This window comes from Prevotella sp. S7-1-8 (assembly GCF_000758925.1).
In the GTDB taxonomy this organism is placed as follows: Bacteria; Bacteroidota; Bacteroidia; order Bacteroidales; family Bacteroidaceae; genus Prevotella.
Window position 1 is genome coordinate 57,672 of the sequence record NZ_JRNC01000014.1, and the last position, 48,251, is coordinate 105,922.

Consider the following 48,251-nt stretch of genomic DNA (forward strand, 5'->3'; position numbering starts at 1 on the left):
TAGTTGCCGCGATAATATCCGCGACGGCCTCGGCTTGCGACAAGTCCATCTTGCCATTAAGATAAGCCCGTAACGTGTATTCTCCCGGATTCGCTTGGCGCGCGCCCGAGGCGACAAGACTTTGCAACGCCTGTTGGAGTATGTAGGCCGAGCCATGACAGCTTATCTCCACACAGTCCTCGCCCGTGTAGCTGTGTGGGGCTCGGTACACGCTCACCACGACATCGTCGAGCTCTTCTCCATCCTTTGAGCGCAACACACCATATTGCAGCGTATTACCTTTTGCCTCCAAGAGAGCGCTATCTTTTCTTATGGCGCAAAAAAGATTGTTGGCAATGGCGATGGCCGATGGCCCACTAAGCCTTATAACGCCAATGGCACCACCCGAGGGTGTTGCCAAGGCTACGATAGTGTCATTGTCTAAAATGTTCATTGATGAGAAGGGCCCGTGTCGTTTGTCGTTAAATGCGGTCGAGCACTTTTACGATAAGATCGTCAATGGAGTTTTTGTAATTACTGTTAACCTGTTTTTCCAATCGATTTGCAATCACCATGCAACATGTCAAGGCCTTGTGCCCCATCAGATTAGCCAGACCAGCGACCGCGCTTGATTCCATCTCAAAATTGGTGACGCGCAATCCATCGTATTCAAAAGACTCTATTTTTTTGTTCAAATCTGGATCTGCCAATGGCACACGCAACTGTCTGCCCTGTGGCCCGAAAAATCCTCCGCACGCCACCGTGTATCCGCGAACCATGTCGTTTGCCGCGATTTGGTCCAGAAGCGTCTTGTCCGCCGGCGCCACATAAGGGTTCCCCATTGCGTCTTTCCACCCCACGTGTTCCTTGAACGCCTTTTCCAAAGCGACGTCGCAGTGTTTGTCACGGTTGGCATAGAAGTTGATCAAGCCGTCAAACCCGATACTTTTAACCGACGCCACATAAGTGCCTGTTGGCGTATTGGGCTGCAATCCGCCACATGTGCCCACCCTGACGAACGTGAGCGACTTAAGTTTGGGCTTGGCGGTCCGGGTCTTGAAATCGATATTGGCCAACGCGTCCATTTCGTTGAGCACGATGTCAATGTTGTCGCACCCTATCCCCGTGCTCTGCGCGGTGACGCGCTTGCCTTTGTATGTTCCTGTAACTGACCGGAACTCGCGATTGCTCACCTCGCATTCTTTGGTGTCAAAATGCGAGGCCACCCTGTCCACTCGCCCGGGATCACCCACAAGGATAATCTTGTCCGCCATTTGCTCCGGACGCAAATGCAGATGGAAGATAGATCCGTCACTATTAATAATCAATTCGGATTCGGCAAAATAATTGTTCATATCTATCAAATTTGGTTTTTCAAACTGTATTTTACAATGCCCCGTCCTTATGGTTGGAGCTCTTCTTGTCTAATCTTTTTGGCCATGAGATGGATGTCGCGACATTGCTGCAGCAAGTCTTTTTCAAGTTGGCCGATCTTTCGGGCCAGTGCTTGTACGTCGGCGTCGTTCGCCCTTGAATATGCCGAGCGCGCTAAATCCAAGTCTGATCGCGTTTTTTTTATCATGGATTTAAGTTCTCGCCATTGCATGAACGATTTCCGCGCCGCCATCGATTTTAATTCGGTTGGCGAGGTAATAATTCTTTTGTTGTCAAGGACAAACGGCACCTCGGTCTCGGATTTTGAAAGAGACTGATTTTTTTCAAGCATTCTGTCCCTCCGCTTCAAGGCCTCGCCACGATCCCCGAAAGACCACGTGCGGCTAATGTCGGTAATTTTGGCAAATTGCTCAAGCTGGTTGTTTGTAAGGTTGTCCGCGGAAAAATCAAGCCGTGGGTAGGTGGGAACGAAGGTGTAAATGCAAACCTTGTCGTCCGCTTGAAATCTATCAGTGACCAACCAGCCCAACGAATTTACGTCGTCAATGACCAACATATAGTCGTTCGCGGTGGAATTGTATGGCAACCCATAGTTTTGAGGCTCATTCCAACGCCCCCTGTCACTGTCATACGTGGTTACGAAAATGTCGCGTTTGCCTATGCTGTTTGGGCCGCGCGCGGAGAAAAACATGGTTGTTCCATCAGCGCACAAAAAAGGATAGTTGGGAAATGTGAACGCGCCACCGTCGACGCCCGCGATTTTTGACGGCTCGCTCCAGCCGTCACCCAACAGTAACTGACTGTAAAGCGAGGTGCCGGCGCTGTCGCCATCCGCGTAAACGCGGCGGCCTCCAAAATCGTTCTGAAACTGGACGAGGGCCTGTTTCGCGTCGCCATCTTTCTTAACCGTGATTTGCCCAATATCTTTACCAAGGGGTATCTTGGATAAAAAAGCGTCCTTGCTCACCACCACGCTGTCAATAAACATGACCTTGGCCGTGGCCGGCAACATGCTTTTAAAGATTTCAAGGCCACGCGTGTCCGTCCGGGGCGCGCCCGGCTGATGTCTCGCTGGCGCCGGACGAGTTTTCTGCGCGGAAGCGTTCAACGCTCCCACCAACATGATTACGACACAAAAGCGGATAGGGTATCTCTTCATTTCCATCCTTTTGATAACAAAGATAAATAATTTCTCGCACAGCGATCAAGCCAACCTTTATTATTTTAGAAATATTAACCCAAGGCCATGCTTTACATTGTCGCCGCGCGCCCGGGTCTTCGAGGCCTGCAATTTTATGTTTTCCCTGTCATAATCTTGCCAAATGATTGGCAAGGCGCGCCTTGCGCTTTGCGCCGGCGATGGCTGACGGCAAAACTAACGCGGGCAGTTTTGTCAAAAAACAATCATAAAAAATGGCATCCTCGAAATTGTCATTCCGTGGGAAAAATGGCTAAGTTTGTCGCCCAAACGATGGAACAATGGAGTGTGATTTTGTTGCATCCATTTCGATTCGTATCTCAAGGCAGGGCGATTACGTATTAAACGCCATCCGTTTAAGCAGTATTTTCATGAAAAACAAGGGTTAATCACGGTGCCATCAGGCAACAATGGCAGCACGGCAAGAAAACTTTCCCGAGGGAAAACATGATTTGTCGTCGCGACATGATGATTTTCAATCATTTGCGAAAAACGCTCATTTCTCGCTTATTTGCGAGCGACACCCCCCTTGTGCCCAAACATTCAAAAACGCAGAGGCCTTTTGTCAGATTATTTCATCATCCATTTCACGCCGCGCCTCATTCGTTGGTGTAGAGCCCCAAAACGGCCATGACCATCGCCGCGGCGACAACGCATCCAATAACAAACAACACATTGGATAGCGTTGCCCTTCTTTTTCTCGCGGCTGTTTGTCGCCCGTTAAATGTTCTTGCGCCATGCTCTCGATGGCGATGGCGCGTGTGGCGCGCGAGCTTTACCGAGGGGCCGCCCTGTCGTCATTCCTCACGAAAACCATCTCTTTTGGCAGCTTGAGCCACTTCCGGTTCCTCGCGATTTTCAGGTCGCTCCCTTTCTCCTGCCTCAAGACGTAAGTGCCATCTTTCTTGAGGGAAAAGGTGGCCGCGAGATCCTCGCTCCCATAATCGTTGACAACGCTGAGCTCGATGGTCTTGGCGTCCTTGATGGCAGAGGCGGTGAACAGCCATTTGCGCCCGTCTTGGCAATCGCCAAGATAGCCCGGCATCTCACCGTACACCTCTTGGTCCGGCACCGTCACGTTGTTGTGGTAAGCGTCGAGCACGATATAAACGTCAAACTCTTTGTTGTAGAACCTGCCCTTGAACGTCGTCGAGTCCAAATCGCTTGTCGCCGTACGCGCGAACGCCGACGCGGCGGACAGGACGCACGCGAGCGCGAAGATGAGTTTTTTAACCATAATGACCATTTGTTTTTGCAAAGATAATGTTTTAAATCAAGAAGTGGTTTGTTTTTAATAAATTATAGCGTTGAAAATTTGTCTTATACATTATTTATCTTATCTTTGCATGAAAAGTATCGATTAATGACAACAACAGAAATGCTGTTTCCAGATTATATCTTCGAGTCGAGTTGGGAGGTATGCAACAAGGTCGGAGGTATATATGCGGTGCTGTCCACGCGCGCCAAAACACTGCAAGATAACATAAAAGACCGCATCATTTTTATAGGTCCGGATTGTTGGAAAGAGAAATCGTGTCCCTATTTCACGGAGGACCCGAACCTTTTTTCGGATTGGAAAGGACAAGCGGACGCTGACGGATTGCGCGTCAGGGCCGGCCGCTGGGACATTCCCGGGCGGCCCATTGCCATCCTCGTGGATTTCAACGTGTTCTACAACGACAAGAACGACATATACGCCAAGCTCTGGGAAGACTTCCAAGTGGACAGCCTCCACGCTTACGGCGACTATGACGAGGCGTCCATGTTCTCTTACGCCGCGGGGCGAGTGGTGGAGAGCTTCTATCGCTTTTATCTCAATCGCTCGCTCAAGGTGGTCTATCACGGCAATGAGTGGATGACGGGGCTGGGATTGTTGTACATCAAAAAACACCTGCCAGAGGTGGCCACGATTTTCACCACGCACGCCACGAGCATAGGCAGGAGCATAGCCGGCAACAACAAGCCCCTCTACCAGTATCTCGACGCCTACAACGGCGACCAAATGGCAGGCGAGCTCAACATGCGGAGCAAGCACTCCATCGAGAAGCAAACGGCCCTTCACGTGGATTGTTTCACCACCGTGAGCGACATCACCGCCCGCGAGTGCGCGGCGTTGTTGGACAAGCCGGCGGACGTGGTGCTGCCCAATGGTTTCGAGGCTAATTTCGTGGCCAAGGGCGCGGCCTTTTCGGCCAAGCGGCGCCAAGCCCGCGAACGCATGCTCGAGGTGGCCAACGCGTTGTTGGGCGCGAGCCTCGGCGACGACACATTGATTGTCTCCACGAGCGGGCGGTACGAATACCGCAACAAGGGCATCGACGTTTTCATAGAGGCGATGGGCAGGCTACGGCGCGAGCCAAGGCTAAGCAAGAATGTCGTGGCCTTCATAGAAGTGCCCGCTTGGGTGGCCGCCCCAAGGCAAGATTTGCAACAACGTTTGCAAATGGGCAGTATTTTTACGGAGCCACTGCCCAATCCCGTCGCGACCCATTGTTTGCGCAACGCCGACGAAGACCGCGTCATGGGCATGATGAACGCCCTTGGCATAAGAAACGACGCGGACGACAATGTCAAGATAATCTTCGTGCCTTGCTACCTAACCGGCCACGATGGCATATTCGACATGCCCTATTATGACATAATAATAGGTGGCGACCTGTCCGTCTACCCGTCTTATTACGAGCCATGGGGGTACACGCCGTTAGAGTCCATAGCTTTCAAGGTGCCCACGATAACCACCGACCTGGCGGGATTTGGCCTTTGGGTAAACTCTGTCATGGGTCATTATGGCGAGATAGAAGATGGCGTGAAAGTGGTGCGACGCACCGATTACAACTACAATGAGGTGGTCGAGGCTATCAAAGGCGCGGTCGTGGATTACGCCAACATGGCCCCGGCAAAGGTTAAAGCCATTCGCGAGAAAGCCGGGAGACTATCCAAGAAGGCGTTGTGGAGCCATTTCATCGCATATTACAAACGAGCCTACGACATGGCTTTAAGAAAGGCGGAAGACAGGAAAATACAAAAACAACTATAAAACAGTATTGATAATTATGAAAATCAAATCTAATTACAGTGACACTCCCAAGTGGAAAGAAATTTCGATCAAGTCTCGCCTGCCCGAGGAACTAAACGGCCTGAACGAGATAGCCCACAACCTTTGGTGGGCTTGGAACCATGAAGCTCGCAGCTTGTTCAAGAGTTTGGACGAGAAATTGTTCGAAGAAGTGCGGCATAATCCTGTCATGCTCCTTGAGCGTCTTAGCTACGACCGCAAAGAGGCGATAGTGCACGACGCGGCGCTGATGCGAAACGTAAAAAAAGTTTACGCCAGCTTTCGCGCCTACATGGATGTCGAGCCAGACAAGAAACGCCCTTCCGTGGCCTATTTTTCCATGGAATATGGCCTTAACCAAGTGTTGAAAATATATTCCGGTGGGCTCGGAGTGCTCGCCGGCGACTATTTGAAAGAGGCCTCGGACTCAAACGTGGACCTCTGCGCCGTGGGCTTCTTGTACCGTTATGGCTACTTTACCCAGACGCTATCCATGGATGGTCAACAAATCGCCAAATACGACGCGCAAAACTTCAACTCGCTGCCCATAGAGCGAGTGCTTGACGCGAACGGAGAACAAGTGGTGGTAGACGTGCCCTATCTCAACTACCAAGTGCACGCCCTGGTATGGCGCGCCAACGTGGGCCGCATCAAATTATACCTGCTGGATACCGACAACGAGATGAATTCCGAATTTGACAAGCCTATCACCCACTCCTTGTATGGCGGCGATTGGGAAAACCGCCTGAAACAAGAAATCCTCCTTGGCATTGGCGGAATTCTCACCTTGAAAAAACTTGGCATAAAAAAAGACGTGTACCATTGCAACGAAGGCCATGCCGCCCTCTGCAACCTGCAACGCCTTTGTGATTATATCGACGAGGGATTGACCTTCAACCAGGCTATAGAACTGGTCAGGGCGTCGGCGCTTTACACGGTGCACACGCCCGTACCGGCAGGCCACGACTACTTCAGCGAGGACCTGTTTGGAAAATACATGGGTGGCTATCCCGCGAAACTGGGCATCTCATGGGATGAGTTTATCGGCATGGGACGACAAAACCCGGACGACCACGGCGAGCGTTTCTGCATGAGCACGTTCGCTTGCAACACGTCGCAAGAAGTAAACGGCGTGAGCAAGCTGCACGGATGGGTAAGCCAAAAAATGTTCGCCCCCATCTGGTCTGGCTATTATCCGGAAGAAAACCACGTGGGGTATGTCACCAATGGCGTACACCTCCCCACATGGACCGCTACCGAATGGCGCAAGGTGTACGACAAATATTTTGACAAGAGCTTTATGGGCGACCAGAGCAACGAGAAGATTTGGCACGCCATCCACAACGTCCCGGACGAAGAGATATGGAAAACCCGCATGGCCCTGAAGAAGAAATTGGTGGATTACATCCGCGAGAAGTTCACGCAGTCGTGGCTCAGGAACCAAGGCGACCCCGCCCGGGTGGTCTCGTTGCTCAACAACATCAACTCCAACGCGTTGATGATAGGTTTCTGCCGTCGTTTCGCCACTTACAAACGCGCCCACCTGCTGTTTACGGATATAAACCGCTTAAACAGCATCGTAAACGACCCGGACCGCCCCGTGATATTCCTTTTCTCAGGAAAGGCGCACCCGGCGGATGGAGCCGGACAAGGCCTGATTAAAAAAATCTACGAGATAAGCCAACGCCCCGAGTTCCTTGGCAAGATTATTTTCCTTGAGGATTACGACATGCAGTTGGCCCGGAGATTGGTGTCGGGCGTAGACATTTGGATGAACACGCCCACCCGTCCGCTCGAGGCATCCGGAACGTCGGGCGAAAAGGCAGAGATGAACGGTGTCGTAAACCTTGCCGTCCTTGACGGATGGTGGGTGGAAGGCTATCGCGAAGGCGCGGGATGGGCGCTGCCACAAGAGCGCACCTACCAAAACCAAGCGTACCAAGACCAACTTGACGCCGCCACCATCTACTCACTGTTAGAGAACGAGATAATCCCTCTCTACTATGATCGCGGCCGGAAGAGCTACAGCGAGAAATGGATAAAAGTTATCAAGAACTCCATCGCCACCATCGCTCCGCATTATACCATGAAACGCCAACTGGACGATTACTTCGACAAATTCTACAACAAGGAGGCCGCGCGCTTCAAGAAGCTGTCGGCCAACAACAACCAATTGGCCAAAGACCTCGCCTTGTGGAAAGAGACCGTGGCCAGCCGTTGGGATAGCATAAACGTGGTGAGCAAAAAAACGGAGCTGTTCGACAATGGCGGGGAAACGGGCGTCAAGTACCATTTGGAATACGTGATAGACGAACAAGGGCTTGATGACGCCATCGGATTGGAACTCGTCACGATGAAGCCGGAGACCGACCCCTCGGACCATCAAATACATCGCGTGTTTGAATTTAAGCAAGTGGGCCACGAGGGGAACAACTATACCTTCGAGCTTGAGGTTGAACCCGACATCGCGGGAACTTATCGTAGCTGCGTGCGCATGTTCCCCAAGAACGCGAACTTGCCCCACAGGCAAGATTTCTGCTACGTAAAATGGCTTGATTGACCTAATTAGCGAACAACATATAGACAAGACAGATGCCTACATACATAAAGATGTAGGCATCTGTTGTTTTGTCATAATATTAAAAATATTTACCACTATATGGTTTCATACTTACTGATCAATTCGTATATTTGCAAAGAGTAATGATTATGCACAACCCATCCGTGGCCTAACCCACGGCAAAAAACAAAAACATGAAACACGTGATGATGTCAATCTTGACCGCATTGGGGCTCGGGACAAGTTCTTGCGCCCGGCAAGAAAGCGTCACTTCGGTAGACGCCAACCACTTTGAGAACGCCATTCATGCCAACAGCGTCCAGTTGATCGACGTTCGCTCCGCGAACGAATATGCCGAAGGGCACATAGCCCACGCCGCCAACATCGACGCGCTACAAAACGATTTTCTCGCCAAGGCGCAACGATCACTCAGCAAAAAAAAACCGGCATACGTCTATTGTCGCAGCGGCAAACGCTCGATGATGGCCGCCAACAAGCTCGCCAAGGCTGGCTACAAGGTCATAAACCTCCGAGGCGGCATCCTGGAATGGATGGACGCGGGCAAACCTGTCAATCGATAATCGGCAAGGACCACCCCACCTCAAGTCGCATGGCGCAAGACATTCGCGCGACCGCGCGGCTTGATGGAAAAAACGTCCGGGACCTTGCCACCTAAAAAACAACAAGGCATGTGGTTAATATTGGCTTTTCTCTCAGCGGCACTTTTGGGCTTTTACGACTCGTTCAAGAAAAAATCCCTCACGGACAACGCCGTGATACCCGTGCTCTTTCTCAACACCGTGTTCTCATCTCTTATTTTCTTGCCGTTCATCATTATCTCGATGACGAGCCATCAATTGGACGGAAGCATATACCATGTGCCATGCGTCGGGTGGGAAACGCACAAGTACATCATTTTGAAAAGTGCCATCGTGCTGTCAAGCTGGGCCATGGGCTACATCGGCTTGAAGCACCTGCCGCTCACCATCGTGGGCCCAATCAACGCCACGCGCCCCGTAATGGTGCTTACGGGCGCCCTCTTGGTGTATGGCGAGACACTCAACGGATGGCAGTGGGCAGGCGTGTCATTGGCCGTCATGTCTTTTTTCGCACTCAGCAGATCCGGCAAGCGGGAGGGTATAAACTTCAGGAGCAACCGCTGGATATACTTCGTTGTGCTGGCGGCCATATTGGGAGCCGCCAGCGGACTGTACGACAAATTTCTGATGGCGGCGCCCAAGGATGGCGGCGCGGGCATTGACCACATGGCCGTCCAGTCGTGGTACAACCTCTACCAAATGCTCATGATGCTCATCGCGCTAATCGTGTTTTGGTGGCCCAAACGCCAATCGGACAGCGTTTTCCGTTGGGATTGGAGCATAGTGGGCATTAGCGTGTTTCTATGCGCGGCCGACTTCTTGTATTTTTACGCGCTGAGCCTGCCCGACGCCATGATTTCCGTCGTGTCGATGGCGCGCCGCGGCAGCGTTATCGTGAGCTTCCTGTTTGGCGCCATCGCATTTCGCGAGCGCAACCTCAAGGCCAAAGCCGCCGACTTGGCATTGGTGTTACTGGGCATGCTGTTACTCTACGTAGGCAGCCGATAAATTAATTCGCACTTTGCGCCGCAGTATTTTGCGCATTGAAACTAAAATGTTATCTTTGTAGTTGGATTGCAATATACACCGCATTAACAAAACTAAGCATCGTATCATGGCACAAAATATTTTCAAGGGGTTGGGAATAGCCCTTGTAACCCCTTTCAAGCCCAATGGAGAGGTTGACTATGTCGCTTTGAAAAAACTCGTGGAGTACCAGCTTGACAATGGCGCCGACTTTCTTTGCATACTTGCCACGACCGCTGAGTCACCGTGCTTGACGCGCGAGGAGAAAGACGAGATCACAAAACTCATCAAGGAGTTGGTTCGCGGGCGCGTTCCCATTCTGAAATATTGCGGTGGCAACAACACCGCCGCGGTGATAGACGAAATCAGGCACACGGACTGGGCAGGCATTGACGGCATGCTGAGCATTTGCCCATATTACAACAAACCATCGCAAGAAGGCTTGTTCCAACACTTCAAGGCCATAGCCGCCGTAAGCCCATTGCCCATTGTGCTTTATAACGTTCCAGGCAGGACGGGGGTTAACATGACGTCGGCCACAACGGTAAAGATTGCCAGACATTGTCCCAATATCGTTGGAATAAAAGAAGCCTCGGGAAGATTGGAGCAGGTGGACGAAATAATCAAAGACAAACCTGACAATTTTGACGTCATAAGCGGTGATGACGCGCTTACGTTCCCGATGATAGCCAGTGGCGCCGCCGGTGTCATATCCGTGATTGGCAACGCGCTTCCCAAGCAGTTTTCACGCATGATACGACTTGAGTTCAGAGGTGAATACGAGGCGGCACGCAAGATACACCACATGTTCACAGAGCTGTACAGCCTGCTTTTCGTAGATGGCAACCCAGCGGGCGTCAAGGCGTTGCTCAACGACATGGGGCTCATTGACAACGTGTTGCGCCTGCCATTAGTGCCCACAAAGATAGAGACAAAGGACAAAATGGCCGAAATATTAAAAAGAATGACCATTTGACATAACCCACGCACGCGCTTTCTTCCCACTCGCTCCACATTACGCGCCATTGCGGATGGGAACGGTATGTATTCACGTGTAGCTTGGACGCCCATCGACTCGCCTTGGACCACGCCGGACAGCCTTGACGACCTGTTGCCCGAACTCAAAGGAACAAACGCGAAAAATAAGCGGCATGACCAAGATTGCCATTCGTTTTTTTCTATCTTTCAATAAATTATTGTAATTTTGCGCTATATAAAATCAATCCATATTCATTAGGTATGTATAGAACAAACACTTGTGGAGAACTGCGTTTGACTGACGCCGGCAAGGAAGTGACGCTTGCCGGATGGGTGCAGCGCTCTCGTAAGATGGGCGGCATGACCTTCGTGGACCTTCGCGACCGCTATGGCATCACCCAATTTGTCTTTAACGAGGCAGACGACAAAGGCCTCTGCGACCAAGCCAACAAATTGGGACGCGAATGCTGCGTGCAAATAAAAGGCATCGTTGCCGAGCGACAAAGCAAAAACCCCAAGATGGACACTGGCGACATAGAAATCGTGGCCAAGCGGCTCACCGTGCTCAGCCCTTCGCTCACCCCACCTTTTACCATCGAGGAAAACACCGACGGCGGAGACGACCTGCGCATGAAATACAGATACCTTGACCTGCGAAGGGAGAGCGTGCGCAAAAACTTGGAGTTGCGCCACCGCATGACTATCCTCATCCGCAATTTTCTTGACTCCAAGAAATTCATCGAGGTGGAGACCCCTATCCTCATTGGATCTACGCCAGAGGGCGCACGCGACTTCGTGGTTCCCTCGCGCATGAACCCCGGTCAGTTCTACGCCTTGCCCCAAAGCCCGCAAACATTGAAACAGCTCCTCATGGTGGCCGGTTTTGACAGGTACTTCCAAATAGCCAAGTGTTTTCGCGATGAGGACCTTCGCGCGGACCGACAGCCCGAGTTCACACAGATAGACTGCGAGATGAGCTTTGTTGACCAGGATGACGTGACAGAGCTTTTCGAAGACATGGCGCGCCATCTTTTCAGGGAGATAAGAGGCGTGGAGCTGCCCAAGCTGCAACAGATGACATGGCACGAGGCCATGAAACGCTATGGCTCTGACAAGCCAGACCTTCGTTTTGGGATGGAGTTCGTGGAGCTGAAAGACACCTTCGCGGACAAAGGCGATTTTTCCGTATTCAACAAGGCGGCCTACATTGGCGGCATTCGAGTTGCCGGATGCGCAAGTTACAGCCGCAAACAACTGGACGAGCTTGCCGACTTCGTGAAACGCCCGCAGGTGGGCGCCATGGGGTTGGTTTACATCAAATACAACGCCGACGGCACGGTGAAGAGTTCCATCGACAAGTTTTACGCGCCCGAGACGCTGGCTCATGTCAAAGAGAAAATGGGCGCCAAGGACGGAGACCTCGTCTTGATACTCTCCGGCGACAACGCCAACAAGACACGCACCCAGCTTTGCAGTTTAAGATTGGAGATGGGCGACCGTCTTGGGCTGCGCGACAAGAACGTCTTCAAATGCCTGTGGGTCGTGGACTTCCCCCTATTTGAGTGGAGCGACGAGGAACAACGCCTGATGGCCACGCACCACCCATTCACGATGCCCAACCCCGACGACCTGCCACTACTCGACTCTCACCCGGAGCAAGTTCGCGCCAAGGCTTACGACTTCGTGTGCAACGGCATCGAGGTGGGAGGCGGAAGTATCCGTATCCACGACACCCAGCTGCAAGAAAAAATGTTCGAGGTGCTTGGCTTCACGCGAGAGAGAGCGGAGGCACAGTTTGGATTTTTAATGAACGCATTCAAGTATGGCGCGCCGCCCCATGCCGGATTGGCCTTTGGCTTGGATCGCTTTGTGAGCATATTGGCAGGTCTTGACAGTATTCGCGATTGCATAGCGTTCCCCAAGAACAACAGCGGACGAGATGTCATGCTTGACGCACCATCGTTCATTGACGACAAGCAACTTGATGAGTTGCAAATCAAACTTGACCTAAAATCATGACGATTGTCTTTAATTGAGCTTATACAAAACTCCCGATTATTCTTCATGCAATAATCGGGAGTTTTTTTTGGGAGGTGGTTGTTAAATTCATGGACAGACATAACATTAAAAGAGACATGAAAAAAATTGCCACCTGTTATCCTCTTTTCGTTTTAAGATATATGTTTTTCAGTCGCAAGGCTATGGCGTTTGCACGCAATAGCGACATTGGATATATTACTTTTAACTATTATATCTCCGCTTTTTCAATGTAATTTAGTAACTTTGGAGCAGAATAAAAATAATTTAAAATGCATTTTAAGTGGAAATATGATCCACCTACACAACAAGACATACAACAGGCTAACGAATTAGGCGAGAAGCTTAACATGAACCCCATATTGGCAGGGCTGCTCATTAAGCGTGGCATCACCACCGAAAGCGCGGCAAAACGTTTCTTCAGGCCACAGCTATCCGACCTTATCAACCCTTTTCTGATGAAAGATATGGACGTGGCCGTGGACAGACTGAACGACGCCATGGGGCGTAAAGAGCGTGTCATGGTGTATGGGGACTATGATGTGGATGGATGTACGGCAGTGGCATTGGTCTATAAATTCTTGCAGCAATTCTATTCGAACATAGACTACTACATTCCAAATCGATACGACGAGGGGTATGGCGTGAGCAAGAAAGCCATGGAATTTGCCCATGAAACCGGAGTTAAACTGATAATAATCCTTGACTGTGGCATCAAGGCTATTGAGGAAATAGCTTATGCCAAAAGCCTTGGCATAGATTTTATCATTTGCGATCACCATGTGCCTGACAGTGATATGCCACCGGCGGCTGCCATCCTCAACCCCAAAAGGCCTGACGACCCATACCCTTTCAAGCATCTTTGTGGATGTGGCGTGGGCTTCAAATTCATGCAAGCTTTCGCCAAGAACAATGGCATTCCGTTCTCGCGACTCATCCCCCTGCTCGACTTCTGCGCGGTAAGCATCGCCGCGGACATTGTTCCCGTGGTTGACGAAAATCGCATATTGGCTTTTCACGGATTGAAACAACTCAATCAAAACCCAAGCGTAGGGCTGAAGGCCATTATTGACACGTGCGGCCTTAGCGGCAGGGAAATAGCCATGAGCGACATTATCTTTAAGATAGGGCCACGTATCAACGCCTCGGGACGTGTGGAAAACGGTAAGGAAAGCGTGGACCTGTTAGTGGAAAAAGATCTTGGAGTGGCCTTAAAAGAAGCCAAACGCATCAATGAATACAATGAGCAGCGCAAGGATATAGACAAGCAAATGACCGAGGAGGCTAACCAAATAGTGGCCAGGCTGAAAGATCACAAATATCAATCGAGCATCGTCCTTTATGACGAGCGTTGGAAAAAGGGCGTCATCGGCATCGTAGCCTCACGGCTAACAGAACTTTACTTCCGCCCCACCATAGTGTTGACGCGCGATGGCGACTTGGCCACAGGATCGGCACGGTCCGTGATGGGCTTTGACGTTTACTCCGCCATCAAACATTGCAACGACCTGATGGTCAACTTCGGAGGCCACACTTACGCGGCAGGCTTGACGCTGAGATGGGATGACATTCCACAATTTATCAAGCGTTTCCAACGCTATGTGGAAGAGCACATAGAGCCAGAGCAAATAGAGCCTTGCATAGAAATAGACGCGGTGATAAACTTCAAGGACATATCCAAGCGGTTGCACAATGACCTGAAGCGTTTCTCTCCATTCGGACCAGGCAATCCAAAACCCTTGTTTTGCACGAAAAGCGTATATGATTATGGTACAAGCAAAGTGGTGGGACGAGCGCAAGAGCACATCAAACTTGAATTGGTAGACTCATTGTCACCCACCGTGATGAATGGCATCGCCTTCGGGCAAAGCGCATCGGCTCGATACATCAAATCCAAACGAGCTTTTGACATAGCTTATACCATTGAAGACAACATTTTCAAACATAATCGAGTACAACTGCAAATCGAAGATATCAAGCCAGTGGAAGAAGAGCCTCAATGCCCATAATTGACACGACGAAAATGCAAGATCTGTATCAGGACATTCTAGAGCGGTATTGGGGATATAAAAATTTTCGAGGAATTCAGCGCGAAATTATCGAAAGCATCTGCTCTGGCAAGGACACTTTAGGACTGATGCCAACCGGCGGCGGCAAGTCTATCACTTTCCAAGTGCCAGCATTGGCGCAAGACGGTGTGTGCATTGTAATAACACCTCTTGTCGCCTTGATGAAAGATCAGGTGCAGAGGCTGAGCAAGCAGGGAATTGTAGCCGCGGCGATTTACGCCGGAATGGCTCGATCCGCAATATTGAAGATATTGGAAAACTGTGTCTTGGGGCAAACAAAATTGCTATACATATCGCCAGAGCGCATAGGATCGGCCATGTTCCAAACAAAGCTCAAGCACATGAAAGTGAGCTTTATCACCGTGGATGAAGCGCACTGCATCAGCCAATGGGGATATGATTTTCGTCCGGCATACTTGCAAATAATCGAAATTCGCAAGTTATTACCCGGAGTTCCAGTCCTTGCCCTGACAGCCACGGCAACGCCAAATGTAGTGGAGGACATTCAAGAGCGATTGGCATTTTGCAAAAAAAATGTTTTTCGCATGAGTTTTGAGCGAAAGAATTTGGCATATGTGGTAAGGACGGCAACAGACAAACAAACCGAGTTGGTACATATCTTGTCAAGCGTGCAGGGCAGCGCCATTGTCTATGTGCGCAGCAGGCGTCGAAGCAAAGACGTCTCGGCCATGTTGGAAGAAAATGGAATAGAATCTACCTTTTATCATGCGGGATTGGAATTAGCGACCAAAGATGAGCGACAGAAACAATGGCAAAACAATCAAAAACGCGTGATAGTGGCGACCAACGCTTTCGGAATGGGCATAGACAAGATTGACGTGAGGTTAGTGGTACATTATGACTGCCCTGACTCCATAGAGGCTTACTTTCAAGAAGCGGGACGCGCTGGTCGCGATGGGAAAAAGGCTTATGCGGTGTTGCTGTGGAATAACAGCGATATACGAAAGCTAAACAAACGTATAGACGACAACTTCCCTGACAAAGATTATATCGCCGATGTGTATGAGCACTTGGCCTATTACTATGAAATAGGCGTGGGAAGTGGGAAAGGACACACGTTCACATTCGAGATAGACAAGTTTTCCTATATCTACAAGTATTTTCCGGTAAAGGTGGCCTCGGCCTTGAAGCTACTGCAAAACGCAGGTTATCTTAAGTACGAGACAGATCCTGACGGCAAGGCAAGACTCATGTTCTTGTTGGGAAGAAACGACCTTTACAAACTCAAGGAACTCACTAAACACGAGGAAGCGGTAATAACCTCCGCGCTCCGAAACTATGGAGGGCTGTTCACCGATTACAATTATGTAGACGAGGCTCTTATCGCAATGGACGCGGGGATAGGTAGAGAGTTGACTTACCAAGTGCTGAAAACATTGAGCCGGAAACAAATCATCCATTTCATACCACAAAGCAAAACGCCATTTATAACTTATAGACAAGACCGTGTCGACGCCACCGATGTTGTACTGCCCCCAAATGTGTACGAGGATCGAAAGGAAGATTTTACCCGACGCATAATGAGCATGATAGACTATGCCACCAACGGCTACGTTTGCAGAAGTAGGCAACTGCTGCGTTATTTCGGGGAGACGCGATCAACGGACTGCAAAGTCTGTGACGTTTGTGTATCCTCTGGATTTCATAGCGTTTCTGATTTGGATCTAAGGCGAGTTTGTGATCAGATATTGTCATTGCTCGCTGATAAAGAAAGGCACAGAATTACCGAGCTTAACAAGCTTGTAATACCCAACAAGCAGATGAACTGCGCTCTGGAGTATCTTGCCAATGAAGAGATGATACATATTGATGGACCTTTTATCCATCTATAACATTGTGCGTGTTTTGCATGACCTTGTCAAGGTGACAAAGGTAAGGGCACTGGCTTATGCAATGAAATATTAATCGCCTTGGCAAGCCAAAACTCATTGATAGCACTAACGAGAATCGCTTTGGCCATTCGTTGAGGCGAGTGATCAAAAAGCACGGCGAAAGGATTTTTATCCCTGTTGGCATACAAGTCAGGAATTTTAGCTAAATTTGCATGAGTGAAAAAAATATCCTAAGATATTCCTCAATAGTCGATGACTGAACAACGTGTATATATCGCCATAGACCTGAAGTCGTTTTACGCTTCGGTGGAGTGTGTGGAGAGAGGGCTCGACCCACTTGCCACCAACCTTGTGGTGGCGGATATCGATCGCACGGAGAAAACCATTTGCTTGGCAGTGTCACCATCACTCAAGGCTTACGGCATAAGTGGAAGAGCGCGCCTGTTTGAGGTGGTGCAGAGAGTGCAAGAGGTAAATTATGTTCGGAGACGACATGTGGCTACACATGCACTGGTAGGGAAATCATATTCTGACCCAGAAGTCAAGGCTAATGATAACCTCGCGCTTGATTATATCGTAGCCAAACCACGGATGTCTTTTTACATACAATACAGCGCGCGCATTTACAATGTATATTTGCGATACATAGCGCCAGAAGACATCCATGTGTATTCGATAGATGAGGTATTTTTTGACGCCACCAATTATCTTAAAATCTACAATCTATCAGCTCATCAATTGGCTATGAAAATGGTTCGTGCAGTTTTGCGAGAAACTGGCATCACTGCCACAGCAGGTATCGGCACCAATCTATATTTAGCCAAAATAGCTATGGATATAGTGGCCAAGCATAAGCCGGCAGACAAGGATGGTGTAAGAATAGCGGAGCTGGATGAGCAGTCTTATCGCCGCTTGCTGTGGGACCACAAACCCCTGACAAGCTTTTGGCGTGTAGGACATGGCTTGGCTGCGAAACTGGAGAGTTACGGTATGTACACCATGGGACAAATCGCTCGATGCTCGATAAACAACGAGGAATTGCTATACAAGCTATTTGGCGTTAACGCAGAATTACTCATAGACCATGCTTGGGGATGGGAACCATGCACCATAGAGGCGATAAAATCTTACAGGCCCAAGGAAAACTCGCTTTGCACCGGGCAAGTATTGCAAGAGCCTTATACGTTTAAGAAAGCACGAGTGGTGGCCAAGGAAATGGCTGATAGCATGGCACTCGACCTTGTGGACAAACATCTTGTTACAGACCAAATTGTGGTTACGGTGGGATATGACATAGAAAACCTTACCAATCCATCCATTCAATCCACCTACAATGGCCCTATCACGACAGACGGCTATGGCAGGAGGAAACCCAAGAGTGTGCATGGCTCCGCAAATTTAGGTTTTCATAACTCCTCGTCCAAACTTATCACGTTAGCCGTAATTAAAATATTCGACCAAATAGTGAGTCGCAATCTGCTCATACGCCGCATGAATGTGACTGCCAACCATGTAGTGTCGGAGGATAATGTCCGCCGAGAAACGCACGCTCCAATACAACTGAATTTGTTTACAAACGGTGAATCCCAGAGACGGCAAGAAGCAGAGCGACGCATGACGCTCTCTCGGGAGCGACGTATGCAGCAAACGTTATTAAACATTAAAAAGAAGTTCGGCAAAAACGCTATTCTTAAAGGTATTGACTTCGAAGAAGGAGCCACGACACGCGAGCGCAATATTCAGATAGGCGGACATAGAGCTTAAGCGCCAAGACAACAATGATACAAGACACTTGATATTAATATGAGTTCAGATTACGATGATATTATTCATTTGCCACATCACGTTTCCAAACGTCATCCACGAATGCCAATGCGCAAGCGAGCCGCTCAATTTGCGCCGTTCTCGGCAATAACAGGGCATGCAGAGGCAATAAAAGAAGCTGCGAGAGTTACAGAGATTGAGCCCATCATGTCTGAAGACAGCAACGCAACGCTCAATAAAAAAATGACAACTTTGATGAGAAAGATAGGCCAAAGGCCTGTAGTCAGGATACATTATTTTTGCCCTGACAAGCGCAAAGAGGGCGGCTGCTATTTGCAAGCCGTTGGAATTTTGAAAAAAGTGAATTTTGACGAGCGTTATATAGAAATTGTGACACAGAGTGACCAAATGGCAATATCTTGGCGGTGGATAGTGGATATTCAAGAAGAGGAAGCGAAGTTGTAATGGCAACCGCATTTTATTACCTTTGAAATAAAAACATAGACCCTTTTTGTAAACTGATGTTTTAAAACAAATTTATGATATACCCCAAAAATTTCGAAAACAAATTAGGTTTTGAGGAAATACGTTCCGCTCTTAAGACAGAATGCCTGTCAACCCTGGGTAAAGACATGGTAGACAAGATGGAGTTTACCTCCAATCCCGACCAAGTGAACATATGGATGTCGGAAATACGAGAGATGAGACGTATCATAGAAGAAGAGACAGACTTTCCGTTGGCTTTTTTCTTTGATGTTCGCGAGAGCGTTCGCCGTGTACGTTTAGAGGGTACATGGTTGGAAGAGCAAGAGTTGCACGATATGAAAAGGTCTTTACGCACCATTGACGATTTGGTCAAGTTTTTTTATCGTGGGGATGATACGGAAAACGATGGCTCAAAAGATTCGGGTACAATTGTATCCGATGCCATCGTTATTAAAAAATGGTATTTCCCCTCGCTCCACGACTTGGCGGATGGCGTCGCCACTTTCCCCACTTTGGTACAACAGATAGACCAAATAATTGATAAATTTGGGCACGTTCGCGACAACGCCACGCCCGAGTTACACGATATACGCCGTGAGCTGGCACAAGCAGAAGGCTCCGTTTCTCGAATACTTGCAGGGATATTGCGCTCCGCCCAGAGCGATGGCTTGGTGGACAAGGACACCTCGCCAACAGTGCGCGACGGCCGTTTAGTCATACCCGTGGCCCCAGCTCTTAAACGACGCATACCCGGCATTGTGCACGACGAGAGCTCGACAGGCAAGACTGTCTTCATTGAGCCTTCCGAAGTAGTTGAGGCAAACAATAAAATACGAGAATTAGAACGCAAGGAACGGCAAGAAATCGTGCGCATCCTAACGAAGATGGCGTCGCGTATAAGGCCTCATGTAGCGGAAATTCTCGATTCCTACCAGTTTCTGGGACAAATAGACTTCATCCACTCCAAAGCCAAATTGGCAATCAAGACAAACGCTTTCGAGCCTGTTGTAAAGCGCCGACCGTTTTTAGACCTAATCCAAGCGAGACACCCGCTGCTTGAGGCTCATCTGCGCGAAGGGCAAAAAATAGTCCCGTTAGATGTTCTTTTAACGCCAGAAACGCATATACTAATTATCTCAGGGCCAAACGCTGGGGGAAAGTCGGTTTGCCTGAAAACCGTAGGATTGTTGCAGTACATGTTGCAAATGGGATTGAGCGTTCCCGTGGGCGACAGAAGTAGCTGTGGAGTTTTTAAAGACCTGATGATGGATATAGGTGATGAGCAAAGCCTTGAAAATGACCTAAGCACCTATTCCTCCCATCTGTTAAACATGAAAAACATGATGCGCCAAGCTTCCGTAGACACGCTTATTCTCATAGATGAGTTTGGCACGGGAACGGAACCGCAAATTGGCGGCGCTATAGCCGAAAGCGTGTTGAAACGTTTTTGCGAAAAAGGCGCATGGGCAATCATAACAACCCACTACCAAAATCTCAAGCATTTTGCCGACACCCATAAAGGAGTGACCAATGGCGCCATGCTCTATGATCGACATATGATGCAACCCCTGTTCCAGTTGGCCATAGGAAGACCAGGCAGTTCGTTCGCAATAGATATAGCCCGCAAAATAGGATTGCCCGAAGACGTAATCGCGGACGCCTCCGAGTTGGTAGGGTCCGACTATATTCGCAGTGACAAATATTTGCAAGACATTGTGCGTGACAAACGATATTGGGAGCAAAAACGCCAAACAGTTCATCAATTAGAGAAAGATCTTCAAAAACGCGTTGACGAGTATGAAAACTCAATAACAGAAGTTGACATACAGCGTAAAAACATTATCAACGAGGCCAAGCAAAAAGCTCGCGAACTACTTGAGGAGAGTAATAGAAAGATTGAAAACGTCATTAAAGAGATACGGGAACAACAAGCCGAAAAAGAAGAAACGCGCAAGCTACGCACAGAGCTCAATGAGTTTAGGCAAGATGTAGAACAAGACGAATGGGAAAAAAGCAAAAAGAAACATCCAGGCATACTGAACGAAGAGGATTTTAAAAAGAAAGTAGAGGAAATTAAAGCGCGCAAGCAAAGGAGAGAGGAACGCAAAAAGAGCAAACGAGAAGACGAGGAGAGAGCTGCCCAAACTTTGCGCGCGCTGGCTCCAAAGTCTGCAAAGACCATTAAGCGAGAGCTTGACATAGGTGACGAGGTCAGGATCAAGGGACTGGGAACCAAGGGGCGCATCGTTTCCTTAGAAGGGAAACATGCCGTTGTCGTCATAGGCAACATCAAGACCAACATACCAACCAAGCGCCTTGAGACCATTGGCGACGGCACGGTTAACACACAGCTGACAGCCCCGGGACAAGCGCCTTCGAAAATGGATGAGCTTAAGTCGGGTTTGCAAAAACATGCCATATCTCATGTTACACAAAACACCATCAACGACCACCGCAAGGAATTTACACAAGACATAGATATTAGAGGCATGCGTGGGGACGAGGCCGTCTTGGCTGTACAACGCTTTGTTGACGATGCCATATTGATGGGAGTTTCACGCGTGAGAATACTTCATGGCAAGGGCAATGGCACGCTTCGGCAGATAGTTAGGACTTATTTGTCTTCCGAGCCAGCTGTCGTACATTATGCAGATGAGCACGTGCAATTTGGCGGAGCGGGTATCACGGTGGTTGATTTAGGGTGATTGACAAGCATTACGTCAATACACTCTCACGTCTGTAATGACAGATGTCCCCACCACCTCATTAAGACGCTTGGTTAGTCGCGTGTGCATCATGCTTAAATTTTGCCTTAACGCAGGGTTGGTGACTTTTACAAAAAGCACTTGGTTTTTGATAAATCTTTCGGCCGTGTACCCACTGACACTCTCGCCCACTATCTTGGGCCATGCATCCACCACTCTCATTTGCAGCAAAGGAGTCTCCAGTCCCTCTTTTCGCAAGTAATGTTGAAGAACGTCACCGAGCGATTTCACGTCACGCTTGAACATGGTTCGAACTCCTTTCTGTCACCGCGCCACCTTTAACATCGAACAATTTGTAGTCTTCGTCACTGTGCCTCAAAATTTTATCAAGGTGCTCACGATTGGTGTCGGTAATAAAGATTTGGCCAAAATGATCACCGGAGACCAACTTGACAATTTGCTCCACCCTGCCAGAGTCAAGTTTGTCAAAAATATCATCCAACAATAGCAATGGGGTCGTGTTAGACGCGGTACGCCGTAAAAAATCAAATTGCGCCAATTTAAGAGCCAACACAAAAGTCTTGGTTTGCCCTTGGCTACCCTCTCGTTTCATTGGATAACCATCAATGAGCATCTCCAAGTCATCACGATGAATACCATGCAAACTGTAGCCCACAGCCCTGTCTTTAAAACGATCGCTCTGAATGATATCTATCAATGGGCCTCTCTGGGCATGCGACATATATCGCAGGGAGACCGTCTCGCGCTGTCCGGAGACACGCTGGTAAATATGTTGAAACACTGGCGTCATCTCCGTGACAAACTCCTCCCTTTTCTTAAACACCACATCACCCTGCTCCCCCATTTCTTTTTCCCACAGTTCCAAAAGCGTCGTGTCTGGCTCATTTTCTTGTTTCAACAATGCGTTGCGCTGCTGAAGAGCCTTGTTGTATCTGTTAAGCGCATCTATGTATACATTGTCATATTGGGCAATGACCATATCCATCAATCGGCGTCTCTCATCCCCTCCACCGTCCACAAGCATAGAGTCAGAGGGCGACACGAATATTAAAGGTATAAAGCCAATATGTTGCGACAATTTTTTATATGCCTTCTTGTTACGCCTCACCTGCTTGCTCTTCCCTTTCTTCATACCGGCATAAATGTCTTCTTGGTCGCCATTGCCAGACTCATAAATTCCCTCTATCATAAAAAAATCCTGCCCATGCATAACCACTTGGCTGTCCATGTTGCTAAACCTGCTGTGACAGAAAGAAAGATAGTATATCGCATCAAGAAGATTGGTCTTGCCCTCACCGTTGTTGCCAATAAAACAATTAATGTTAGAAGAGAATGCAAGTTCCGCGGCTCTGATATTCTTATAATTAAGGATGGAAATATTCTTTAAAATCATAGCTTTCGACGCTTTAGAATACAAAGATAGTTCTTTTGAGCCTTAAATTCGAAAAAAAAAACAGAGAAATTTCAGTATATGGGATAAAATGGTTAATTTTGTCACAAGTTATTGTAAATAAATAAACAAAAATAATGGCAAACAACAAAGAGCAAGCAACATACGACGTTGCATCTAAATCCGAGGCTTTCTTCCAAAAATATGGCAAGGCCGTTCTCATCGTTGTAGTAGCGGTGATTATTGTCATCGCAGGTGTTTTCTGCTACAAATCATTTATCAGCGAGCCACGTGAAGAGAAGGCCAACACAGCCATTGCAAGAGGGCAAGACTATTTTAACGCGGACCAGTTTGACAAGGCTCTTAATGGCGACGGCGCGGGCTATGTGGGATTCCTAAATATCGCAAGTGACTATGGCAACACCAACGCCGGGAATTTGGCCAAGCTATATGCCGGCTTGAGCTACGCGAACTTAGGCAAATGGAAAGAGGCCGTGGATTATTTGAAAGACTACTCTCCCGCTGACGACGCCATGGTCAGTCCAGCGGCAATTCAAGCGCTGGGCAACGCTTACGCACACATAGGCGAAATAGACAAGGCCATAGCCAAACTGAAATCTGCCGCGGAGAGAGCTGACAAAAACAGCGGGAATGGGATTAACAACAGCCTCTCGCCAACATTTTTGTTGCAAGCAGGCCAATTGTTGGAATCGCAAAACAAAAAAGAAGAGGCTCTTAAACTCTACGAGAGCGTCAAGTCCAAGTATGTCAACTCAACGCTTGTACAAAGCCAAGAGATTGACAAATACATCGAAAGGGTAAAACAATAAATGGCCACGTCACTCCACAATCTATCCGAATACGATTTTTCCAAGGTGCCAGATGCCAGCAACATGTGCTTTGGCATTGTAGTATCAGAATGGAACTCCAAGGTGACCGGCGCACTTCTTGACGGCGCTGTCAAGACCTTGAAGAAGCATGGCACCCTGCCAGAAAACATACACGTGAAAACCGTGCCTGGCAGTTTCGAGTTGGTATACGGCGCCCAACAAATGTGCAAGAACGATGGATTTGACGCCATCATTATCCTGGGGTGCGTTGTCAGAGGCGATACACCGCATTTTGATTACATATGCGAGGGAGTTACGCACGGCATCTCATATCTCAATGCCAGCCAAAACATACCCGTGATTTTTGGATTGCTTACGACAAACAATTTCGAGCAAGCTGTAGAACGCAGTGGCGGAAAATTTGGCAACAAAGGCGATGAATGCGCAGTGGTAGCCATCAAGATGGCCAAGTTTTAGATTTTGTCGCTTGCCATGCTTGAAAAGGCATGCCAACTCTCTCCCCGACAGCGCGCGAGCGAGCCATGAATGTGATGACAGTACAAGATAAAAAAAAATCTATCGTACTATCATCACATTTTTACATGAGATTAGCTGTTGTCCATCGGGATAGCATGAAAAAAATATCCATGAGCTTATCATAAAATCATTAACAAGGAAGATCACCCAATACATCAAAATAAAATTAATGGTATGAGACTGTACGAACTACTTCACGCGTATGATTTCGATGAAATTATGCCCGTCATTGCCGACATGTTCCCAGGCTCCGGCAAATATCAAGAACAATTGCGAGAAGAATATGACATTCTTGCCTCCATGGAACCTGCGCTGTCTAATAAAGAAATAAAATATAAGCTCATTCCCTCAACCAAGGCAAACGAACAATATATGGGAGCGGAAGACAGCAATTTCGATACGACATGGGAGGCTTGCCTGGGCAAAAATGTGTCGCGCGCCCATGGTGTGGACTTGTCAGACATTGAGTTGCTTGCCAACTGTTTGGTAAATGTTTGCCTGATTGGACATCACCCCCGCGCCTTTGACAATTCATACAGGCTGCTCACAACAAAATAAGGCCACGCGCCGAAGACCCACAGACACGCTTTACGACATGTCGACTTACAATCCTTGGACATAGCGCATGTGGGTGAAACAGCGGCGCGCGTCTCCTGAAGTATCCGCCCATGGACGCGGCCGCTCATCATGCGCTCTTCGCAATTACGCTTGCGCTACTTTTAGAAAAAGATTCGAATTTTCCGAGACCATCCATCGAAGAGGGACGGCACGCTCCCCCTCTTTTCCCCGAAGTTGTCTTTTTCGCTCCTTTGTTTATTTGCCGAAGGCGGATTTCCTAACTGGATTTACCTCTTCATTTTTTGTCTCGAAAACCTTACGCAGAATGACATAAATTCGCGCCGCAAAACGCATGGCGCGAAATGTCCACGGTATTTTATCTCATCATTCTGGCCATCAGAAACCAAATAGCGTTTCATATCGTTAAACAGACACATGAATACGAAACATAAACTCCCAAAAAAATATTTAATATTTAATACATAAAATGTTAGCGCATCGAGAAAATATTATTAAATTTGTCGCTAACTAATAACTATATTAACTTTAAACCTTAACAAGACTATGGAACAAATTCCAATGGTATTTTGGCTCATACCCATCGCCTCGGTGTGCGCTTTATTTATGGCTTGGTTTTTCTTTCGCAGCATGATGAAAGCTGACGAGGGCACGCCTCGTATGATTGAAATTGCCGGCTACATTCGTCGCGGAGCCATGGCATACCTCAAGCAGCAGTACAAGGTAGTGCTGATCGTTTTCATCATCTTGGCGATTATATTCGCCATCATGGCCTATGGCTTCAACGCCCAGAACCCTTGGGTGCCCTTTGCGTTCCTCACGGGTGGTTTCTTTAGTGGCTTGGCCGGCTTCTTTGGGATGAAGACCGCCACCTACGCCAGCGCGCGCACGGCAAACGCCGCGCGACACAGCTTGGACCATGGACTCAAGATCGCGTTCCGCTCTGGCGCCGTAATGGGACTTGTCGTCGTGGGACTCGGATTGTTAGACATCGCGGTATGGTTCTTGGTACTTAACCATTTCTATAATGGCGACAGCTCATCGCTGATCATCGTCACCACGACCATGTTGACATTTGGCATGGGCGCCTCGACGCAGGCTCTCTTCGCCCGCGTGGGCGGTGGCATCTACACCAAAGCGGCCGACGTAGGCGCCGACTTGGTAGGCAAGGTAGAGGCCGACATTCCCGAAGACGACCCACGCAACCCCGCCACCATCGCTGACAACGTGGGCGACAACGTGGGCGACGTGGCCGGCATGGGCGCCGACCTGTACGAAAGCTATTGCGGCTCCATACTGAGCACCGCGGCGCTTGGCGCCACAGCCTTCGCCGCTTCCGCCGGAGACATGCAGATGCGCGCCGTCATCGCGCCCATGTTGATAGCCGCCGTTGGCGTGTTCCTCAGCCTGTTGGGTATCTTTATGGTTCGTACCAAGGAAGGCGCCACGATGAAAGATCTCTTGCGCGCCCTTGGCTTGGGCACCAACACCGCCGCGGTGCTCATCGCGCTTGCCACGTTCGCCATACTGTACCTGCTCCAAATCGAGAATTGGTTAGGCGTGAGCTTCTCCGTTATCAGCGGTTTGCTCGCGGGTGTCATCATCGGCCAATCCACCGAATACTACACCTCGCAGACCTACAAGCCCACCAAGTCCATATCAGAAGCCTCAAAGACCGGAGCGGCCACGGTCATCATCAAGGGTATCGGAACAGGAATGATTTCCACGTGCATACCCGTGCTCACCATCTCGGTGGCTATCATGTTGAGCTATCTCTGTGCCAACGGCTTTGACATGAGCATGAGCGCTCAAAGCATACAGACAGGCTTGTACGGCATTGGCATTGCGGCAGTGGGCATGCTGTCCACGCTTGGCATCACGTTGGCAACCGACGCATACGGTCCTATCGCCGACAACGCTGGAGGTAACGCCGAAATGAGCAACCTCGGCGAGGGGGTGCGAGAACGCACCGACAGCCTTGACGCACTTGGCAACACCACCGCCGCGACAGGCAAAGGCTTCGCCATTGGTTCCGCCGCGCTCACAGCGCTGGCTCTGTTGGCGTCATACATCGAGGAAATCAAAATCGCCATGCACCGAGTTGGCGCTATGATGACCAACTTGGCAGGCGACGCCATCGACGCAAGCAACGCCACCATTCCCGACTTCATGAACTATTTCCAAGTTAACTTGATGAACCCGAAGGTGCTTGTAGGCGCATTTGTAGGCGCCATGGCGGCCTTCTTGTTCTGCGGCCTCACCATGGGCGCCGTGGGACGCGCCGCCGCCAAGATGGTGGAAGAGGTGCGCAGGCAATTCCGCGAGATTAAAGGAATACTCGAGGGTACGGGCACTCCCGACTACGGCAGATGTGTGGAAATCTCCACCTTGAGCGCACAACAAGAGATGATCATTCCCTCCATTCTCGCCATCATCATTCCTATCGTCGTTGGAGTCGTGCTGGGCGTAGCCGGCGTGCTGGGATTGCTGGTAGGCGGTTTGGCGGCAGGCTTCACCTTGGCCGTATTTATGGCCAACGCCGGAGGCTCATGGGACAACGCGAAAAAACATGTGGAAGAAGGCCATTTTGGCGGCAAGGGTTCCGCCTGCCATAAGGCCACCATCGTTGGCGACACCGTCGGCGACCCATTCAAAGACACGTCCGGCCCATCGCTGAATATCCTGATCAAGCTGATGTCAATGGTAAGCATCGTGATGGCAGGTCTCACCGTGGCCATGAGTTGACAATATTGGAGACGTAAATATAACAGCAAAGGCAAAAGACTTATAAAACATGGTCTTTTGCCTTTACTTTTCTCTCACTTTGTCTCGCTCGCCCATCAAATCCCAAATCAAGGCTTAAGGAGAAAAGGCAAAACCTTGAAAAAGATCGCGCCGACAGCAAGAAACAAATTGAAAAAGGCGACCGCCATTGGCAGTCGCCCTTGTCCGTCATGCATGTATCGTTATATCACGTCTATCTTGCGTTGCACTTTAGCCATAGCGCCCTTGCGAGGCAACGTCACGTGCAACACGCCATTTTCCACTTTTGCCTCTATTTTGTCATGCTCCACGTCGTCAGGCAAAATCAACGCCTGGTGATAGCTGCTGTATGAAAACTCACGACGCAAGTAGTGTTCCTCCTTGTTTTCGTCTTTCTTCTCTTCCTTGTGTTCCATTTTGATTTCAAGGCATCCATCCTCAGTGACATTCACGTCGAAATCGTCCTTTTTCATACCTGGAACAGCAATTTCCACATCATATTGTTTTTCGTTTTCCTTAACGTTTATGGCTGGCGTGGTAGCCTTGGGTTTTGACAACCAATTGTCGTTAAAGAAATCACCAAACGAGTTGGCTAACCAGTTGTCTGTTGAACGTAATGTTGGAAACATCATAATCTTTACCTCCTAATTATTGTTTGTTACTACTGTTAAACGTATCATTCTCGTCTCAAGCACTTCTATCATGCGTACCATCGACGTTCACTATCTCTATCGCAAGATATATGCCATTCGGTTTTATGTTATTTCAAACACAAAAAGAAGACATTTTGTCCGCTTTTCCCTCCAGATTAGTCATGTAAGCAGTAAAAATATGCCAAGATGTCATACAACTTGTAAGTAACGGCCAATAAAAATATACAAGTCATTCGAGGGAATCCATTAAAAACATGACCAACCAAATGAAGAAATCGTTTTATTTTTTTTGTGAAACCGCTTCTTTCCAAACAAAAAAAATCATTTTTTTGCGTATCAAGCTCAAAATATAGAATAAATCGTGTAGATTTGCAATGTCAAACCTAAAGAAATATGAAAAGAACACTACTAATCACTTGCGTTTTTTGCATGATGGCCGCCGCTGGGCATGCCTGCACGGCCGCGGTAATAACGGGCAAAGCCACCAAAGACGGTCGGCCCATGATATGGAAAGTGCGTGATACAGACGCCCTGCAAAACTGCATGCGTTTTTTCAAAGGACAGAAATATGACTTCATTGGCGTTGTGGATTGCCAGCCGCGATCAAAAGAAGAAGTGTGGCTGGGAACAAACACGGCTGGATTTTCCATTATAAACACACAATCATTCAACCTTGAGAAAACGGTCGACGGTATAGAGCCGGGTGGGAAAAATGGTGAGTTCATGTACAAAACGCTTAGCGTTTGCGCCACCGTACAAGACCTGAGGCACTATCTCGACACCACCAAGCTCGCGGGACTGTGCGCCAACTTTGGCGTGATCGATGCTGAGGGTGGAGCCGTGTGGGTGGAAGTGAGCACGCGAAGTTATCATTTTTTTGACGTAAACGACCCCAAGACAGCACCCAATGGATATGCCGTGAGAACAAATTTCAGTTTCACAGGAGAGCCCAATGAGGGGTTGGGATACGTGCGTTATAAAACTGCCGATGATGCTTTAAGCCAAGCCGCAAAAGCCAAAGCTATCACCCCCGACTGGATATTCGAACATTTAGACCGCTCTTTCCTTAACCCCAAACTTGGCATAGACCTACACGATGGAGCCCACAACATTCCCAACACGTCCGGATGGTTTGTTGACCACGATTTCATCTCAAGGGTGGGAACAGCTTGCTCGGGTGTTATCGAAGGGGTAAAATCGCACGAAAACCCTGAGCTAACAACCATGTGGACCGTCATTGGCTATCCTCCTGTGAGCACAGCGTTTCCCTTTTGGGTTAAAAACGCGGATAAACTGCTGCCAGCTTTATACACGATCGGGGCAGGCCAGAAAGTGACCGCTTTCGGAAAGAAAGTGGACACGCTGAAAGATCGGGTTTATTCCTATCACCAAGGAATTGGTTCTGACAGATATTTCAATTGGGAAGCGCTCTACAACAAGCAGGGCGATGGAATTATGCAAAAGTTGAAACCTGTTGAGAAAGAGATTTTCAACAAGACCAACGCCGTGTCCATGAAATGGTATGAGAACGGTAAAGTTAACACCAAAGAGCTCGAATCATTATACCTCACGCTAACCAATTATGTCACATCAAGTTACAAGCATCTATTCGATTTGTAACACACGACTGCTTGATGTATGACAAATAAGAAACGGATTGAAAACTTGCGATGTATTTTCAATCCGTTTCGCAGTTCTACAGTCTTATCCTTAGCATCGTAACGTTGCCACAAGCGGCATGTCATATAACAAGCGGCATGGGGGCTATCGTGTCACTCCACCAACGCCTCGCAAAGTTTTCTTTGGAGCACCCGAGCGTCAAGGACAGACATCTCGGTGTCCATGATAGCAAAAGCCAACAGGTGCCCATTGCTCCCTTGGCAGTAACCCGCCAACGAACTTATACCATAAGGATGTGAAAGCGTTCCTGTCTTAGCCCTGATTTTGCCCTTTGTCTTTGGCCCTTGAAAAACACGCACCAACGTCCCATCCACGCCAGACACCGACAGGTCGCTGTAAAGACGCTGGAAAATGGGTTTGTGCAGATAGCCATAACGCAGGATCGACGTAAGCGAACGCGGCGAAAGGTGATTGTATGTGCACAGGCCGCAACCATCATGAATGACAAGCGACCTGTCCTTGAGGTTCAGCGTGTCGCGCAGGAACGAGCGCAAGTACTCCACTCCGGCCAGCACGGGGTTGGCATGAGGGTTGACATGATGGCCAATGGTATACAGCATCGCGGTGGCTTGGGTGTTGGAACTATGTTTCCACATGCGTCGCGTGACAAGCCCTATAGACCTTTTGTATTGATAGACGCACCGCATTCCACGGGGAATGGCAGCCATCGCCACCTGGCTGTCGGCCACTTGGACGCCCTGCGCGCGCAGCGCCGACTTGATGGCTTGGACGACACGCTCCTCTCCTTTGTAAAACAATCCATAACGCGAAAAACTCAAATCCCACGGATACCAATGTTCCTCGCTTCGCACCGGTTCGGTAATGGTGAGGTCTATCAATAATTTGCCGGTCAATTTACCAATTCCCTTATTTTTAATTATCTTGGCAAATTGCGCTAAATCAGGTGCCATGATTTGTGGGTCAAGGCCTATTTTAAATCCCAAGTCACCATAAAGCATACCACCTTTAACGTCGCCACGCACATAAACAGACGTTTTGTAGAAATAGTCAGTACCCAGCAAATGCAGTCCAGCCACGCCGCTTAGCAATTTCAAACAAGACGCCGATGACATTGCCTGGTTTTCGTTATAACCATAAACCGGCTTGTCCGCGGTCAGGTCATAGACGTGAAAGGCAAACCGCCCTTTCGGCCTTGGCTGGATGGAAAAATCCGAAAGTCTTCGCCTCAACGACATATCTATCGCCAAAGTTTTATCTTTGGAGAGCCCCGAGGGCTTATTTTTAGTTTTATTTGAACAGCCCGAACACCCTGCTATCAACTGTACGCAAACAGTTAAAACTACAAAAAAAGAAATATATTTGTGTATTCTCAAAACGTGTTACCCCCTTGGTCTTTCGTGCAAAATTACATATTATTTTTAGCTCTATTGGCACAGCAAGCATATCAGAGCGCGCAAAACCGCCATCTAAAGATATTTTCTCACTCACGTTGAAACAGCCTGAACGCGCGCAGGCATTGGCATCAGCTTGCAATGAGCGCGTCTAACAACCACTCATGGTCCAAAAACCGTGTCGATCGACAAGTGTTTCTCTCGCCTCAAAACATCACAATGGTTAGTCGCATTGGAAGATGTCGCGCGTGTAAACCTTGTCCGACACATCATCCAGGAACATGTCATAGCGGTTCGCTATGATGACCTGGCTTTGCCTTTTAAACTCGTCAGCGTCGTTCACTACTCTACTTCCAAAAAATGTCGAGCCATCAGCGAGCGTTGGCTCGTATATTATCACTTCGGCTCCCTTGGCTTTAATACGCTTCATCACGCCTTGAATGCTGCTCTGTCTGAAGTTGTCGCTATGGCTTTTCATCGTCAGGCGATATACGCCTATGACACACCTCCGCTCATTTGAGGAAGCATAGTCGCCACGATTATAATAATCGTAGTAACCCGCCTTGTGCAACACCTGGTCGGCTATAAAATCCTTGCGCGTGCGATTGCTCTCCACGATGGCTTGCACAAGGTTCTCGGGCACGTCCTCATAGTTGGCCAAGAGCTGCTTGGTATCCTTTGGAAGACAGTAGCCCCCATATCCAAAAGATGGGTTGTTGTAAAAATCGCCTATGCGAGGGTCAAGGCTCACACCCTCGATAATGTGCCGCGTGTTGAGCCCCTTGACCTCCGCGTACGTGTCAAGCTCGTTAAAATAGCTCACTCTCAATGCCAAGTAGGTGTTAGCGAAAAGTTTCACGGCCTCGGCTTCGGTGAGCCCCATGAACAGGGTTGGGATATCATCTTTGATGGCTCCTTGTCTCAACAAATCGGCAAAGACACGCGCCGCCTCGTCCAAGCGAGCGTCGCCCTCGGGCCGCCCCACGATGATACGGTTGGGATAAAGATTGTCCAACAAGGCCTTACTCTCTCGCAAGAACTCCGGGGCGAATATAATATTGTCCGATTTGAATTTCTCGCGCACGCTGGCCGTGTAGCCCACGGGTATTGTCGATTTGATAACCATGATGGCTCGAGGGTTGACACGCGTGACCAACTTGATGACCTCCTCCACGTGCCGCGTGTCAAAATAGTTTTTCGCGGAGTCGTAATTGGTCGGTGTCGCTATCACCACAAAATCCGCGTCCTTGTAAGCCACCTCCGCATCCATCGTCGCCGACAGGTCAAGGTCTTTCTCTTTGAGGTATTTTTCGATATACTCATCTTGTATCGGAGATTGCCCGCGATTAATCATCTCCACCTTTTCGGGCATCACATCCACGGCCGTGACATGGTGATGTTTGCTCAAGAGCGTCGCTATGCTCAGTCCCACGTATCCGGAACCGGCCACCGCAATATTATATTTTCGCATAATACGATCCTCTTTCCTTGTGATTTAATTCTCAAGCGATTGCTTGTACCAATCGTAAAGTTTCCTCACGCCGTCGCCTATCTCCACATTGTGTTTCCATCCCAGGCCGTGCAGCTTGGTCACGTCAATAAGTTTGCGCGGCGTTCCGTTAGGTTTGGACTTGTCCCAAGCTATCTCTCCATCGAAATGGACTGCTTGCACAACCAGTTTGGAAAGCTCTTTTATGGTCAACTCTTCGCCTGTCCCTATATTGATATGACAATTTCTTATCTCGCCAAGAGCGGGAATGGCGCCACCGCGACCCTCGGAATTGTTGCGGTCTACAGCCCCATCGGTCTTTACTCCATAGAAAACGGATGAATATTTCTCAATGCCGACAATGTCTTTAAAGTCCACGTTCAACAAAATATGAACAGACGCGTCGGCCATGTCTTCACTCCAAAGAAACTCGCGCAGCGGACTGCCATCACCCCAGAGCGTCACCCTATTGTTCTCTATACCATAAAAAGCGAGCGCTCTCAAAATGCGGTCCCAGTCACTTTTGCCATCAACATTCCCGGGCCCTATCTCTTGGGCGAGCGCGGTGGGCGGGTTGACGGGCCGCTTGTCCATGTCGACGCGAACGGCCTCCTCGTTGCCATCATGTATCAGCTTGGCCAAATACACCTTGCGCATCATGGCCGGAAGCACATGCGAGTTTTCCAAATGGAAATTGTCGTTGGGTCCGTACAGGTTGGTCGGCATTACCGCTATATAGTTGGTCCCGTACTGCAGGTTATAGCTTTCGCACATTTTCAGCCCGGCTATCTTCGCTATGGCGTACTCCTCGTTGGTGTACTCGAGTGGCGAGGTGAGCAAGGCGTCTTCTTTCATGGGCTGAGGAGCGTTCTTGGGATATATACATGTCGACCCCAAGAACAACAGTTTCTTGACGCCATGAAGATACGACTGCTCTATCACGTTGCACTGCATCTTCATGTTTTGCATGATAAAGTCGGCCCGATAGAGCGAGTTGGCCATGATGCCCCCCACGAAGGCGGCGGCCAACACCACCGCGTCGGGTTTCACCTCGTCAAAAAAACGTTTGACGGCCACTTGGTCGGTCAAGTCCAATTCTTTGTGGTTGCGGCCGACAAGATTATGGTAGCCCCTTGCCTCAAGGTTGCGCCAAATGGCCGAACCCACAAGTCCATGATGGCCCGCGATATATATTTTGGAATTTTTGTCTATCATATTTTCAAAACGCCCTACTTTACAATGCCTTTTTCCAAGTATTCCTCAAGATTGACCCGAACTCTCGAGGCCGCGTCGTCAGCGGCCACTTTTTTCATGTCGCTGTCCACCATGATACGCACCAAATCCTCAAAACTGGTCCTGTTAGGGTTCCAGCCCAACTTGGTCTTGGCCTTCGTGGGGTCTCCCCATAGGTTGACCACGTCGGTGGGACGATAGAAATCGGGACTGACCTCAATGACCACTTCGCCCGTCGCCTTGTCAATGCCTTTCTCGTCCAGACCCTCGCCCCTGAACTCCAGCTCTATGCCCACGCGCTTGAATGCCAAGTCGCAAAACTCGCGCACGCTATGTTGCTTGCCGGTGGCTATCACAAAATCATCCGGACGGTCCTGCTGGAGCATTAGCCACATACACTCCACATAATCTTTGGCATATCCCCAATCGCGCAACGAGGAGAGATTGCCAAGATACAATTTCTTTTGTTTGCCCTGCGCGATGCGCGCGGCCGCAAGCGTTATCTTGCGTGTCACGAACGTCTCGCCACGGCGCTCACTCTCGTGATTGAACAAAATGCCATTGCACGCATACATGTTGTACGCGGCGCGGTATTCTTGCACTATCCAATAGCCGTACAGTTTAGCCACGGCATAGGGACTGTAAGGGTGGAATGGGGTGCTCTCGTTTTGAGGAACCTCCTCCACTTTGCCGTACAACTCAGACGTGGACGCCTGATATACACGGCAGGTTTCTGCCAAGCCACATATTCTAACGGCCTCCAAAACGCGCAGCACGCCCACGGCGACAACGTCGGCCGTGTATTCAGGCGCGTCAAAACTGACCTGCACGTGACTTTGGGCGGCAAGGTTGTAAATCTCGGTGGGCCGCACCTTGCCCACCAATGACGCGATGCTCATGGAATCGCTCAAGTCGGCATAATGCAAATGGAACCGCTCCTTGCCCTCCAAATGGGCTATGCGCTCCCTGTAATCGACAGACGAACGACGTATTACGCCATGTACCTCGTAGTGTTTTTCCAAAAGCAATTCCGCCAAGTAGCTGCCATCCTGACCGGTTATACCGGTTATCAAAGCGACTTTCCTATTCTCCATTACTTGTTGTGTTAGATGTGTATTTAGATGATAACGCACCAAACGCGCATTATATTATAAAATTTTCTGTTTTATTATGCGAAAGCGGCCTTGCATGTATCAAAACTACATTTTATCACATCCCACACGTTTTATCGCTACGAAAAATTATAACAACCGCGCGCTTAAAACTCGCATATTTACAAATGGCGACAACATTGGCTTGAAATACACGAAAATCGAGAGTTTTCTCCAACACCGTATTAATCAAGACGTTGCGCAAACATAAAAAACATTGCCGTCAAAAAGTTTTCTCGAGAGCCTGTCATTGGATATTATTCACGACGCGATTAAGCACTATTTTGTACGCGTTTAAGCGCCCAACAATTCTCGTTTGGAAACCAATCGCGGTGCGAATGGATAGTTTTCGGGATGTGACACAACAGGAAACGTTTTGGCAACAAGTTCACATCGTGTTTTCATGCTTGTTTTTTTTCTATTTCGACGAGTTCTAACACACGTATTTTTTTTGATAAAAACATGACAGAAAAGAGTCTTTCTCTATTAAGATACCACTTCACACAATAGCTGTTACGGGTGCTATCGCAGTGTCAATAAGTCATTTTGATGGTTTGCCACTCGTCTTTGGAAAAAAGGTTCAATTTGATTTGGCCATTGACAGTCTCTCCACCCCCGTCGCCAACATTGCCAAAGAACGAGCCTTTTAACTCTGTAATGAAATTTCTCTTGATCTGGATGCCATCTATTCGCTTATGGAATATTTGAGCGTTTTCGTTATTAAAGGCCGTAACCTCCATTGTCAACAGATTACTGTCAGAGCGTGGAATGGAAAAAATATCAAAACTTCCGGGATTTCCAACCATGTCGGTAGAAACGACTATCTCCTCCGTCTGTCTCGACTTGACAGCCCCCTCGCCCAGCAAGGCGTTGAGCGACGAGCTTCCTCCCGTGTAATAAAACTTCATTCTGGAGACATTAGCGGGTATTTTGTTGGTCTGAAAGCGCACCATAGCAACCGCGCGTTTGAGATCAACATCAAAAGACTGAGCTTCGCTCCCAACTGTGATATCAGCGCAATAGTAAAATGTATCGGTGAGTTTTCCGTTAAAACCTATCTTCTCTATGTCAGTCATCGTAGGATTTTTTGCCCCATTATGCGCTAAAACGACTATTTTATATTTACCCTCTGGCAGTGTTAGTTGGAGTGTTCCAAAGTTGGAATCGGTGGACAACTGGTTAATCTGCTTTATTTTCCGCTTACCGTTATATACCGCAAGATTTAGCCGTGAACAAACAGACCGCACGTCGGTGCCTCGCGAGAAGGACATGCTCCGCGCATCCATTCGCTCAAATGAGGACACTATAAATTTGATGGGGATGCCGGCTTTGTTTTCCACCGGGGTGTCTACATCATCGTAAACGGCCTTCTGACAGGAGGTGAAAGACATACAGAACAAGCATGAAACGCATGCCAAAACACATAAACCACGAAATGTTTTCATTGTATATGTCAGTTATTATTCTAATGCAAATATAACGTATTCTTATGAAACATAAAACGAACAGACATGAGAAAATTATAAAAAAAAAATGTCATCAACCCTCATGCTATTGACAACACCGTCAAAATGATGATGGCTGATGCCGTAAAAAAGGTAAAAATTGGGGGAAAAAAAGTATCAAGCTAATCGGATTAAAAACTTTGACACAGCCTTAAACCAATACGCTTGATACCCTCTTGTCTGTTTGATAGAAGTAATTTTTTATCCTTCTATGTCCTTGAGCTGACTGGCAACCTCGTCTTTGACACGTTGGGCGAACTCCTCTTTTTTCATCGAGGCTTGCTCGCCACCGCCCTGCTTGCGCATGGAGACAAGCCCGTCCGCGGCCTCTTTCTCCCCTACGACAACCATATAGGGCACTCGCTTGAGCTCGTTGTCCCTGATTTTGCGCCCTACTTTTTCGTTGCGGTCGTCAACATAGCACCGCACGTCTTGGGTGTCGAAATATGTTTTCAAGGTTTGCGCGTAGTCGTTATACTTCTCGGAAATGGGCAAGATGGCCACTTGGTCGGGCGCGAGCCACAATGGGAAATGACCTGCGGTATGCTCAATGAGCACGGCCGTGAAACGCTCCAGCGACCCAAACGGGGCGCGGTGTATCATGACGGGCACCTGTTTGGAATTGTCAGTGTCAGTGTACTCAAGCTTAAACCGGGCAGGAAGATTGTAATCTACCTGTATAGTGCCAAGCTGCCAACGCCTGCCGATGGCGTCTTTCACCATGAAATCAAGTTTGGGGCCATAGAAAGCGGCCTCTCCTATTTCCTCGCGCGCTTTCATGCCTTTCTCCTTGCAAGCCTCGCGGATGGCGTTTTGGCTTTCTTCCCATATCTCGTCAGAGCCTATATATTTTTCGGTATCCTTGGGGTCTCTCAAGGAGATCTGCGCCTCATAGTTGTCAAAACCAAAGACGTTGAACACTTTCTGTATAATGTCGATGACATTCTCAAACTCCGATTTCACTTGGTCCGGACGCACGAAGATATGCGCGTCGTCTTGCGTGAATGTTCTCACACGGGTCAATCCATGCAGCTCCCCACTCTTCTCGTAGCGAAAGACAGTGCCAAATTCCGCGATGCGGAGTGGCAAATCCTTGTACGACCGGGGTTTCATGGCATAGACCTCACAGTGGTGTGGGCAGTTCATCGGCTTCAACATGTACTCCTCGTCCTCCTCCGGCGTGTGTATTGGCTGGAAGGCATCCTTGCCGTAATGGGCGTAGTGGCCCGAGGTGACATACAGGTTTTTGGAGCCAATCCCGGGCGTAATCACTTCCTGATAGTTGTAAGGCTTCAACAATCCGCGAAGCAATTCTTGCAAGCGAAGACGCAACTGCGTTCCCTTGGGCAACCAAATGGGCAAACCTTTGCCAACCCTGTCAGAGAACATAAACAGCTCCATCTCCTTGCCTATCTTGCGATGGTCGCGCTTTTTGGCCTCTTCAAGCATAACAAGGTATTCGTCGAGCATCTTCTTCTTGGGGAAGGTGATACCATAAACTCGTACCATTTGCTCGCGCGATGCGTCCCCGCGCCAGAACGCGCCAGCCACGCTCGTTATCTTGATGGCTTTGATACGGCCCGTGCTCATCAAGTGAGGGCCGCGGCAAAGATCCGTGAAATGTCCCTGTGTGTATGTGGAGATGGTGCCATCTTTCAAGTCCAAGTCGATATGCTCCACCTTATATTTCTGCCCCTCGGCCTCAAATTCTTTCATGGCATCGGCCTTGCTGACATCACGCCGAACCACCTTTTCGTCTTTCTTGGCCAGCTCGCGCATCTTGTCCTCTATCTTGGGGAAGTCGTTCTCGGAGATAGTTTTTCCGTCCGGGAGCATCACGTCATAGAAAAATCCGTTTTCGATGGCTGGTCCAAAACCAAACTGGATGCCGGGATACAGCTCTTGCAACGCCTCTGCGAGCAAGTGGGCCGATGTGTGCCAAAACGTATGTTTGCCCTCTTCGTCCTCAAATTTATAGAGCTCAATCGACGCGTCCTCATTGATTGGACGGTTCAACTCTGTGGTCTCACCATTAACCCCGCAAGATACAACGTCACGGGCGAGAGCCGGTGATAAGCTCTCCGCGATTTGAAGTCCAGTTACGCCCTGCTCGTACTCACGCGCAGAACCATCCGGAAAAGTGATTTTAACCATATTACAAATTAGTTTTATTTAAATCATAGCAAAATTAATACATATTTTTTGAACCCAATAATAAAAACGCCAAAATATAATAACAACGCGTAAAGTTATGATTTAAAATGTGCGTCAACAACTTACAAACACATTAAAGATTGGTCCCATACATTGAGCGACACATATAATACAAAAAGAAACATAGATGATGTCCTGTCATCTTTGTTTTTTTCGGTTACAATCGCCATGGGAGGAACCCGGCGCGTATACGCCAGCCACCCTCTATAGCAAATGCGGGAAAAATCGTTCGCGGCTTAACGCCCAAGCCTATTTGCTCTCGGCCGACAGTCTTTTGCTCAACGCGTAAGCGTCGTAAAGCCCCAATTCGCCAGCCTTGCTCAAGTCTTCAAGCGCCTCTTTGAGTTTGCCGGCGCGAAAATGAACTATTCCTCTGTTATAGTAAGCTTCTGCCAAACGCCCATCCAATTGTATGGCACGGGTATAATCGGCTATGGCACGATCGTTATTTTTTATGTCGGCAAACATGTTCGCCCGGTCAAAATAGAGATACGCGTTCTTGGGGGCGAGCTTGATAGCCTCCGCGAAATCGCCCTCCGCTTGCGCGACCTTCAAGCTTATGTTTTGTCCTTTTGACGCGTCATAGCTATTTTGCAGGGCTTGGCACACCGCCCTCGTCCAGTGCCCCATAAGCGAGCCTTTCCTCATTGACAAGTAATCGTCAAGGTCCGCGATGGCGCTGGCATAGTTTTGAGCGTCGGCGTATGCCACGGCGCGCTGCAAAAGCAGATCCGCCTGTATGTCGCGGTCTCGCTCTGCGCCAATACCAACAGACAGCGCGTCTATGAGTTGGAATATCTGTTTAGACCTCAAGACCGTCAGCTTGTTGCGCTTGTGATTACACGTAAGGTTCAATTTGCGTACAGGATCGCGCTTGGCGTTAAAAGAATCGACCGCCGCGTCGTATGCTTTGTAATTGTATATCTCATCAGAATAAGCAAAATAGGATAGTTGATACATGGGCAACAGCTCTGTGTCGACTTCACGGTTCTGAATGGTTCCGCGATACTGGCTTTTGTACTCATGTTGTATTTGCTCCGGCTTGTCCTCGACTACAATATCATTATATTTGTCAAGATTAATCTCGGAACGTTTTCGCGTTTCCTTGATTTTTGCTCTACTCCATCGTTTTTGAACGCCTATATGTTTGTCCATCTGCGCTTTAAAGACGCGAAACTCATCTTGCTCGGCTCTTGACGCCATGCCCAACCGTCGATAACAATTGGCTCTTGCGCCCAAACCCGTCCAGAAATTCGGAAATTGTTTGATGACAGCGGTATAGTCGCGTATGGCCTCGCGCAGGTTTCCAACCTTGTCATTGAGAATGGCCCGGTTGTAGATGGCCATAAAATTGCGCGGCTCCATCTTGATTACGAAATCGAAATCCTCGATGGCACGATTGTCGTCGCCCAGCTGCACACGGAGCAAACCACGATTGTAATGAGCCAAAAAATTGTTGGGGTTAAGGTCGATGGCCATGTCATAATCAGCCATCGCGCCTCGCAAATTGTTGTAATTAAGTCTGGCCAAGGCCCTGTTTACATAATTGTTTACCACTTTTGGTCTCAAGTGGATGGCTTTTGTCAAACAAGAATCGGCGCCTTTCCATTTTCGCCTGTTAAGCGCGATGTACGAGCGTGTCATCCAAGCGTCAGCGTTGTATGGGTCTATTCTAAGGCTTTTGGATAGCCACGCGTCTGCCTTGACGGTATCTTTCTTGTTCAAAAAGATCTCCGCCTTTAGCGAATAGGCCGCCGCGGTATTGGCCCAACGAGCGACAATGGTGTCCGCGTCCGACAAAGCGCGGTCGTAATCCTTGACGTTCATGCGGCAAATGGCTCTGTTAAGCCAAAAACTTGAAATCGTGGAGTTCAAGCCAATGGCGCGCGTATAGTCGGCGATGGCGTCGCGGTATTTCTCTTGCCTGATGCGACTGATGGCGCGCAAGTCGTAAATTTGCTCAATATAAGGATTGAGCTCCAAAGCTTTCGAGGCATCGCGCTCCGCGCCCACGTAGTCTTCCAAATGGAACTTGGCTACCGAACGGTCGAACCAAGGCAACCAAAGGTAAGGCTTCAGGGCCAACACTTTGTTAAAATATTGTATGGAGAGCACGTAATCCTCGTAATGCAAGGCCACCTCGCCGCTGGTAATCAGCCGGTCTATATTGTATTGCGCGCTCATCCGGTGAGCCGGCAACAGCATTATGAGCAACAAGATTAGCTTGCCCTTCATCATCGTATTATTTATGGGCTGTCTTCGTTCTGTACGAGCATTTGAATTTGCCCTGCGATATGTTACGCAGCTTGTTTTTAACAAGTTGCTTGCGTAGCGGCGAAATTCTGTCTACATACATCACTCCCTCAAGGTGGTCAAACTCGTGCTGCATTACCCGAGCGAGAAATCCCTCTACCCATTCATCATGCGGTTGCAACGCCTCGTCGAGATACTTCACGCGTATGCGGGAGTAGCGCTCAACATTTTCGTTCAGCCCCGGGATGGACAAACAGCCCTCCTCCATCGTGACCTTGTCCGACGACTTGTCCACCTCCATAATATGAGAATTGATAAACGCATGACGGTATCCAGCGTACTCGGGAAAGTCATCCCTCAGCACGTCAAGGTCTATTACCACCACACGTACAGACTTTCCTATTTGCGGAGCCGCCAAGCCCACGCCCGACGCAGCGTCAAGCGTATCGTACATGTCATGGATGAGCCTGTCCAAATCTTGATAATCCGTGGGAATATCCTGGGCAACCTTCCTTAACACGGAATGCCCGTAAGTGTAAATGGGTAAAATCATCTTCTTGAACTCATGTAATCTTGAAGTAAAATGGTGGCGCTAATCTCGTCTACCAAGCCCTTGTTCTCCCTTCTTGTTTTCTTTTTCACTCCCGACTGCAATATTACGCGCTGGGCCATCACCGAGGTGAAACGCTCGTCATAATACACAATAGGCACTTCGGGGTGAGCGTTTTTCCACCTGTTCGCGAAGTTTTCCACCCTTAAAAAATTCTCTGATGGATTGGCGTTAAGTTGCAAGGGCTTGCCAATAACAATACGTTCGACTTTCTCTTTTTGAACATACAGGGAGAGAAAGTCGAACAATTCTTTGGTATCTATCGTGGTTAGCGCGTTGGCAACGATTTGCAAGGGATCGGTAACAGCCAATCCCGTGCGTTTCTTGCCATAGTCTATTGATAATATTCTTGCCAAATTTATTTCTTATACAGCAACCAAGCGTCGCCCTTTGGATTGTACTGACTGCCACGAATGGCATCGCGACTCTCCACGGCCTTGCCCTTGTCGGCATAGGTGGTGGCCACCACGCGATACATGTTGAGATTGGAGTTGTAAACGATTTGGGCATCGTAACCGCCTTTCGCCAAAGAGCTTTGCAAACCCTCCGCGTTGGCCTTCAAGCCGAAAGAGCCCACCACCACGCTGTATGCCTGCAAACCCGCGCCATTAACAACCGTAACGTCCTCTACGCGAACGGTGGCGTTGTCAACGTTGGAGACGGTGGTTTGAGTGGCTGGCTGCGTCGTTAACGGCGTCACTACCGGAGCGGCTTCTTGGGTGGGCTGCTGGGCTTGGTATTTCTCATCTTGCGCCTTAGCTTTCTCGTAGGCTTTCTTATAAGCACTCTCCTGTGATTTGCAACTCGTGAATGCCAAAGCTACACACAAGGCAGAACCCATGACGAATAATTTCTTCATATCATTTGCTTATTTATGGATAAAACATTTATTTCTTAAAAGACCACTATATTTCTATAATTGGCGAAATTACGAAATAATCTACAAAATGGGAATAACCGTCCGCATAAAGTTTGTTAAATCAACATAACAGAAGTTTTTTAACAAAAAAAACGGCATTTTTCCTCGTTTTTCACAATGAAAATGTTATATTTGCAAAAAGGAACAACTAATAATTACAACAAAATAAAAAAGATTATGAAAACATTAGGTTACATCAGCGCTTTCTTGGGCGGCGCTATCGCCGGAACCGTTTTAGGCATTCTCATGGCCCCTGAAAAAGGTTCTGAAACACGCTCAAAAATTAACGACACCGTAGACGACTTCTGCAAAAAACACGACATCAAACTTAACACCCAAGACGCGGAAGACTTCGTCGACGACATTAAAGAGGCCGTGGGCAAGAACCTCTAAGCAATTGGCATCATACGCAAGGGGCTGCGAGAACTCACAACCCCTTTTTTAAATCCAAAATCCAAGCTATCATGTTTTCAAACGACCAAAACGTAGAAACCATTGGCCAACTCATCGAGACTTTAAAGCATTACGCCTCATTGCAAGGAGAATACCTAAAGTTGGACATAGTGGAGAAAGTGGTGAGAATATTAACGGCCATCGCCATCATCTCCGTTATCTCATTGCTATCCACGCTCACGCTCATCTATTTGGGTTTCGCCACCGCACACGCTCTCGAGCCCTTGGTCGGCATCGTGTCAGGCTACGCCATCGTCGCGGGTATCTATCTTCTCATACTCTTGCTTTTCATCATGTTTAAGAAGCAATGGATAGAAAAACCGCTCGTCAAGTTTCTCGCCTCATTATTATTAAGCAAATAAATTATGTACCCCAACCATTCCTCGGACACCATCTATACCAAGCTGGAGCAAATCCGACTGCGCAAAGCCATGATCCAAAAAGAAATACTAAAAGATGACCACAAAATAAGAAGCCATTGGAACTCGCTTTTCGCCAAATCACGCCATATCGCCAAAAGCTCTTCGCCCACCAAACGTTTTGGAGGCTTAATGACCATGGGAGCCGGGCTTTTAGACGCTGTTATTTTGGGATGGAAACTGTACCGCAAATTTAAAAAATAGCAAACTTGGCGGTCCATACCGACCACTCATGTCACTATTAAAAGCACACCAAATTATAGAAAAGAACCGCGCCAGCCATGTTAACATACCTAAACTGACGAAAGAAAAATGATAATTTAAGTTATAAAACACACGTTTTACGTGCGATATAGTACCATTGTTATAAAAACACGCTAACTTTGCAACGTGTTTTTCATAGTATTAGATTTAAGGTTAACAAGGTTGGAGTACGGCGGTACTCCATTTTTTTTGCCCTAAAAATAAAACATGAAAAAAGACCACGCCCCCATTCCCAAAGAAAAGCACCATACGTTCCAAAGAAAAACGTCACACGCCGCCACTTCATAAACGCGCGCTTTCGCAACCGAAAAATAAAAAAAATAGCTTCCAGCGTGTTTCATGTATGAAAATGATAGCAAAGGCACACCAACACACTCGTGATAACCCAAGTGACAGGATAGCATATCATCAGGTGCGCAAAGCCAGGCCATACCGGGCAGACGAGCATTACCCAAACCACTCGGATGACACAGGTGCCAAAAATGGTGAGCAAGGCCGGTTCCAACGAGTGTCCGTACGCGCGCAACGCAGACGACGGAATGTCATAAAACGCAGCTATAGATTGGAAAACAAGCACGTATCGCATTCTGAGCTTGGCATAATATATCACGGATGTATCTCTCGTAAACAACGACAACACCTCGTCGTCAAATAGCATGAACAGCATGTTTGATACAAGACAAACAAGAAATCCGCCCACAAAGCAAATTCGGAACACTCGCTTGCAACGATCCAAATGGCCTGCCCCGTAGTTTTGGCCTATGAAAGTCACGGCCGCGCTGCTGAACGCTCCCAGCATAAAGTAACAATAGCTATCAAAAGTTTGCGATACAGACGCACCTGCAACGGCGCTTGATCCATACCCGTTGATGGCACTTTGCACAAAGATATTGCTAAGCGAGAACACCATGCTTTGAACCCCCGCAGGCACTCCGATTTGCAATATGCGTTTCAACTCTATATTGTAAACGCGTATTTTTTTGACGTTCAACTTGAAAGCGCCGTCCTCTTTTCTCAGCAGCCACACTATAGTAGCCGCACAAAAAAGATTGGCCATGTCGGTCGCGATAGCCACTCCCATCACGCTCATGTGAAAATTGATGACTAAAACCAAGTTTAGCGCCGTGTTGATTATCCCCGCCACCACCAACACATAAAGCGGCCGGCGCGTATCGCCCTTGCTACGCAAAATAGACGCGCCAAAATTATAGATCATCACGAATGGCACGCCGACAAAATAGATACGCAGATAGAGCACGGCATCGTCTATGATATTGCGTGGCGTTTCCATCAAGAGCAATATGGGGCGGGACAAAACAAGTCCGGCGAATAGCAGGAAAACGCCGCTCGCGAGAGCCAACGCCGCCGAGGTGCTGACGGCATGGCGAATGCTTCGCGTGTCACGTTGGCCCACATGGTTGGCGATTATGACACTCGCGCCAATGGATATGCCAACGAAGAAATTGATCATCAGGTTTATAAGGAATGTATTGGCGCCGACGGCGGCTAACGCCTCGCTGCACGCGAAGCGTCCCACGACAGCCACGTCCACCGAATTGAAAAGCTGCTGCAAGACGCTGCTCGCCGCAAACGGCATGGCAAATTTCAATATTTTGCCCAACAACGGGCCACGCAACATGTCTATTTCATTCGTTTTTGTCATCTTATATGTCAACCTATGTTCGTCGTTTACAAAAATTATCGCATAACAAAGAGCCATCCTCCCTCAAATGAGTTGGGATGGCCCTCGCATGGTTGGGGCAACCAAAATGGCGTATTATGCGCCAAATGTCTACGCCATTAACTTATGTTTTATTGCATGTCGTACACCACCTGCATGAGTTTTTTGCCCAATTCATCGGCTTCTCTCATGGTAGACGCCTCACTGTATACTCGAATAATAGGCTCGGTATTCGACTTTCTAAGGTGCACCCATTTATTGGGGAAATCAATTTTCACGCCGTCAATATCTGTCACTTGCGCCTCTGGCTCATGGCTGAACAGTTCTTTAACTTTCAGAAGGATGGCATCCACATCGGTGGAAGGTGTAAGGTCGATCCTGTTTTTCGCGATAAAATAATTGGGGAACGTGGCGCGAAGCTGAGACGCGGACATCTGTTTTTGAGCCATCGAACTCAAGAAAAGCCCTATACCAACAAGCGCGTCCCTGCCGTAATGGCTCTTGGGATAAATGACACCGCCATTGCCCTCACCACCAATAACGGCACCTACCTCTTTCATTTTTGTCGTAACGTTCACCTCTCCCACAGCCGACGCGTAATATTTGCAACCGTGTTTCTCCGTGACGTCACGCAACGCGCGCGTCGAGCTCAAGTTGCTCACCGTGGCTCCTTTGTCATGATCGAGAATATAGTCGGCCACAGTCACCAACGTGTATTCCTCGCCATACATCTCTCCATCCTCGCATATGAAGGCCAGCCTGTCCACGTCGGGGTCCACCACCACGCCCAAATCATAACCACCCATAGCGCACTTGCCCATGATCTCGCCCAAATTTTTAGCGATGGGCTCCGGGTTGTGGGCGAAATCACCGTTTGCCTCGCCATTGACAAACGTGGCTTTCACGCCCAACGCTTTGAACAAATCGGGCAAAATAACACCGCCAACCGAATTGATGGTATCCACGACTACGTTGAAATGGGCTTTTTTGATGCTCTCAACGTCAACCAAGTCAAGTGCCAGCACGGCATCAATATGTTTTTGGTTGAACGTATTGTCCTCGGAGTAATGTCCTAAACGATCAACCTCCGCATATTCAAAGTCTTCTCTTTCGGCTATATCCAGCACCTCCTTGCCATCGGCGGCCGTAAGGAACTCACCCTCATTATTAAGTAGTTTCAAAGCGTTCCATTGGCGAGGATTATGGCTTGCGGTGATAATAATACCTCCCGCGGCCTCGCTCATACGCACGGCCAGCTCGGTTGTAGGCGTGGTGGCCAAGCCTATGTTCAGCACGTCATAGCCCATGCCCATCAAAGTGCCACAAACTACATTTTTAACCATCTCGCCCGATATGCGCGCATCTCGCCCAACGACGATCTTGTTGCTGTTAGACTTGCCACCGCGGCGAATAAATGTGGCGTAAGCCGAGGTAAACTTCACGATATCCAATGGATTTAAAGTGTTGCCAACGGTTCCACCTATCGTGCCCCGAATACCCGATATTGATTTGATTAGAGTCATTGTATTACAGTTTTAAAGTTATGATTTTGTTTTTAGTTGCCACGCTCGTAAGTTATATCATAGAGATAGGGAATTACGCTTCCCGTAGCCCTCTGGTGTCCCATGTCGTGCGGCACGATGATCCGCACACGAGCCAACTCGTCTTCTTTCTCTTTATATCTTCCCACATTGATGTATGTAAGCGGCATGAGCCATCCCTCGGGAACAGCCGTTGTCGTGAGACTGTGCGCCCATACCAATGTGCTGTGATTTTTTACGAAAGAGCCCGAGAATGTCCCGGCCTTGTTGGCAAGCAATATCTTGTCCACCCAATTGCCCATTGACGGCAACAGCATGTTTGAGGCTTCTATACTATCGGTGATAAGATTGCGTTCGGTGTAGCGACAGAGCAGCGTGAGGGTCTCGTTTGTTTTCACCTTCTCGCCACAGCCTCGATTCACTATTTGCATGTAAACACCATTTGCGCTAAACAGCACAAACTCATTTTTGCGAACGTCAGTGGTGTAGTTTTTGAGAGCGAACTCCTCCTCGGAGATGACGGTTACGGCGGAATCCTCTATATATTTGTTAATGGCGGAACGCTCATGTTTTTTTTGATCAGCGTATGTCACCTCGTTTCTGCATGCCATCAGAAGGGACAATCCGAAAAGCAGCGAAAACAAATAAGGCAATCTTCTCATTGTCGTAATATTTTGTTAATATGGTGCAAAGATAATAAAAACCACACAAAGCCATGCAGATAAATCATTAAAAAAGGTATATCTGACAGTAAAGACGGGCTCAGCTGATATTTAACGGGCGAGCTAAAGGCTCGGCAGGCATTCACTTTTGGGGGGCAACGCAGGTCCCCCGCGATTGTTGCGACCATGTGTAACCGCGAACAGGATTAAAGGCAGGAAGACATGACGCTGGCGCGAAAGCTCGCGCGCGCAAATTTACGCCGCGCCCTGACGTATCCCGAATCCAGCGCGGCAACCTTCATGCGTTTTTCGCCCCCCACTCTTCCCCCCTTGCTCCCCATTCTTCATCTT

Annotated in this window: 39 protein-coding genes (1 of these 39 only partly in view); 19 read left to right on the forward strand and 20 right to left on the reverse strand. The window is 48.6% G+C overall.

What is annotated here, in order from left to right; all coding sequences use genetic code 11:
• From mnmE to HMPREF1640_RS02760, 4 genes are all read right to left on the reverse strand, one after another.
• On the reverse strand, positions 1-433 hold the 5' end (the start) of the coding sequence (gene mnmE, locus HMPREF1640_RS02740; RefSeq protein ID WP_036892150.1) for a tRNA uridine-5-carboxymethylaminomethyl(34) synthesis GTPase MnmE. It extends 974 nt beyond the left edge of the window; the window shows 433 of its 1,407 coding nt (coding positions 1-433); the start codon lies at positions 431-433; its stop codon lies off the left edge, out of view.
• Between the two features lie 28 nt (positions 434-461).
• Positions 462-1,334: a nucleoside phosphorylase gene (locus HMPREF1640_RS02745; RefSeq protein WP_036892152.1), complete on the reverse strand. Its 873-nt coding sequence runs from the start codon at positions 1,332-1,334 to the stop codon at positions 462-464.
• A gap of 47 nt (positions 1,335-1,381) precedes the next feature.
• On the reverse strand, positions 1,382-2,533 hold the full coding sequence (locus tag HMPREF1640_RS02750) for a hypothetical protein (protein ID WP_156098690.1): 1,152 nt from the start codon (positions 2,531-2,533) through the stop codon (positions 1,382-1,384).
• An 814-nt stretch (positions 2,534-3,347) separates the two neighbouring features.
• The gene (locus tag HMPREF1640_RS02760) at positions 3,348-3,809 is read right to left on the reverse strand and encodes a hypothetical protein (protein WP_036892210.1); all 462 of its coding nucleotides are present in this window, start codon (positions 3,807-3,809) and stop codon (positions 3,348-3,350) included.
• Between the two features lie 126 nt (positions 3,810-3,935).
• On the opposite strand from HMPREF1640_RS02760, the gene HMPREF1640_RS02765 reads away from it, so the two are divergent.
• The 11 genes from HMPREF1640_RS02765 (at position 3,936) to HMPREF1640_RS02815 (ending at position 21,704) form a co-directional block, all read left to right on the forward strand.
• Complete coding sequence (locus tag HMPREF1640_RS02765) at positions 3,936-5,609, forward strand: glycogen/starch synthase (RefSeq protein WP_036892156.1); 1,674 nt, start codon at positions 3,936-3,938, stop codon at positions 5,607-5,609.
• A gap of 16 nt (positions 5,610-5,625) precedes the next feature.
• Positions 5,626-8,187, forward strand: coding sequence for an alpha-glucan family phosphorylase (glgP, locus tag HMPREF1640_RS02770; protein WP_036892158.1), 2,562 nt, complete (start codon positions 5,626-5,628; stop codon positions 8,185-8,187).
• A gap of 194 nt (positions 8,188-8,381) precedes the next feature.
• A complete protein-coding gene (locus tag HMPREF1640_RS02775; RefSeq protein WP_036892160.1) occupies positions 8,382-8,768 on the forward strand; it encodes a rhodanese-like domain-containing protein in 387 nt (128 codons plus the stop codon).
• Positions 8,769-8,876: 108 nt separating this feature from the next.
• Positions 8,877-9,794: a DMT family transporter gene (locus HMPREF1640_RS02780; protein WP_036892212.1), complete on the forward strand. Its 918-nt coding sequence runs from the start codon at positions 8,877-8,879 to the stop codon at positions 9,792-9,794.
• Positions 9,795-9,900: 106 nt separating this feature from the next.
• Positions 9,901-10,788 (forward strand): 4-hydroxy-tetrahydrodipicolinate synthase, encoded by an 888-nt coding sequence (dapA, locus tag HMPREF1640_RS02785; RefSeq protein WP_036892214.1) that lies wholly within the window; start codon positions 9,901-9,903, stop codon positions 10,786-10,788.
• Positions 10,789-11,051: 263 nt separating this feature from the next.
• The gene (gene aspS, locus HMPREF1640_RS02790; RefSeq protein ID WP_036892161.1) at positions 11,052-12,809 is read left to right on the forward strand and encodes an aspartate--tRNA ligase; all 1,758 of its coding nucleotides are present in this window, start codon (positions 11,052-11,054) and stop codon (positions 12,807-12,809) included.
• 290 nt (positions 12,810-13,099) lie between these two features.
• A complete protein-coding gene (recJ, locus tag HMPREF1640_RS02795) occupies positions 13,100-14,836 on the forward strand; it encodes a single-stranded-DNA-specific exonuclease RecJ (RefSeq protein WP_036892163.1) in 1,737 nt (578 codons plus the stop codon).
• A gap of 14 nt (positions 14,837-14,850) precedes the next feature.
• Positions 14,851-16,749 carry an ATP-dependent DNA helicase RecQ gene (locus HMPREF1640_RS02800; protein WP_036892216.1) on the forward strand — a complete coding sequence of 633 codons (1,899 nt, stop codon included), beginning with the start codon at positions 14,851-14,853 and terminating at the stop codon, positions 16,747-16,749.
• 252 nt (positions 16,750-17,001) lie between these two features.
• Positions 17,002-18,513 carry a DNA methylase gene (locus HMPREF1640_RS02805; RefSeq protein ID WP_036892165.1) on the forward strand — a complete coding sequence of 504 codons (1,512 nt, stop codon included), beginning with the start codon at positions 17,002-17,004 and terminating at the stop codon, positions 18,511-18,513.
• A 39-nt stretch (positions 18,514-18,552) separates the two neighbouring features.
• Complete coding sequence (locus HMPREF1640_RS02810) at positions 18,553-18,978, forward strand: hypothetical protein (protein WP_036892167.1); 426 nt, start codon at positions 18,553-18,555, stop codon at positions 18,976-18,978.
• Between the two features lie 74 nt (positions 18,979-19,052).
• Positions 19,053-21,704 (forward strand): endonuclease MutS2, encoded by a 2,652-nt coding sequence (locus HMPREF1640_RS02815; RefSeq protein WP_036892169.1) that lies wholly within the window; start codon positions 19,053-19,055, stop codon positions 21,702-21,704.
• Between the two features lie 15 nt (positions 21,705-21,719).
• On the opposite strand, the gene HMPREF1640_RS02820 is transcribed toward HMPREF1640_RS02815, so the two are convergent.
• Entirely contained in the window at positions 21,720-22,010 is a 291-nt protein-coding gene (locus HMPREF1640_RS02820) for a DciA family protein (RefSeq protein WP_036892171.1), read from the reverse strand.
• On the reverse strand, positions 21,997-23,118 hold the full coding sequence (locus HMPREF1640_RS02825) for a DNA replication/repair protein RecF (protein ID WP_036892173.1): 1,122 nt from the start codon (positions 23,116-23,118) through the stop codon (positions 21,997-21,999). The genes HMPREF1640_RS02820 and HMPREF1640_RS02825 overlap by 14 nt, the downstream gene beginning before the upstream one ends.
• A gap of 134 nt (positions 23,119-23,252) precedes the next feature.
• On the opposite strand from HMPREF1640_RS02825, the gene HMPREF1640_RS02830 reads away from it, so the two are divergent.
• From HMPREF1640_RS02830 to HMPREF1640_RS02845, 4 genes are all read left to right on the forward strand, one after another.
• Complete coding sequence (locus HMPREF1640_RS02830) at positions 23,253-23,945, forward strand: tol-pal system YbgF family protein (RefSeq protein ID WP_036892175.1); 693 nt, start codon at positions 23,253-23,255, stop codon at positions 23,943-23,945.
• Positions 23,946-24,422: a 6,7-dimethyl-8-ribityllumazine synthase gene (gene ribH / locus HMPREF1640_RS02835; RefSeq protein WP_036892177.1), complete on the forward strand. Its 477-nt coding sequence runs from the start codon at positions 23,946-23,948 to the stop codon at positions 24,420-24,422. It abuts the gene before it with no gap.
• 234 nt (positions 24,423-24,656) lie between these two features.
• Positions 24,657-25,040 (forward strand): hypothetical protein, encoded by a 384-nt coding sequence (locus HMPREF1640_RS02840; RefSeq protein ID WP_036892183.1) that lies wholly within the window; start codon positions 24,657-24,659, stop codon positions 25,038-25,040.
• A gap of 564 nt (positions 25,041-25,604) precedes the next feature.
• Complete coding sequence (locus tag HMPREF1640_RS02845) at positions 25,605-27,803, forward strand: sodium-translocating pyrophosphatase (RefSeq protein ID WP_036892184.1); 2,199 nt, start codon at positions 25,605-25,607, stop codon at positions 27,801-27,803.
• A gap of 221 nt (positions 27,804-28,024) precedes the next feature.
• Here HMPREF1640_RS02845 and HMPREF1640_RS02850 read toward each other — a convergent pair whose 3' ends face one another.
• Positions 28,025-28,453, reverse strand: coding sequence for an Hsp20/alpha crystallin family protein (locus tag HMPREF1640_RS02850; protein WP_036892185.1), 429 nt, complete (start codon positions 28,451-28,453; stop codon positions 28,025-28,027).
• Positions 28,454-28,867: 414 nt separating this feature from the next.
• On the opposite strand from HMPREF1640_RS02850, the gene HMPREF1640_RS02855 reads away from it, so the two are divergent.
• Entirely contained in the window at positions 28,868-30,094 is a 1,227-nt protein-coding gene (locus tag HMPREF1640_RS02855) for a hypothetical protein (protein ID WP_036892186.1), read from the forward strand.
• Positions 30,095-30,246: 152 nt separating this feature from the next.
• Here the strand turns inward: HMPREF1640_RS02855 and HMPREF1640_RS02860 are convergent, their stop codons facing one another.
• From HMPREF1640_RS02860 to HMPREF1640_RS02905, 10 genes are all read right to left on the reverse strand, one after another.
• A complete protein-coding gene (locus tag HMPREF1640_RS02860; protein ID WP_036892187.1) occupies positions 30,247-31,488 on the reverse strand; it encodes a D-alanyl-D-alanine carboxypeptidase in 1,242 nt (413 codons plus the stop codon).
• Between the two features lie 241 nt (positions 31,489-31,729).
• Entirely contained in the window at positions 31,730-32,977 is a 1,248-nt protein-coding gene (locus tag HMPREF1640_RS02865) for a nucleotide sugar dehydrogenase (RefSeq protein ID WP_036892188.1), read from the reverse strand.
• Positions 32,978-33,001: 24 nt separating this feature from the next.
• A complete protein-coding gene (locus HMPREF1640_RS02870) occupies positions 33,002-34,207 on the reverse strand; it encodes a GDP-L-fucose synthase (protein WP_036892218.1) in 1,206 nt (401 codons plus the stop codon).
• Between the two features lie 17 nt (positions 34,208-34,224).
• Positions 34,225-35,322, reverse strand: a complete 1,098-nt coding sequence (gene gmd / locus HMPREF1640_RS02875; RefSeq protein WP_052051673.1) for a GDP-mannose 4,6-dehydratase — start codon at positions 35,320-35,322, stop codon at positions 34,225-34,227.
• A gap of 590 nt (positions 35,323-35,912) precedes the next feature.
• Positions 35,913-36,770, reverse strand: coding sequence for a FimB/Mfa2 family fimbrial subunit (locus HMPREF1640_RS02880; RefSeq protein ID WP_036892189.1), 858 nt, complete (start codon positions 36,768-36,770; stop codon positions 35,913-35,915).
• Between the two features lie 315 nt (positions 36,771-37,085).
• A complete protein-coding gene (gene thrS / locus HMPREF1640_RS02885; RefSeq protein ID WP_036892190.1) occupies positions 37,086-39,038 on the reverse strand; it encodes a threonine--tRNA ligase in 1,953 nt (650 codons plus the stop codon).
• 309 nt (positions 39,039-39,347) lie between these two features.
• Complete coding sequence (locus tag HMPREF1640_RS02890; protein WP_036892221.1) at positions 39,348-41,333, reverse strand: tetratricopeptide repeat protein; 1,986 nt, start codon at positions 41,331-41,333, stop codon at positions 39,348-39,350.
• A 7-nt stretch (positions 41,334-41,340) separates the two neighbouring features.
• Positions 41,341-41,904, reverse strand: coding sequence for a peptide deformylase (def, locus tag HMPREF1640_RS02895; RefSeq protein WP_036892191.1), 564 nt, complete (start codon positions 41,902-41,904; stop codon positions 41,341-41,343).
• On the reverse strand, positions 41,901-42,317 hold the full coding sequence (gene ruvX, locus HMPREF1640_RS02900; RefSeq protein ID WP_036892192.1) for a Holliday junction resolvase RuvX: 417 nt from the start codon (positions 42,315-42,317) through the stop codon (positions 41,901-41,903). Before ruvX ends, def begins: the two co-directional genes overlap by 4 nt.
• Positions 42,318-42,319: 2 nt before the next feature.
• Positions 42,320-42,820 carry an SPOR domain-containing protein gene (locus HMPREF1640_RS02905; RefSeq protein ID WP_036892193.1) on the reverse strand — a complete coding sequence of 167 codons (501 nt, stop codon included), beginning with the start codon at positions 42,818-42,820 and terminating at the stop codon, positions 42,320-42,322.
• Positions 42,821-43,057: 237 nt separating this feature from the next.
• Here HMPREF1640_RS02905 and HMPREF1640_RS02910 point away from each other — a divergent pair, with 237 nt between their 5' ends.
• From HMPREF1640_RS02910 to HMPREF1640_RS02920, 3 genes are all read left to right on the forward strand, one after another.
• Complete coding sequence (locus HMPREF1640_RS02910) at positions 43,058-43,273, forward strand: YtxH domain-containing protein (protein ID WP_036892222.1); 216 nt, start codon at positions 43,058-43,060, stop codon at positions 43,271-43,273.
• Between the two features lie 71 nt (positions 43,274-43,344).
• A complete protein-coding gene (locus tag HMPREF1640_RS02915) occupies positions 43,345-43,695 on the forward strand; it encodes a phage holin family protein (RefSeq protein ID WP_036892195.1) in 351 nt (116 codons plus the stop codon).
• A gap of 3 nt (positions 43,696-43,698) precedes the next feature.
• Positions 43,699-43,956, forward strand: coding sequence for a hypothetical protein (locus tag HMPREF1640_RS02920; RefSeq protein ID WP_036892196.1), 258 nt, complete (start codon positions 43,699-43,701; stop codon positions 43,954-43,956).
• Positions 43,957-44,353: 397 nt separating this feature from the next.
• Here HMPREF1640_RS02920 and HMPREF1640_RS02925 read toward each other — a convergent pair whose 3' ends face one another.
• The 3 genes from HMPREF1640_RS02925 to HMPREF1640_RS02935 form a co-directional block, all read right to left on the reverse strand.
• Positions 44,354-45,679 (reverse strand): MATE family efflux transporter, encoded by a 1,326-nt coding sequence (locus HMPREF1640_RS02925; RefSeq protein ID WP_052051674.1) that lies wholly within the window; start codon positions 45,677-45,679, stop codon positions 44,354-44,356.
• Between the two features lie 149 nt (positions 45,680-45,828).
• Positions 45,829-47,220: a phosphoglucosamine mutase gene (glmM, locus tag HMPREF1640_RS02930; protein WP_036892198.1), complete on the reverse strand. Its 1,392-nt coding sequence runs from the start codon at positions 47,218-47,220 to the stop codon at positions 45,829-45,831.
• Positions 47,221-47,252: 32 nt separating this feature from the next.
• Entirely contained in the window at positions 47,253-47,900 is a 648-nt protein-coding gene (locus tag HMPREF1640_RS02935; protein WP_036892199.1) for a DUF4827 domain-containing protein, read from the reverse strand.
• Between the last annotated feature and the right edge of the window lie 351 nt (positions 47,901-48,251).

Bases quoted from the DNA above. Each gene is read 5' to 3' on its own strand.
- HMPREF1640_RS02745 (WP_036892152.1), bottom strand. From the start codon at position 1,334: ATGAACAATTATTTTGCCGAATCCGAATTGATTATTAATAGTGACGGA.
- HMPREF1640_RS02750 (WP_156098690.1), bottom strand. From the start codon at position 2,533: ATGAAGAGATACCCTATCCGCTTTTGTGTCGTAATCATGTTGGTGGGA.
- HMPREF1640_RS02760 (WP_036892210.1), bottom strand. From the start codon at position 3,809: ATGGTTAAAAAACTCATCTTCGCGCTCGCGTGCGTCCTGTCCGCCGCG.
- HMPREF1640_RS02765 (WP_036892156.1), top strand. From the start codon at position 3,936: ATGACAACAACAGAAATGCTGTTTCCAGATTATATCTTCGAGTCGAGT.
- glgP (WP_036892158.1), top strand. From the start codon at position 5,626: ATGAAAATCAAATCTAATTACAGTGACACTCCCAAGTGGAAAGAAATT.
- HMPREF1640_RS02775 (WP_036892160.1), top strand. From the start codon at position 8,382: ATGAAACACGTGATGATGTCAATCTTGACCGCATTGGGGCTCGGGACA.
- HMPREF1640_RS02780 (WP_036892212.1), top strand. From the start codon at position 8,877: ATGTGGTTAATATTGGCTTTTCTCTCAGCGGCACTTTTGGGCTTTTAC.
- dapA (WP_036892214.1), top strand. From the start codon at position 9,901: ATGGCACAAAATATTTTCAAGGGGTTGGGAATAGCCCTTGTAACCCCT.
- aspS (WP_036892161.1), top strand. From the start codon at position 11,052: ATGTATAGAACAAACACTTGTGGAGAACTGCGTTTGACTGACGCCGGC.
- recJ (WP_036892163.1), top strand. From the start codon at position 13,100: ATGCATTTTAAGTGGAAATATGATCCACCTACACAACAAGACATACAA.
- HMPREF1640_RS02800 (WP_036892216.1), top strand. From the start codon at position 14,851: ATGCAAGATCTGTATCAGGACATTCTAGAGCGGTATTGGGGATATAAA.
- HMPREF1640_RS02805 (WP_036892165.1), top strand. From the start codon at position 17,002: ATGACTGAACAACGTGTATATATCGCCATAGACCTGAAGTCGTTTTAC.
- HMPREF1640_RS02810 (WP_036892167.1), top strand. From the start codon at position 18,553: ATGAGTTCAGATTACGATGATATTATTCATTTGCCACATCACGTTTCC.
- HMPREF1640_RS02815 (WP_036892169.1), top strand. From the start codon at position 19,053: ATGATATACCCCAAAAATTTCGAAAACAAATTAGGTTTTGAGGAAATA.
- HMPREF1640_RS02820 (WP_036892171.1), bottom strand. From the start codon at position 22,010: ATGTTCAAGCGTGACGTGAAATCGCTCGGTGACGTTCTTCAACATTAC.
- HMPREF1640_RS02825 (WP_036892173.1), bottom strand. From the start codon at position 23,118: ATGATTTTAAAGAATATTTCCATCCTTAATTATAAGAATATCAGAGCC.
- HMPREF1640_RS02830 (WP_036892175.1), top strand. From the start codon at position 23,253: ATGGCAAACAACAAAGAGCAAGCAACATACGACGTTGCATCTAAATCC.
- ribH (WP_036892177.1), top strand. From the start codon at position 23,946: ATGGCCACGTCACTCCACAATCTATCCGAATACGATTTTTCCAAGGTG.
- HMPREF1640_RS02840 (WP_036892183.1), top strand. From the start codon at position 24,657: ATGAGACTGTACGAACTACTTCACGCGTATGATTTCGATGAAATTATG.
- HMPREF1640_RS02845 (WP_036892184.1), top strand. From the start codon at position 25,605: ATGGAACAAATTCCAATGGTATTTTGGCTCATACCCATCGCCTCGGTG.
- HMPREF1640_RS02850 (WP_036892185.1), bottom strand. From the start codon at position 28,453: ATGATGTTTCCAACATTACGTTCAACAGACAACTGGTTAGCCAACTCG.
- HMPREF1640_RS02855 (WP_036892186.1), top strand. From the start codon at position 28,868: ATGAAAAGAACACTACTAATCACTTGCGTTTTTTGCATGATGGCCGCC.
- HMPREF1640_RS02865 (WP_036892188.1), bottom strand. From the start codon at position 32,977: ATGCGAAAATATAATATTGCGGTGGCCGGTTCCGGATACGTGGGACTG.
- gmd (WP_052051673.1), bottom strand. From the start codon at position 35,322: ATGGAGAATAGGAAAGTCGCTTTGATAACCGGTATAACCGGTCAGGAT.
- HMPREF1640_RS02880 (WP_036892189.1), bottom strand. From the start codon at position 36,770: ATGTCTTTCACCTCCTGTCAGAAGGCCGTTTACGATGATGTAGACACC.
- thrS (WP_036892190.1), bottom strand. From the start codon at position 39,038: ATGGTTAAAATCACTTTTCCGGATGGTTCTGCGCGTGAGTACGAGCAG.
- HMPREF1640_RS02890 (WP_036892221.1), bottom strand. From the start codon at position 41,333: ATGAAGGGCAAGCTAATCTTGTTGCTCATAATGCTGTTGCCGGCTCAC.
- def (WP_036892191.1), bottom strand. From the start codon at position 41,904: ATGATTTTACCCATTTACACTTACGGGCATTCCGTGTTAAGGAAGGTT.
- HMPREF1640_RS02905 (WP_036892193.1), bottom strand. From the start codon at position 42,820: ATGAAGAAATTATTCGTCATGGGTTCTGCCTTGTGTGTAGCTTTGGCA.
- HMPREF1640_RS02910 (WP_036892222.1), top strand. From the start codon at position 43,058: ATGAAAACATTAGGTTACATCAGCGCTTTCTTGGGCGGCGCTATCGCC.
- HMPREF1640_RS02915 (WP_036892195.1), top strand. From the start codon at position 43,345: ATGTTTTCAAACGACCAAAACGTAGAAACCATTGGCCAACTCATCGAG.
- HMPREF1640_RS02920 (WP_036892196.1), top strand. From the start codon at position 43,699: ATGTACCCCAACCATTCCTCGGACACCATCTATACCAAGCTGGAGCAA.
- HMPREF1640_RS02925 (WP_052051674.1), bottom strand. From the start codon at position 45,679: ATGACAAAAACGAATGAAATAGACATGTTGCGTGGCCCGTTGTTGGGC.
- glmM (WP_036892198.1), bottom strand. From the start codon at position 47,220: ATGACTCTAATCAAATCAATATCGGGTATTCGGGGCACGATAGGTGGA.
- HMPREF1640_RS02935 (WP_036892199.1), bottom strand. From the start codon at position 47,900: ATGAGAAGATTGCCTTATTTGTTTTCGCTGCTTTTCGGATTGTCCCTT.